The following is a 57,671-nucleotide window of genomic DNA, read 5'->3' as shown; positions in this document are numbered from 1 at the left end:
TGTCCCAAACACGGCGCGGGTCTGCGCGGAACCCCTCGACTGTCGTCGCGTCAAAAGTCTCGACAAAATAGGAGCGGAAGCTCGAGAGCTGCTCGAACATGATGCGCGGAGCGAGGACGTACTTGACGTAGAGCTCCTCGGCATCGTCTTTTGCGCCCTCGCGCTCGAGGTAAGCGATGGCGGCGTCGTGCATGGCGCGGGCGCCGGCCAGATGGTCTTCCAAAACATCGGCGGTAAGGTCGCGGAAGTCCTTTGAGGTGAGCGTCGAGAGCAGCTGGACGCGATCGGCGCCGTTGTCCACGGAGAGGAAGCGATCAACTTCGGGGGCATTGGCAAAAGCCTGCTCATAATAGGCGAGACATTCGTCTTTGCCATGGCCTGCGGCGTTTGCCAGGCGACGCGCCTCCTCGACAAAGCCTGCCACGCGCTCGGTGCGCATCTGGTCGGCCTCTTGCTTGCGAGCACGGCCAGATGCTGTCTGTTCGGGCGTGAGGGGGCAGGAGGGGGCGGGATGGTCTGCCGGTGCGTGGACGTCGATATCGCGCCATGCGGCGGCTGCAGCCGTGTCCACGTCGTGCAGGGTAAGTTCCACGTGATCGCACTCATCGGTGTCGACCAAGGCATCTGCCATTTGATGTTCGGTTGCGGCGATAACGCGCAGAGTGCCCTCGCCGATCACAATCTGGGCATGGCCGCATTCATCGGTGATGAGGTGCGCGATGTCGCCCCATTCGGCGGAGTTTACAAGCGTCAGGCGCACGTAGGCATTGCGGACGGGCGCGCCGTCCTCACTGGTGACCGTAACCGTGAGCTTAACGGTGGGGCCGTAGGCCGCCGTTTGGTTCACGATGACCTGACTGCCTTCGCGCGCGAGGATGCTGCGATCACGCTCAAAATCGCAGCCGTAGTCGGAGAACAAGCGGGTGTGCACCAGCATGGCGCGTCCGGAGGCGGCGGTGAACCAACCGCGGTTAAGCGCCTCTTCGGGCTCGCAGGCGCCCAGATAGTACCATTCGCCATCGACATACGCTTCGACCCAGGCGTGGTTGTCATCGCAATGGGCCCAAAGCGGGGTGTAAATCTGACGAGCGGGGATGCCGTTTGCGCGCAGTGCGGTGACCAGATAGGTTGACTCTTCGCCACAGCGGCCATTGCCGGAGGCCAGCATGCCCAGCGGTCCCAGGGTGCGCTCGTCGGCAGTCTGATAGGTTGCGGTCTCACAGCACCAGTAGTTGGTCTCGAGCACGGCGTCGTGCGCGCTCATGCCCGCGATGCGTTCTGCAAGCTCCTTGCGCAGGATAGGCCAGGAATCGACAAACGGCTCGTTGTTCACGCGCGGGGTTGCCACAAAGTGGATAAAGATATCTTCGTCAACATCGCGGCACCACGGCGAGGTGGTACGAAGCTCGACGGCTTGGCGTGCGATGGATTCGAACACGGAGAAATCGGCGTCGAATACGTCGGTGAGCGGTAGGGTGCCATAGTAATTTTTGATGAGCGCAGCGACGTCGGCGTTGTCGACACGGGCAAGGCCCGCGGCGATGGTGCTCGCGAGCGGCTTGAGCAGCTCGGCACGCTCGTCAAATTTAGCTTGGGCAAAGGATGCGAAGGCGGGGGAGAGAATACGCATGTGTTAGTTCTCCTTGATCTTGACGGCCAAGACGGTGTCAACGGGATCGGGCAGATAGGGCGAGGGACCCAGATCGGCGAACGCGATGTCGGGATAGTCGCTGTGCGTCCAGCTGGTAGAGAGCTTGACCTCGCTGCCATCGCGCAGAAGGCGAATGGACTCGATGCGATCTTTGGGCACGCCCATGAGCGGCACGGGGCCCAGGGCATTCTCATATAGATGGAAGTAGTACGTATTGCCGTTGCGTGTGATGCGACCCCACTCGGGGCGCTCGGGCTCGATGGGGCCGCCTGCGGCCATGCCCGCGCCGTAGATGCTCTGGGAGTTGCGCGCCATCCAGGCACCGATCTCCTTCAGGATGGCGCAGGACTGCTCGGGGAAGCGACCTGTCGCGTCGGGGCCCACATTGAGAATAAGATTGCCGCCCTTGGAGACGCACTCCACCAGCTTGTGGATGAGCAGCGACGAGGGCTTGTAGTTGGTGTCGGTAGAGCAGTAGCCCCAGTTGTCGTTCATGGTGATACAAGATTCCCAGGCAAGGGGGTTGCCCTCAGCGTCCAGGATGCCGGTCGGCGGGATGATGCGCTCGGGCGTTACGAAGTCGCCGTGATAGGGTGTGGGGTTGCACTCTGCGAGCGATCCGTAGCCCTCACCCGAGACCTCGAGGCGATTGTCGGTGATGACCTGCGGCTGCAGCTCGCGCACCATGCTCATGAGCTCGGTTGCGCGCCAGGTTTCGCCGCGCATCTTCATGCCGTTGACGGGCGAGTCGTAGGCAAAATCGAACCACAGCAGGTCGAGCTTGCCGTAATTGGTGCACAGCTCGCGCACCTGCTCGTGCATGTAGTCGAGATAGCGGTTGAAATCGCGTTTATCGTTGCAGCCTGCTACGGGGTCGTTGCGCAGCGGGGCCTGGCGATCGCCGTACTGGGGGAAGTCGGGGTGGTGCCAGTCGATGATCGAGTAGTACAGGCCTACTTTTAGACCCTCGGCACGAAACGCCTCGAGGAACTCGGCGACGATATCGCGCCCAAAGGGAGTCTTGGTTGATTTCCAGTCGGTGGTCTGGGTGTCGAAGAGGCAAAAGCCGTCGTGATGCTTTGCGGTGAGTACGGCATATTTCATACCGGCCTCACGTGCGGCGCGTGCCCAGGCGCGGGCATCGAAGGCATAGGGGTTGAACTCATCGAAGTAGGGCTGATATAGTTCCTCAGGCATCTCCTCATCGCTGCGAACCCATTCGCCGCGAGCGGGGATGGAGTACAAACCGAAATGAAGGAAAAGGCCAAAGCGATCGTGCAGGTACCATTTCATGCGTTCGTTATACCGAACGCGGTCAAACTGATAGGTCATGGCAATCTCCGTTCTGCTGCCGACGTTTTGTGTACAAATCACGTGTTGTGGGCCGTGAAAGGTAGTTATTTAGGTGTGAGCGGTAAGTCGACCCACCGTTTACCTGCTCGGATAGTCATGTTAAAGCATCGTAAACGGAGAAACAGGGCGAATTTAATACAATAAGATGTGATGCGTGGTTCTTCGCGGAGACGAAAGACTTCGAAGGCCGCGTAGAGGAAAAAAGGGTGCCCGCGATTCTGGATGGCTCGCAGGCGCGAAAGGAGAGTATTCATGGACTTGGAAAACAAGCTTAACCCCGCCGTTTCCCGCCGTGGTTTCGTCGGTGCCGCTGCTGCTGGCGCCGCCGCTCTCGGTCTTGCTGCTTGCGGCAACACCGGTTCCGACACCAAGGGCTCCGCAGCCGGCTCCAGCTCTAGCTCCGTCGAGGAGATCGTTGCTGACAAGGACGGTTTCGTCGTCAAGGCTGAGAAGACCGACGGCAAGGCCCCCAAGAACGAGTGCGTCATCGCGCTCGAGGGCGAGATCCAGAACATGCACCCCATGAACTGGTCCGACGGCAACTCCGGCAACGTCGTGTACTACATCTACGATTCCCTGTATGCGTTCGACGAGGACTACAACCTCATCCCGAAGGCTGCCGACTCCTATGAGGTTTCCGAGGACGCCTGCACCTACACCTTCCATCTTCATGAGGGCATCACCTTTGAGGACGGTACGCCGCTCGATGCAGACGCTATCGTCACCAACTATCAGGAGTGCATCAAGAAGGAGAACGGTTGGCGCCGCCGCCGCATGTTCATCCGCACCATCGATGACAACACCGAAGAGACTCGCATCGACAACGTGTACAAGGTTGACGACGATCCGTTGAAGGTCGCTTTCCACCTGCCGAAGCCCTACGCTCCGTTCATGAACTCCATCACGCAGTTCTACATCGTTAATCCTAAGGTCGTCACCGATCCGGATTACGATTACGGCAAGAAGTCCGCTGGCTCTGGTCCTTACGTCCTCGAAGAGTATGCAAAGGGCGACCACTGCTCGCTCGTCAAGAACGACAAGTACTGGGGCGGCCAGAAGGACGAGGGCGAGGTCACGATCGACCGCGTCGATTTCAAGATCATTCCCGAGGCTGGTTCCCGTATCGCCGCTCTTCAGACTGGTGAGGCTACGGTCATTTACCCGATGCCGACCGACCAGGTCGCTACCGTCCGCAGCGCTGGCGACATCAACATGGTTTCCATGCCCTCCACCACCATGCGCTATGTGACTCTTAACACCAACGTCAAGGAGCTCTCCGACGTTCGCGTGCGTCAGGCCATGAACTACGCCTTCAACCAGGACGAGTACGTCAAGGTTATGTACGCTGGTGCCGCTACCCCGGCTACCTCCGTGCTCCCCGCTCTCGTTCCCGGTTACAAGGAGCAGGAGCCGTTTGCTTACGACCTCGACAAGGCCAAGTCCCTTCTCAAGGAGGCCGGCTACGAGGATGGCTTCGAGGTCGAGATCATCGGCGATAACTCCACGCAGGAGACCAAGGGCATGACCTTTGTCATGCAGCAGCTCAAGAAAGTTGGCATCGAGGTCAAGGTTGTCCCCAACGAGGCCGCTACCAACGCCGAGATCGCTGCCGAGCCCGAGGACACCACCAAGATTCAGATGTGGTACGTTAACTGGTCCCAGTCTGACGCTGACGGCTTCATGCGTTCGCTGCTTTCCACCGCTATGACTCCTCCGACCGGCTACAACACCGCCTTCTGGAAGAACGAAGAGTTCGACAACGAGCTCCAGCTTGGCAACGAGGGCAAGACCGAGGACGAGCAGAACCAGCACTACGCCAAGTGCCAGGACATCGTCTGGCCCGAGTGCCCGTGGCTGTACCTCGCTTCCGACAACACGCTGATGTCCTACAAGGCTTACCTTACCGGCATCAAGTACGTTGCTCAGGGCATCGACGTCACTCACGCTAAGCTCAACGCTTAAGGCTGCGCGTGTTTGATTCTGTAAGCTGACAAGCAAGCAGTTTTGGCTGCCGGCCTCCCGTCCGCGGAGGCCGGCAGTTTTGCGGTTTGATTGTCCTTGATTTGAAAGGGGAGGGAGCTAAATGGGGAAATACACCGTTAAGCGAATCATCAACATGATTCCGCTGCTATTCGTTATCTCCATCATCATCTTCTTGTTCATCCACCTTATCCCCGGTGACCCCGCCCGCCAGATTGCCGGTCCTACCGCGACCATCGGCGAAGTGGACGAGATTCGTAACCAGCTTGGTTTGAATCAGCCTTTGGTACCGCAGTACATCAAGTGGATTACCGGTATTTTCACGGGTAATTTCGGTGTCTCTTATGCCAATAAGACCACCGTCATCGCGCTCCTTGCGCCCCGCCTGCCCATCACCATCTACCTGACCATTTGCTCCATTACTTGGTCTGCGATCATGGGTATCATCATCGGCGTTCTTGCCGCTGTGAACCGCGGTCGTGCGTTCGATCTTATCGGCATGGTTATCGCCATCGCCGGCATCTCGCTGCCTAACTTCTGGCTGGGTCTGCAGCTCATGCAGATCTTCGCCGTGAACCTGAGGATCCTGCCTACAGGTGGTCTTGAGTCGTGGAAGGGCTACATCCTGCCCTCCATCGCCATGGGCGCGGGCATCATGTGTATTCTGGCGCGCGTGACGCGTTCTTCGATGATTGAGAACCTGGGCAAGGATTACATTCGCACGGCACGTGCCAAGGGTCTGCCCGAGCATCGCGTGATTATGCGCCATGCGTTCAAGAACTCCTCCATCGACGTCATCACCGTCACCGCGCTTCAGATCGGCGCATTGATCGCCGGTTCCGTCGTGGTCGAGTCGGTTTTCTCGATTCCGGGCCTCGGCCGTCTGCTCGTCGATTCCATCGGCTTCCGCGACTACGAGGTTGTGCAGGCGCTCATTTTGTTCTTCTCGCTGGAGTACATGGTGATCAACCTGCTTGCGGACATCCTGTACGGCATCATTAACCCGCGCGTGCGCTACGAATAGGAGGTTGCCATGTCTGATACCACTGCTAATGCTGCCTCCGCAACGCGTGAGGCTGAGGAGCTGCCGAAGGCGCAAAGCCCCGTTAGGCAGTTTGTCAAAAAGTTCTTGCGCCGCAAGACCGCCGTTATCGGCTTTCTGTTTATCGTCTTCATCCTGATTCTTGCCGTGATCGGACCCAACATCACGCCGTACGATCCCAACGCGTACGACTACAGCGCGATTTTGGCTGGCCCTTCCGCTAGGCATCTGTGGGGCACCGACGAGTTTGGCCGAGATGTCTTTAGCCGCATCCTTGCCGGCACGCAGCTGTCGCTTGGCACGGCGCTTACCGCTTCGATCATCGGTACCGCCGCGGGCGTCGTCTTTGGTCTTATCGCCGGCTTCTTTGGCGGCATTGTCGACTCCCTTATCATGCGCGTTTGTGACGTTATGTTCGCGTTCCCGGGCATCCTGCTCGCCATCGCCATCGTGGCTATCATCGGTCCGGGCATCACCAACATCATGATTGGTGTTGCCGTTTTCACGGTGCCGTCGTTTGCGCGCATTATTCGCGGCGCGGTGCTCGAGGTGCGTGGTGAGCTGTACGTCGAGGTGGCGCAGTCCATTGGCTGCTCGTCCGCTCGCACCATGTTCGTGCACATCTTCCCGGGTACCATGCAGGCCCTCATCGTCAACTTCACGATGAACATCGGTGGCGCCATCCTTTCGGCATCATCCCTGTCCTTCCTGGGCTTCGGCGCATCCGTGACGCAAGCCGAGTGGGGCGCGATCCTGTCTCAGGGCCGCAACTACCTGGCTATTGCTCCGCACCTGGTCCTTTTCCCCGGCTTGGTGATTTTCTTGACCGTGCTTGCCTTCAACCTGTTCGGTGACGGTCTGCGCGACACGCTCGACCCGCGACTGAACTAAGGAGGCCCTGATGTCTGAAACTCTTTTGGAGGTCAAGGACCTCAGAACGCAATTTAAGCGTGGCAAGAAGGATTGGATTACGGCGGTAAACGGCGTGTCCTTTAATGTCAACGCTGGCGAGATCGTGGGCTTGGTTGGCGAGTCCGGCTGCGGCAAATCCGTAACCTCGCTTTCTGTCATGCGCCTGCATAACGAGCGCCTGACCAAGATTTCCGGCTCCATCAAGTTTGGCGGCAAAGAGGTTCTCGACCTCACTACGAGCGAGATGCAGTCCATGCGCGGCAACGAGATGTCCATGATCTTCCAGGAGCCCATGAGCGCTCTTGACCCGATCATGCGCATCGAGGACCAGCTTGCCGAGGCCATTAGCCTGCATAACAGCAACATGAGCAAGGCCGAGATTCACGAGCGTTGCGTTAACTCCCTCAAGCTCGTGGGCATCCCCGAGCCCGAGATGACGCTTCGCAACTATCCGCACGAGCTTTCGGGCGGTATGTGCCAGCGCGTCATGATCGCTATGGCTATGTCTTGCGAGCCCAAGCTTCTGATTGCCGACGAGCCCACCACGGCTCTCGACGTGACCATTCAGGCGCAGATCTTGGCGCTGATGGAGGACATTCGCAACCGTCGCAACACCGGCATCCTGCTCATCACGCATGACTTGGGTGTTGTTGCCGAGACCTGCAGCCGCGTCATCGTTATGTACGCTGGCAATATTGTCGAGGAAGCACCGGTCAAAGAGCTGTTCGCTAACCCGCAGCACCCCTACACCGAGGGCCTTATCGCTTCGGTGCCGCGTTTGGGCAAGCGCCTGCATCGCCTGCCGTCCATCCCCGGCTCCGTTCCCGATCTGTCCGTCATGCCCGAGGGCTGCCGTTTCGCTCCGCGCTGCAAGTATGCACAGGACTCCTGCAAGCAGAAGCTGCCTGAGCTCCAGACGGTTGCCGAGGGCCATCGTTGCGCGTGTCCGTTCTATCGCAATGCTCGAGAGGGGGCTCAGCAATAATGAGTGCAACTGAGACCAAGCCGTTGCTGTCCGTTCGTCACCTGAGCAAGAAGTTCCCTGTGGGCAAAGACTTCTTCGGTCGTGCCAACAAGTTTGTGCACGCGGTGAACGACGTGTCCTTTGACATCATGCCCGGCGAGACGTTCTCGCTCGTAGGCGAGTCCGGCTGTGGTAAGTCCACCACCAGCCGTCTGATCAACCACCTCATCAAGCCCAACGAGGGAGAGATTCTCTTTGAGGGCAAAGACGTGGCGAAGCTCTCCGAGAAGGAGGTTCGTCCGCTGCGTGCCGAGATGCAGATGGTGTTTCAGGACCCGTATGGATCGCTCAATCCTCGCATGAAGGTGCAGGACATTATTAGCGAGCCGCTGCTTGTTCACACCAAGATGAGCAAGGGCGAGCGTCTGAAGAAGGCGCAGGAGCTGCTCGAGGTCGTTGGCCTTTCGGCCACTCATGGCGAGCGCTATCCGCACGAGTTCTCTGGCGGTCAGCGTCAGCGTATCGGCATCGCCCGCGCGCTTTCGGTTAACCCCAAGCTCATCATGGCCGACGAGCCCGTTTCGGCACTTGACGTGTCCATTCAGGCTCAGGTTCTGAATCTTCTTCGTGATGTTCAGGAGCAGTACAACCTGACGTACCTCTTCATCTCCCACGACCTTGCTGTTGTTGAGATGATTTCCGATCGCATTGGCGTCATGTACTTGGGTTCGCTGATGGAGGTCGCTCCCAACGAGGATCTTTACAGCAACCCGCTGCATCTGTATACGCAGGCCCTGCTTTCCGCTGTGCCCATCCCCGATCCTTCGATTGAGAAGAAGCACGTGCTTATTGAGGGCGACCTGCCGAGCCCCACGAACATTCCTTCGGGCTGCCCGTTTCACACGCGCTGCCCGCATGCTACCGAGAAGTGCAAGACCGAGGTTCCGCAGATGAAAGAGCACACCCCGGGCCACTTTGTGAAGTGCCACTTCCCGGGCGTGAAGATCTAACAGATCGTTCGGCATATATATGCATCCAGGGGGGAGACGTCCAAGAACGCCTCCCCCTTCTTATGTGACAGCAAAACGACAGGTTTATTTTGTCACACTTTCACATGTCCTTCATATCGTGTGCTGGGTGACGAGTCCCCTCGCGAGATGTGACGAATAAACCCGGGGCGTGTCGTATGGCGGGCACACCTTGAGTTCGTGCTACCATTTATTCGTTTGAGTACACCTGTGCAAATGGAGGAAAATCCATGGCTAACGTTCTTGTTTTTGGCCACCAGAACCCCGATAACGATGCCATCATGTCGGCTGTCGTGCTGTCTCAGCTTCTCAATCAGGTTGAGTATGCCGGCAATACCTACGAGGCTTGCGCTCTGGGCGCTCTGCCTGCCGAGTCTGCGAAGCTTCTTGCCGACGCTGGCGTGGCGGAGCCGCGTCAGATCGACTCGGTTGAGGAAGGCCAGCTCGTGCTCCTCACCGACCATAACGAGAGCGCTCAGTCCGTTGAGGGCCTAAAGTCTGCAACCGTCTTTGGTGTGGTCGACCATCACCGCATTGGCGATTTCGAGACCGCCGGCCCCCTGCACTACCTCGCCTTCCCGTGGGGTTCCAGCTGCACGATTGTGACCAAGGTTGCCCAGATGTTGTGCATCGAGCTCACCGATGTTCAGGCCAAGCTGCTGCTTTCCGCCATGATGACCGATACGCTCATGCTCAAGAGCCCCACCACTACCGATGTTGACCGCACTGTGGCCGCCCAGCTGGGCGAGCAGGTGGGCGTCGATCCCGTTAAGTTTGGCATGGAGGTCTTCCTTACCCGTCCGTCCGGTTCCTTCACTGCTGCCGAGATGGTGGGCAACGACATCAAGATGTTCGAGCCTGCTGGCAAGAAGCTCCTCATCGGTCAGTATGAGACGGTCGATAAGTCTCGCGCTCTGGGCATGATTGACGAGATTCGCGAGGCCATGCGTGCCTACGCTGCCGAGAAGGGTGCCGACGGCATCGTCTTGTGCATCACCGATATCATGGAGGAGGGCTCGCAGGTGCTTCTCGAGGGCGACACGGAGTTCGCTCAGAAGGGCCTGTCCATTTCTGACGAGCATGATGGCGTGTGGATGCCCGGCGTGCTTTCCCGCAAAAAGCAGGTTGCTGCCCCCATTATCGCTGCTGCTGAGTAATTTCGGTTGCATATGTCGCGTAAGTCTGCCTAAAACGGTGTAGATTTGCGCGCGGTGGGTAGGATAATTCCAGACGCAAGGTTTAGCGCGACTCGCATAACAGCGGGCCGCGCTTCTTTTAAGGTTCAAACAAGGAGGCCGCCTATGGAATCATGCGACCAGCTCTTCGACGCCGCCCAGAGAAAGCGCCTTGAGCGCCATGATCTATGGGATCGGGTCACGTCAAACGGTACGATATCGGCTGCGGTGATGGTGCTCGCTGCAATCGCCGCCGTCGTGTGTGCCAACACAGCTGCGTACGAACCCATCCATCATTTCCTGGAACAAGAGCTCTTTGTGGGCTTGGGCTCGCTAACGGCGGGGTTTACCGTTGAGGTCTTCGTAAACGATTTCCTCATGGCGATCTTCTTCCTGTTGGTTGGTATCGAGCTTAAATACGAGATGACCGTGGGCGAGCTCACCAACCCGCGCCAGGCGATGCTGCCGATGCTTGCCGCCGTGGGCGGCGTGGTGGTTCCCGCATGCATCTATGCCTTCCTAAATAAAGGCGGGGCAATTCATGGTTGGGCAATTCCGATGGCGACCGACATCGCGTTCGCGCTGGGCGTTATGTCGCTGTTGGGCAATCGCGTGCCTAACGGCGTGCGCGTGTTCTTCTCCACGCTGGCTATCGCCGACGACCTTATCTCGATTCTCGCCATTGCCATCTTCTATGGCCAGAGCCCCAATTTGCTATGGCTGGCCGCCGCTGTGGTGGTAACAGTGCTTCTGATTGTGCTCAATCGCACGCGTCATTTTAGGCTTGCGCCCTACATTATTCTGGGTTTGCTGCTGTGGTTCTGCATGTTCAGATCGGGCGTTCACGCTACGCTCGCCGGGGTGATCTTGGCCTTTACCGTGCCCGCCAAGTGCGGTGTCAAACTTTCGAATCTTACCGACTGGCTTGGCGAGATTATGCCCGAGCTGGACGAGCATTTTGACGAGGACGCGCATGTGCTCGGCCAGCACGACTTCACGCATGCCGCTACGCGCGTGGAACGCGTGATGCACCGTGTGACTCCGCCGCTGCAGCGCTTGGAGCACTACATCAGCACACCGGTGAACTTCTTGATTCTGCCCATCTTTGCTTTTGTGAACGCGCAGGTACGCCTGGTGGGCGTGGACATGGGCGCCTTGCTCGTCGACCACGTGACGCTTGGCACGTACCTTGGCATGCTGCTGGGCAAGCCCGTTGGTATTTTTGGAGTGACGTTTGTCCTGGTGAAGCTTGGTCTGGCCGAGCTTCCGCGTCGTGTGAACTGGAAGCATATCGTGGGCGTTGGCATCTTGGGTGGCATTGGCTTCACCATGTCGATTCTTATTGCCGGCCTGGCGTTCCCGGCTGCCGAGTTCGAGGTCTTGGCGGCCAAGGCTGCCATCTTGGGCGCCTCGGTCACGGCTGCAGTCGTGGGCATGATCTATATGAGTCGTGCTTGCCCGCGTCGTTAGCGCCCGCCCTCAATAAAACAAGATAAGAATGAGTCCGCCGCCGTGTCTGATTTGATGCGCGGCGGACTTTTTGGCGGTGAACGGTGTGATTCCGCCCCCAAACAGCAAAATGTGACAAATTAAACCTGTCGACTTTTTGTCACATCTAGGGGAGAGGGGGGGATTATTCTACGGTGCCGTAGAGGGAGCCCCAGCCGTGGGCGGCGAGGGAGGAGTTGAGCTGGTCGCAGAGGCGCGAGCGCTCGTATATGCCAGGCGGCAACAGGGTCACGATCTCCATGAGGTCGGCGGGTAGGTCGAGGATCTCGGCTTGCACTACAAGGTCCAGCCGGTCGATTTCATGCTTGTTGGAATACAGGCTGTCGACTAGACGCTGAAGTTCTCCGTACTCATCTGCTTGAAAGGAGCCAATGCGCATGTTTCCTCCTCGCGCTCTTTTGCGCCCACGCATAAAGCGAGGCGTCGGTAAAGCTATACTTTAGCGGAGTGTATCAACGCCGGCGAGTGAAAGGCCGATTATGCAGACGATATATCAGCAGATGGATTCAGGTGAGCTTGCACAGACGATTGCCTCGCTCAAAGACGAGGTTGCCGCTGTCAAGGTTCGTGGCCTGGCGCTCGACATGGCCCGCGGCAAGCCCTCTCCGTCGCAAGTGAACATCTCGCGCCCCATGCTCGATATCTTGGGCGCCGATTCCGATCTGCATGATGGTAGCGTGGACTGCAGCAACTACGGTTGTTTCGAGGGCATTCCTTCTGCGCGTAAGCTTGCTGGCGAATTTTTGGGTTGCCCTGCCGAGCAGACGCTCGTGCTGGGTTCTTCGAGCCTGCTGATCGAGCACGATATCGTGGGCACCTTCTGGCGTTGCGGAACATGCGGGTCTGAACCCTGGTCGGCCTATGCCGCCGCCCACGAGGACAAGCCGGTCAAGTTTTTGTGCCCCGTGCCCGGCTACGATCGTCACTTCGGTATCACGGAGGATCTGGGCATCGTCAACATCCCGGTTGCCATGACCGAGGATGGTCCGGATATGGATGAGATCGAGCGCCTGGTCGCGTCGGATGATTCCATCAAGGGCATCTGGTGCGTTCCCAAGTACTCCAACCCCACGGGCATCACCTTTAGCGAGGATACGGTGTGTCGACTGGCTACTATGACTTGCGCTGCCCCCGACTTCCGTATCCTGTGGGATAACGCCTACTGTGTCCATGACCTCTATGATGAGAGCGACGAGCTCGCAAACATTTTTGACATTGCCCGCGAGGCGGGAACCGAGGACCGCGTGGTCGCATTTGCCTCGACTTCCAAGATCACCTTCCCGGGTGCGGGCATCGGATTTGTGGGAGCTTCGCCTGCGGTGCTTGCCGAGTTTGCGCATCACCTCAAGGCAGGCCTTATCAGCGCAGATAAGCTCAACCAGCTGCGCCACGTACGTTTTTTGCCCACGCTCGATGCGGTGCGCCAGCACATGAAGAAGCATGCCGAGTTCTTGCGTCCGCGCTTTGAGTGCGTGGAGGAAAAGCTTGCCGAGGGGCTGGGCGGCACCGGTTGCGCTACCTGGACGCATCCACGCGGCGGCTACTTTGTTTCTTTCGACGGTCCCGAGGGCTCTGCCAAGCGTGTGGGGGCGCTCTGCGCCGAGATGGGCGTCAAGCTTACCACGGTGGGCGCCACTTGGCCGTATGGGGAGGATCCGCACGACACCAATATCCGTATCGCCCCAAGCTATCCCACGGTGGAGGAGCTCTCTGCCGCCCTTGACGTTCTCGTACTTGCCGTCAAACTCGTGTCCGCCGAGCTCGCCGCCGAGGCGCTCGAGTAGCTCGAATAGCACATACCGTTCGAGCGCCCGAGCCTGCGACTGCATGCGGGGCGCACCCATGTATTCAGGGGGATTGTCATGATCTTAACCGCTCGATATGTCTTGCCCGTTGTGGGGCGTGCCATCGAAAACGGCGCCGTTGTGGTGCAAAACGGTCGCATTGCTGCTGTAAGTACCCTTGATGAGCTGCGCTATTGGTATCCGGATGACGAGGTGCGCAACTTTGGCACCGCAGCGCTCATTCCCGGTTTTGTGGACGCACACAGCCATTTGGAGTACTCCACCATGGGCGGCATTTTTGAGGATGTGCCGTATGCGCCCTGGAAGGCTCGCATCGTGGAGAAGAGCCGCCTGCTCACTCCGCAGGATTGGGAGGACGCAGCGCTGTTGGGAGCCGTGCAGGCTCTGTCTGCGGGCATCACCGCTATTGCCGATGTAACGCAGACGGGAGCGCCCCTGCGCGCCATCGCCGCTACCGGCCAGCACGGCGTGATCTATCGCGAGGTCATCACTCCAAAGAAATGCGACGTCGAGGCCGATATGGCCGCTGCCGATCGCGACATTCAGGACTGGCGCGCCTTTGCCGCCGATCGCGATATGCTCGTGCGCGTGGGCATCGGACCGGGTTCGATCTATGCCGTGCACCCCGAGGTATTGCGTGCCATTGGCGAATATGCCGACGAGCAGACCCCTGTTGCCGTCCATGTGGCGGGTTCTCGTGAGGAGGCAGACTTTATCCGCTACGGTTCCTCGCCGTTTGCTCTTGCCGCCGATAGCGAGGAGTCCCATGCGTACGAGGGACTGCAATCCGATACCTTCCTGCCCACGGGCGTTTCCCCCATCCGCTATGCGCTCAACTGGGGCATCCTCTACGCACCCGAGGTCGTGGCGATTCATGCAATCTGCATCGAACCGGGTGACATCGAGCGCTTGGCCGAGCAAAACGTGGGCGTTGTTGCCTGCCCGCGTTCCAACGCCAAGCTCGGCAACGGCGTGACCCCGCTGCTGGCATTCCGCGATGCGCACATTCCCGTGGCGCTGGGCACCAACTCTCCCGCCGCAGCAGATTCCACCGATCCTTTGGAGGAAATGCGCTTTGGCCTGCTGCTGCAGCGTGCGACCTCAGGTGACAAGGGATTCCTGTCTGCGCACGATATGCTTCGCATGTCCACCATCGATGCGGCGCGCCTTATTGGCATGGACAAGGAGATTGGCTCGCTGGAGATTGGCAAGCGCGCCGATATCGTGGCGGTGGACCTCTCGAACTCCATGCAGGTTCCCACCAACTCGCCGCATGCTGCGGTAGTGCATTCTGCCAGCCGCAACGACGTCATGATGACGATGATCGACGGTCGTGTGGTTTACGATCGCGCCGAGGGTTTTTCGCTTCCATGTGAGGCCGAGCGGGACGACGTGGATGCCATCTTGCGCCGTGCAGAGGAATTGCGAATCAGGTTACGCGACTAGGGAAGCTGTCCTTTCGCACGTTACAATTGACAAAGCGAGGGCCTTCGCTGTTCGCAAGGTAGTTTCATCTCGCCGTGCGTCACCATGTCTGGTTGATGCACGGCTGTTTTCATCAAAGGCAAAGGAGACGACATGGAACTCGGCATCACCACCAGCCCCACGCCTGAACGCTATACCGTCCACGTTGCGGGCGAGGTCGATATTTCCAATGCGGATGCACTGCGCACCGCGATCGATCTTGCGCTCGAGCAGCCTCCGGCGGAGGTCGAGCTCGATTTTTCGCAGGTGTCCTATATCGACTCCACGGGCATCGGCGTACTTGTGGGCGCCGCACATCATGCGCGTGACCACCAGAAGAGCTTTGCCATCACGGGCGCTCAGATGGGCGTGATGCGCGTGGCGCAGCTTCTGGGCGTCGACAAAGAGATTGGCATGAGCGCCGCTTAGACAGCGGAACCTATGAGCGCTGCGTAAACAATCCACAGTCTTGTTTAGGGCGGCCTCGAGCCGCCCTACTTCGGGGTATACTTTTGCTCGCTTGTTCGCATGATGCTGCGCTGAGGGCACGGTCGCAGGTGCCGTAGCGCATGCTTGTTGGAGGTTTCCTTGTTCGGTATTGGATCGACTGAGCTGGCGATCATTTTGGTCTTCGGCTTTCTTCTCTTTGGGCCGGATAAACTGCCCCAGATGGGTCGCACCATTGGACGTGCGCTTCGTCAGTTCCGTGAAACGCAAGAAAAGCTCACCAGCGTGGTGCAGTCCGAGGTGGTCGACCCCATGACCGCTGCGGTCAACGAGCCCACACGCCCGCGTCGCGTTGACGACGATGATGACGACACCGATGCTTCTGCCGAGGAGGCCGAGGCCCCCGCTCGCAAGGAGACGTTTGCCGAGCGCCGTGCTCGCCTGGCCGCCGAGAAGGCTGCCGCCGAGCAGGCAGCGCAGGAAGGCGATGCCGCCGAGAAGGACACCGCGGTTGCTGATGTTGCCGCTACTGCCTCCGAACCTGCACCTGCAGGCGATGCCGCCAATGCTACCGATGCCGCGACCGATACCGCCACCGCGGACATCGAGGCCGAATCCGAGGACCGTGCCACGGCCGACCTTTACGCTCGCCGCCCGCGCAAGCGCAAGGCGGAGGCGGAGCAAACCGACGCCCAGGATGCTGAGGCTTCTGCCCAGCCCGGCGATGCTGTGGAAGGAGGCGACCGATAATGCCCATCGGACCTGCGCGCATGCCGCTTCTCGATCACCTGGGAGAGCTTCGTCGCCGTCTTACCATTGTGATCGTCACCATTGTGGTTGCTACCGTCGTCATGTACTTTGCCACGCCCGTGCTGGTGGACATCCTGAAGGAGCCCATTGTCCCGTACGTCCCGGATGGCAAGTTCTACATCACTACCTCGCTCGGCGGCTTTGCCCTGAGATTCTCTATCGCCATCAAGATCGCTGTGGTCATGTGTACGCCGATGATCATCTGGCAGATTTTGGGCTTTTTCCTGCCGGCGCTCAAGCCCAATGAGCGTCGTTGGGTTGTTCCCACTGTTCTTGCCGCTACGGCGTTGTTCTTCATCGGCGCGGTCTTTTGCTACTTCATCATTGTCCCGGCAGGCTTTGAATGGCTGCTGGGAGAGGCCGACGCCATTGCCTCGGTCTTTGCGAATCTTGAGGACTATATCAACATCGAGATTTTGCTGATGATTGGTTTTGGCGTGGCATTCGAGTTGCCGCTGATCGTTTTCTACCTGGCTGTCTTCCACATCGTGCCGTATTCCAAGTTCCGTTCGGCATGGCGCTATATTTACGTTGCAATGCTGGTGGTTTCGGCCTCGATCACGCCCGATGCAAGCCCTGTCACCTTGATATTCATGTATGCTGCCATGCTCTCGCTCTATGAGATTTCGCTTGCGGTGACGCGCACGGTCATCATTGCGCGCGACGGCAAGAAGGGCCTTACGGAGGGTCGCCTGGACTTCTTCTCCGATGAGGACGACGAGTAGCGCTCGCACTCCAACCGCTTAATAGCCCTACGAATACCGGCACGGGTTTCCTGATGTGCGATGCCATTTGTGGCGTCCATTTGAAGGGAACCCGTGCTTTTGTGTGTCATGAGCACGGGTACCTGCGCAAATATTCTTTAAACCTGTATACTGTACCGCTTGAAAGCCTACCGATTTCAGGAGCATGCTTGTGAAGCTCGTAATCGCCGAGAAGAATATCGCCGCACAGAAGATCGCTCAGCTGCTGAGCGATGCCGGCAAGCCTAAAAACGACAAGGTGTACAACACCGCGGTCTATCGTTTTACGGTGGATGGCGAAGAGTGGGTCTCTATGGGCCTGGCGGGCCATATTTTGGCTCCCGATTTTCCCGATGAGATTCTGTTCGACGAGAAACAAGGTTGGTACTCGCTGACCGAAGACGGCGAGGTTCTGCCTGCCGATGTGCCCGATGGCCTGGCGCGCCCGCCTTACGAGAGCAAGCGTCGTCCTTTTTTGCCCAACGGAATCAACATCAAGGGTTGGAAGGTAGAGAGCCTCCCGTACCTTACATGGTCTCCCATTATTAAGAATCCCGCAGAGCGCGAGATCATCCGTGTGCTCAAGAATCTTGCCAAGAAGTCCGATTCCGTGATTATCGCTACCGATTTTGACCGTGAGGGCGAGCTTATCGGTGCCGATGCCCTTAGCATGGTACGCGAGGTGGCCCCCGATGTGCCCGCTTCGCGTGCGCGCTACTCTGCACTCATTAAGGCTGAGGTCACGGCTGCGTTCGATAACCTTGTTGAGCTTGACGAGAATTTGGCCGATGCCGGCGAGAGCCGACAGTATATCGACCTGATCTGGGGCGCGGTGCTTACGCGCTACCTGACTCTTGCCAAGTTTGGCGGTTTTGGCAATGTTCGTTCTGCCGGCCGTGTGCAGACGCCTACCTTGGCATTGGTTGTCGAGCGCGAGCGCGAGCGCAGGGCATTTATGCCCGAGGATTATTGGCAGATCCGCGGTATGGGCGCTACGGCCGAGTCTGAGTTTAAGATTTCGCATAAGACGCCGCGTTTTACCGATAAGGCTGCGGCAGAAGATGCTTTTTCCCATGTTGAGCATGCGACGACGGGCACGATCGTCGAGGTGTCCAAGCGCTCGCGCAAGCAGCAGCCCCCCGTGCCGTTTAACACCACGTCCCTCCAGGCCGCCGCTGCTGCAGAGGGCATTTCGCCTGCACGTACCATGCGCATTGCCGAGTCCCTCTATATGAGCGGTTTTATTTCGTATCCCCGTGTCGACAACACGGTTTACCCGCGCTCACTCGATCTCGAGGGTATCGTCAAAGGGCTGTCGTCGGGTTCGCCGGCGCTTGCCCCCGTATGCAAAAAGGTCCTCGCCGGTCCCATGAAGCCCACGCGCGGCAAGACCGAGACCACCGACCATCCGCCCATTCATCCTACCGGTCAGGGCGACCCCGAGACCCTCGATGGCGGCCAGAAGAAGCTCTATAACCTTATCGCACGCCGTTTCCTGGCTACGCTTATGGGCCCTGCAACCATCGAGAACACCAAGCTTTCTATCGACGTTGCGGGCGAGCCGTTCACGGCGACCGGTGACGTGCTGGTAGATCCGGGTTTTCGTGAGGCGTATCCGTATGGCCTCAAGCGTGATGAGCAACTTCCGGCGCTGGTGCAAGGCGACGTTATCGATGTACACGACATCAAGCTTGAGGCGAAGCAGACCGAGCCGCCCGCGCGCTATAGCCAAGGCAAGCTCGTGCAGGAGATGGAGAAGCGCGGCCTGGGCACCAAGTCTACGCGCGCAAGCATCATCGAGCGTCTCTATACCGTTCGCTATCTTAAAAACGACCCCATCGAGCCAAGCCAGCTGGGCATGGCTATCATCGACGCCCTGCACGAGTTTGCTCCGCGTATTACCACGCCCGAGATGACTGCCGAGCTGGATGCGGATATGACGCGCGTGGCAGAGGGCAAGGACACGCAGGAGCACGTGGTTGACCATTCGCGCGCTCTGCTCGCAGGCATGCTCGATGCGTTGATTGAGCATAAAGATGACCTGGGGGAGGCCATCTCCGACGCTGTGACCGCCGACGCAAAGGTAGGCGAGTGTCCCAAGTGCGGCAAGGATCTGGTCATGAAGACGAGCGCCAAGACGCGTGGCAGCTTTATTGGCTGCATGGGCTGGCCGGATTGCGATGTGACTTATCCTGTCCCTTCGGGCGTCAAGGTGAGCCCGCTGGAGGGCGAGGCCGGCGTGTGCCCCGAGTGCGGGGCACCGCGCATCAAGTGTCAGCCGTTCCGCAGCAAGGCATATGAGCAGTGCGTGAACCCCAAATGCCCCACCAATTTTGAGCCCGACCTCAAGGTGGGCGAGTGCAAGGTGTGTGCCGAGGCGGGACGCCATGGCGATTTAATCGCCCATAAGTCCGAGAGAAGCGGCAAGCGCTTTATTCGCTGCACAAATTACGAAGAATGCCAGGTGAGCTATCCGTTGCCGGCGCGCGGTAAGCTGCAGGCAACGGGTGAGACCTGCCCGGAGTGCGGCGCCCCCATTGTGGTGGTCGAGACAGCGCGTGGTCCATGGCGCATCTGCGTGAATATGGAATGCCCCAGCAAGGAAAAGAAAACAACATCTCGCGGACGCGGCGCCGCCGGGTCGAAGACCTCTGCAGCCAAGAAGACGACGGCTAAGAAAACGACTGCAAAGAAGGCGGCTACAAAGAAGTCGACGGCCAAGAAAACGGCTGCAAAGAAGTCGACGACAAAGAAGTCGGCCGAGTAATATCCCAACATGCCAAGGATGCCATTTGCGGGTTGCGTGGCATGGACACTTCCAAACGTGCAGGGCTGCGTTCCAAGCGCGGCCCTTTCTCTTTTGAGTCAGTTTAATAGCCCCCACACCGTGTTATCACGTACCAATTCGTTCTTTTGGAACAGGTTATTTGCGTCGATTATGGGACATTCATTTCACAANGTTGGGGTTGCAGAAGGAGAAGTCGAACCCGTAGTGGGCGGCGAAGCGCGTGAACGTGTCGGCGGTGCTGACAACCTGGCCGACCCTTCTGCCGACGCCCGTGGCGTTGTCAAACACCAACCGGGTGGGCACGCCCCCGCAGAACTCGAACACGGCCTTCAGGCCCTCGCAGACGCATTCCGACGTCTCGCCCCAGAAGCATTGCGCCAGCGACACGTTGGAGAACGGGAAGGTGACCACCAGGTAGTGCACCTCGCGCATGACGCCCAGCACCCTGAAGTCGCACACGCCGAAGTCGACCTGCCCCTCGCCGGGCGCCCATTCGAGGTTGAGGAACTCGTCTTTGGCGCCTTTGAGCTCGGCTTTGCGCTTCTTGACGTAGGCCTGGACGATTGTGTAGCTGCCGTCGTAGCCGCATTCCGCGACGAGCCGGTCGAATACCCGCTGGGCCGTGTGTCGCTGCTTGGGGCGCCGCTTCCTGTCCTCCGCAAGCCAACGATCTATCGTCGCCTTGAACGGGTCAAGCTTCGAACCGCGCCTCTTCCTGGGCTTGACCTGAGGGGAGAAGTCGTCCATGTCGCGGTATTTGCGCACCGTGGGCTCGGAGATTCCCTCCTCCCTGGCTATCTGGGCGACGCTGTCGCCACGGGCAGCGCGCTGCTTGATTGCTAGAATAGTTGACATGCCGATCATTTCCTTTCCGGCCTCCTTGAGTCGATTACCGAAGCAATGACTAAGTTAGGCCATCCGTTGGAGGTGGTCGGCGCCTTTGCTTATGAGGCGAAACAATCGTCGTGAAACCCGAAACTTTTATCTCGTGATTTCCTAAAAATAAAAGCTATCAAAAACACACAACTCCTTCACTAAGCACAAGCAGTATTGACGATCTCGAACACCCTATCAAAATGCGGTAAATAGTGAAAAATTAATGCCTTGACCTTGGATTCATTTCAAGATAAAGCATCATATAACTATTTAATGAACCCAACGCATACGTTGCTGTTTATTCCATTTTTGACCGTTTGCAAACTTGTCTAGTTTTTAAGATACAAATAATTTTGATAGAGAGGTATAGTAATTTACAAGATACGCACGTCATGCGGTTATTTCGGCCTTTTGGTGAGGCTATCCTTTGACGGAATCGAAATATTAAGGGGTGGGGGATGGATATCTCTCGAAAGACCGACTACGCTCTTCGCATGCTCGCGATGCTTGCGGATGGCGAAAACAATCTCTTGTCGGTTAGGGCTGCTGCAGAGCAGGTAGACGTGCCCTATTCGTTTGCTCGATCCATCCAGCATGGCCTGGTGCAGGCGGGCATCGTGGAAAGTCTGCGCGGCGTGCATGGCGGCATGCGTCTCAAGGCGGACCCCAATGATGTCACAATCAGGCAGATCGTCGAGGCCGTTCAGGGTCCCATGGTTATGAATGATTGCACTGCCAACGGTGCCGAATGCCCGCGCATGAATTCTTGCTGCTATCATTCCGTTTGGATGGGCGCTCAGGCTCTTATGGTCGATTACCTTGATTCTGTGACGCTTGCCGACGTGGTTCAGGGCACGCTTGCTCCGGCAGTGGATGCCAAGTTTGCCAACCGCGAATCGTTTGCCGAGTACGTTTCGTGCGCCGAAAAGTGCCGTCGCCTCGCATAGGCGATGCTTGCTTCTTTTCCGCGCGGATTAGGAGCAGATACAGATGAATGCAGACCCCTTTCGTAAGCTTGTGCGATCGGAAGGGGTCCGTTTGTATCGCGACCTTCCGTGGCGCCGCACGCGCGATCCATACGGCATCTGGCTTTCTGAGGTGATGCTGCAGCAAACGCAGGTGGTGCGCGTTTGCGATCGATGGTCTGCGTGGCTCGAGCGCTTTCCCACTGTTGGGGCCTTGGCTCAAGCGCCCGTTGCCGATGTTTTGGCTGCTTGGCAGGGTATGGGATACAACCGTCGTGCGCTTGCGCTGCATAAGGCGGCGATGTATATCATGGAGCGATTTGATGGCGAGTTTCCGCGTGACGCCTCTGCTTTGTGTGAACTTCCGGGGGTGGGCCCGGCGACGGCGCAAGGTATCCGCTCCTTTGCGTTTGATTTGCCCGGTGTGTATCTCGAGACCAATGTGCGCACAGTGATTCTGCATCACTTTTTTCCCGATGTTCCGGCGGTGCCCGACAAGGAGCTGGTGGGTATTGTAGAGGCTACGTGTCCTGGCCCACAGGTGCCCGAGGGGCGCTTTGCCCTGCCCGAAGACGAGCGAGATACGCCGCGCACCTGGTATTATGCGATGCTCGATTACGGCGCATATCTTAAAAAGACGATTCCCAACCCTTCGCGTCGTTCTGCTTCGTATTCAAGGCAGTCTGCTTTTGAGGGTTCGCGCCGCCAGAAGCGCGCGGCTCTTGTCCGCTGTTTGCTTGAGGCGGGCGAGGGCGGTTTGAATGCGGGCGAGGCGCGAGCCGCTCTGGACAAGATGGAAGCCTGCGCGGGACGCCCTGCGGTTGCGCCTGATGTAGCTCAGTCGATTTTGGAAGACCTTGCGCGCGAGGGCTTTTGCCAGAAGCGCTCGGATGTTGACCGATATTTTGTGGCGCACTAGATGTGCTCGGCGAATTTGCCAGGCGATACTTGCTAAGCGTGCCGTCCGCCTAAATACTGCTTGACCGCGCATAGCATCGCTCGCATGATGGTGCTGACAATCCTTCGTACATGCCCTTCCGTAAGGGAGGCCAATATGAGCTTGTTTATCGAGACTCCTCAGCAGGAACAGCTTCGGTTGCTGCGCGAACAGCGAGAACAGCTGAAGCACCTGCGCAGCATGTCGGAGGGCGCGGGCGTTGTCGGTAGCGCCGAGGACACGTCGCAGATGGATCGATTGCTACTTGACCAAAGATTATTCGCATCCGCTCCGGCACCGAACTCGGCGAAGCCGGCAGGTTCCCCTTCGGCAAAAGGGTCACTGAGGGATTCAATTCGAGGACTTGGACGCAAGCGGTGCGAGGGAGTATCTGAGGAGCCGTATTCGATCGCTCAAGAATCGTATGCCGAGCAGCTGAAGTTTGATCGTCAACGCACGCGACGTCGTCGAGGGGCTGCGGTGGCGCGTTCTCTCCTTGTTGTGGTCCTGGTGCCCATTTTGCTTTTTGCTGCTTTTGTGGGGTCGTATGCATTGACGTGCATTCTCAATGGTGCGTCTCCCCAGGAGCTCACTTTGCTTATGGGCGAGCTTTTTGCCAAGATGCAAGCGTACGGCGGTTTGATCATCGCGATGTTTTCCAGTTGATGCCTGGCGATACCCTATAATGAACCCGGTAAAAAATCGCAGGTAAGGCGGTTGGATTGAATATCTTATTGGTTTGCTGCACGGTTGCGGCGTGCGTTGCGGCTGTCGCCTCTGTGCTGACGGCGGTAGCTATGAGGCGCAATAGCCGTGATGCTGGTCTTGCGGAGCATGTGGACGAGGAACTCGATATCTTGGTGCGCCTCGAGGATGCCCTGCGCGACGCTCGTCTCGAGTTGCGCACACAGACCCAGACACAGGCGGCATTCTCGGCTGCAGAGCAGCAGCGCTTCGAATCGCTTGTGCGCGCATTCCAGCGGGCTTCGACACAGACGGACGCCTTGCGCCGCGAAGTGTCACAGCAGATGGGCCAGACGCGTGAGGCAACCGAAGTGCGTCTCGAGGCGGTGCGGGCATCGGTCGAGCAGCGGCTGGCAGCCATTCGCCAGGATAATGAGCGGCAGCTGGAGCAGATGCGTCAGACGGTGGACGAAAAGCTCTCGCGCACACTCAACGACCGCCTCGCGGCTTCGTTTAAGCAGGTAAGCGAGCAGCTCGAGGCCGTCTATAAAGGTCTGGGCGATATGCAGAGCATCGCTGCGGGCGTGGGCGACCTTAAGCGCGTACTCGGCAATGTCAAGACGCGCGGAATTTTGGGTGAGGTTCAGCTGGGGGCGATTCTCTCCCAGATTTTGGCACCCGAGCAGTACGTTGAGAACGTTGCCACCAAGCCCGGTTCAACCGAGCGTGTCGAGTTTGCCGTCAAGTTGCCTGTGGAGGCGGGTGACCCCATCTTGCTGCCTATCGATTCGAAGTTTCCAGGCGATGCTTACGAGCATCTGCGCGAGGCCATGGATGCAAGCGACGCCGATGCCGTGGCGGCGGCGCGTCGCATCTTGGATGCTCGTATTAAATCGGAGGCCAAAGACATCTGCGAAAAATACCTTTCGGTGCCCGAGACCACGAATTTTGGCATCATGTTCTTGCCGTTTGAGGGCCTCTATGCCGAGGTCGTCAACAGACCGGGTCTTATCGAGTTGCTCTCGCGCGACTACCATGTGAACGTAGCCGGGCCCAGCACCATGGCTGCGCTGCTCAACAGCTTGCAGATGAGCTACCAGACTTTTCGTCTGCAAAAGCAGACCGACGATGTGCTGAGGGTTCTTTCTGCGGTCAAGGCGGAGTTGCCGCGCTATCAGGATGCGTTGCGCTTGGCGCGTCGCCAGATAGATACGGCGGGCCGCACGGTCGATTCGATCATCACCACGCGCACCAATGTGATTGAGCGCAAGCTCGGCTCCATCGGCACGATGGAAGATGCGGAGGAGGCTGAGCGCCTGTTGGGGGTGACCTCGGCACTGCCTGAAGTGCCGGGGGACGATTCGGTCGAGGGCGCGGCGGTTGGTGCTGCTGCTACCGCGCATCTCGATGCCGTCTCTTCTGGTTCCGATGTGCGAGGAGGTGTTGACTGATGCCGCGCGAAACCAATGCTTCGCGTCGCGAACGCGCCATCGAGGTGTGTGAGCGCCTGAACCGAAGGTACGGTCCGGTTGAGTGCTTCTTGGATCATCAAAATCCGTTTCGTCTGGTTATCTCGGTGCTGCTTTCTGCGCAGACAACAGATGCCCAGGTGAACAAGGTAACTCCAGAGCTTTTCCGTCGCTGGCCCACACCCTATGAGATGGCGGGTGCCAGCGTTGCCGATGTGATGGATGTAATCAAGTCGCTGGGCTTTTACAAGACCAAGGCCAAGCACTGCGTGGAGGCCGCAAGGATGATTGTGGCCGATTATGGCGGTGAGGTGCCGTCGACCATGCGCGAGTTGCAAAAGCTGCCTGGTGTGGGGCGCAAGACGGCAAATATCGTCCTCAATGTGGGCTTTGGCATTGTGGAAGGCATTGCGGTGGATACGCACGTGAATCGCATCGCGCATCGGCTGGCGCTCTCGCCCAAGACACACGAGAAGGAGCCGCTCAAAACCGAGCAAGATTTGCTCAAGATTTTGCCGCATGAGTATTGGGAATCGGTCAATCACCAGTGGATATCGTTTGGCCGCGAGATTTGCTCTGCCCGTTCCCCCAAATGTGCGGAGTGCCCGCTGGCAGATCTTTGCCCCTCCTGTAACTGATTTGTGCGGGTAGGCTTATTTGTGACGTCTTGTGCGCAATGGCCAGATCCGTTGTTTTGTTTTGAACGTAAGGAATGATCGATGCTCATTCATCGCATAGCTGCACAACTTCATACTGCCGAAGGCTTGCAGGTCATCGAGCAGGCGTTGACGGACGGTCAGGATGCGACGCTTGCCGTGTCGCTCTCGGCGCGCACTCTTGTGCTGGCTTCGCAGTTCGCTCGCCATCCTCGTCCCTGTGTGTATGTGGTGTCTGGCGAGGAGGCAGCTGATCGCGCAGCACGAGCGCTCATGGCCTATCTGGGCCGCGAGCACGTGGCTCGCTTCCCCGAGCGCACGGATTACCCCTGGAAAGACCAAAAGCCAGACGACGTTGCGGTGGCCACGCGTTGTGCTGCGCTTGGGCGTATCGCTCGTGGCGAGGCATGCGTGCTTGTGACTTCGGCTCGTGCCCTGCTGCGCTGCGTACCCCCGCGCGAGAGCGGCTATTGGGAGTCCGCGACCTTTACCGTGGGCGACGAGATTCCTTTTGAGGAGGTGCCCGCGCGTCTTGTGTCCATGGGCTACACGTCTGCCGATGCGGCACCCGAACCTGGCTATTTTCACGTGCACGGCGATACCGTGGACGTCTATCCCGCGCAGGCCTCGTCGCCCGTGCGCATGGAGTTCTTTGGCGACGAGCTCGACCGTATTCGCCATATGGTTGCGTCGACTGGTCAGACGATCGGCGACGCCGATGCGGTCGAGATTTATCCCTGTCGCGAGCTTGCGCTTACCGACGATGCCGTTCATCGCATCACCTCGGCGCTGTACGCGCCAGCGAAAAGCGATACCGAGCTCGCTGCGCTCCTGGAGATGGTTCAGGCGCGTATCGTCACGCCCGAGCTCGAGCGCTTCTTGCCCTTGTTCTACGAGTCGACGGTGAGTCCGCTTGCCCATGTGAGCGACGATACCCTGGTGGTTCTTTCCGAGCCTCGCTCGCTTTTTGACGATTGCATCCGAGCCTATGAGGACTTGGAGCGTCGTGCAGGCGAGGCGGGCGTATCAAAGCTCGACGGGCTCTACGTGCGCGCTCAGCAGCTCGACTTTGGTCATCAGCAGCGTTTGAACTACGTTTCGCTCATCCGCGCCGGCGGTGCCGTGACGGCCGAACTCAAGATCGAGCAGCCTGCTATCGCCGGTTCGGATACGCGTTTTCTTTCGCGTGTCCAAGAAGTGGTGAACAATCGCTGCGCGGTCGTCTTCGCCATTCCCGATCGCGGTGCGCGTGAATCCATGGAGCTCAGCTTTACCGACGAATCTATTCCGTTTGAGGAGTCGCTTACGGCTGCTCCCGAAAACGCTGGCGTTGTAGCAGGAAAGACGAGCGTGCATGTGCTTGCAGCCGATTCGTCCGAGCGCATTGCCGCCGGCGAGCGCCGGGGCGCGGGCGTGCACGAGCCTGCCGTCTCTCGCCGCACTGCCGACTCACTGAACGCCCGCGGTCTTGAAGAAGGCGCCTCCTACACGGTCCCCACGCTCACGCGCGGTCGCGTGACCTTTGTGGATGCGCCCATTCAGCAGGGATGCGTGATTCCCGACGCCCATCTGGCCGTTTTCTCCATCGCCGATCTGAATGCTCGCATGGATGCCAAGCGTGGACGCACGCGTCGTCGCGTGGATATCACCGAGGTCACGTTCCCCTTCAAGCCGGGCGATTACGTGGTCCACGCGACGCACGGCATCGCGCTGTTTGCTCAAATTGTCCGCCAGGAGGTGGGAGGTCGCGAGCGCGATTATTTCCTGCTTGAATACGCTGATGGCGACAAACTCTACGTGCCGCTTGAGCAAGTGGACCGCATCACGCGCTATGTTGGCCCTGACGGCGACAAGCCGCGCTTGACGCGCTTGAACACTGCCGATTGGAGCCGTGCTACGGGCAAGGCACGTAAAAGCGCCAAGAAGCTTGCATTCGATCTGGTGGATCTTTATACGCGCCGCTCCTCCATTGCCGGCGTTGCGTGCCCGCCCGATACGCCCGAGCAGATCGAGATGGAGGAGAGCTTTCCGTACGAGGAGACGCATGATCAGCTCGACGCCATCGCCGATATCAAGGCAGACATGGAGGCGGCAAAGCCCATGGACCGCCTGCTCTGTGGCGACGTGGGTTTTGGCAAGACCGAAGTTGCCCTGCGTGCTGCCTTCAAGTGCGTGGATTCTGGGCGCCAGGTGATGGTGCTGTGTCCCACGACCATTTTGGCGCAGCAGCATTTCCAGACGTTCTTTGAGCGCTTTGCCCCCTTTGGCGTGGAAGTGGATGTGCTTTCGCGCTTTAGGACGCCGGGGCAGCAAAAACGCGCGCTTGCGGCTTTTGCCGAAGGAAAGGTCGATGTGCTCATCGGAACGCATCGCCTGCTTTCCGCCGATGTGAACCCCCACAATTTGGGGCTGGTGATCATCGACGAGGAGCAGCGTTTTGGCGTGCAGCATAAGGAGCAGCTCAAGAACTTGCGCGAGCAGATCGATGTCCTCACGCTTTCGGCAACGCCTATTCCGCGTACCATGCAGATGGCTATCTCGGGCGTGCGCGACATGAGCCTTATCACCACGCCGCCTACGGGACGACGCTCGGTGATCGTGCATGTGGGCGAGTACGACCCCGACGTAGTGAGTGCCGCCATTCGTCTGGAGGTGGGCCGCGGAGGCCAGGTGTACTACGTGTCCAACCGCGTGAAGACTATCGACGATGCGGTCGAGCGCGTACATGAGGCTGCGCCCGAGGCACGCGTGGGCGTGGCGCACGGCAAGATGAGCCCGCGCGAGGTGGAAGACGTGATGGTTGAGTTTGCCGAGAAAAGAATCGACGTGCTCATCGCCACGACCATCGTGGAGTCGGGTATCGACAACGCTCATGCCAACACGTTGATTATCGAGGATTCGCAGCGCCTGGGTTTGGCTCAGCTTTATCAGCTCAAGGGTCGCGTGGGCCGCTCTGCCACGCAGGCGTACGCGTACTTTATGTTCCCGGGTGAGACGCCGCTTACCGAGGAGGCGACGGCGCGTCTGACAGCGCTTTCGGAGTTCCAAGATCTGGGCAGCGGCATGCGCATTGCCATGCGCGACCTGGAGATCCGCGGCGCTGGTTCACTTGTGGGGGCCGAGCAGCACGGCAACTTGTCGAGCGTGGGCTTTGACCTGTTCACGCAGATGCTGGGCCAGGCTGTTGCCGAGGCACGCGGGGACGATTCCGAGACCGTTGAGGCAGCGGGTGTTGCCATCAACATCCCGGCGGACTTCTTCTTGGACGAAGAGTACCTGCCGCGTGTGGATGAGCGCGTGCTCGCATATCGTAAGCTTGCCGCGGCGGATGATCTGGAGAGCGTGGACCGGCTGCAGGAGGAGACCGAGGCTGCTCACGGCGAGCTGCCGCAGGCGGGCCTCAACCTGTTTGACCGTGCTCGCATCCGCATTCGCGCAGAGCGCTTGGGGCTGGAAAGCGTGACGCTCAGCGGTGGACGCTTGACGTTTTTGGGCGTGGACGTACCCAAGAACGTGGCGTTCGATCTTAAAGATCGCCTGGGGGCGGTGGCGTTCCCCCGTTCCCGCAAGCTGTCGATTCCCTATCGCACGGGAGCTGGTGCCGGTTCGGGCGTGGGGCGCGGTCTCAACGCCGATGACGAGCGGGGGCCCGTTGCTGCAGCACTTGCCGTTTTGTGCCAGTTGGGAGCGAGCGGCGACGACGATTAGCGTAAGCTATGGCGCCGGGATATGGCGATGCGTCGAGTTGTTTGCCATGCCCCGGTGTTCGTTTATGTTTGAATAACCGCTGCGGTAATGCGTCTGACGATCTACCGCAGACCGAGAAGAAGGAGCATCTTTTGGTTACGTTTGAGAACGATTATTCCTTTGGCGCTTGCCCGGAGGTTTTGGCAGCTTTGGTCGATACCAACATGGAGGCAATGACCGGTTACGGTGAAGACCCCCATTGCGCTCGCGCCAAGGAGCTGATTCGTCAGGCTTGCGAGGCGCCGGATGCCGACGTGTTTCTCCTTGCAGGCGGCACGCAGACCAACCAAGTTGTGCTCGACATGCTGCTTGCTCCTTATGAGGGCGTGGTCGCCGCGGCCACGGGGCACGTTGCCTGCCATGAGGCGGGGGCTATTGAATTTGGCGGTCATAAGGTGCTGACGGTTCCTGGGCATGAGGGCAAGATGCACGCCGATGAGCTGGAACAGCTGATCGATCTGTTCTATGCAGATGACAATCATGAGCACATGGTCTTCCCGGGAGCGGCATATATTTCCTTCCCGACGGAGCTTGGCACACTCTATTCCCGTGATGAGCTGGCGGCAATCTACGAGGTCTGCCAGAAGCACGAGATTCCGCTTTTTGTGGATGGTGCGCGTTTGGGCTATGCCCTGGCATCCCCCGAATGCGATATCACCCTGCCGCAGCTCGCCCAGCTGTGCGATGTCTTTTATATCGGCGGAACCAAGGTGGGGGCATTATGCGGCGAGGCGGTAGTCTTTCCCTCGGGCAATGCTCCCGCGCACCCGATTCCGCGCATCAAGCAGCATGGTGCACTTTTGGCTAAGGGCCGCCTTCTGGGCGTGCAGTTCGAGGCGCTGTTTACGGATGGTACCTATGTGCGCATTGCGCGTAATGCTATCGATATGGCAGGACGTTTGCGCGCCCTGCTGCACGAGCGCGGCGCACGCTGGTTCTTGGAGTCTCCCACCAATCAGCAGTTCATCATTTTGGAAAAGGGCGAGTATGAGCGCTTGGGCAAGCAGATTTGCCTGAGCTTTTGGGATACCTATGATGAGGACCATGTGGTTGTGCGATTGGCTACCAGCTGGGCAACAACGCAGGAGGACCTTGATGCCCTGGCCGCCGCGCTGTAGGGCACCGTTTGGTATCGGAGACGAGTTTAGGTGTCACAGATGTTTTCGATAGCAAACGGGGGCTCGCCATCCGCCGCCCTTGACCAGGCTCATGCTACGCTTGGGCGATATTTTGGCTATGAGTCGTTTAGGCCGGGCCAGGAGCGCGTTATCTCTTCGATCCTTGCCCGGCGCGACGTTCTTGCCGTGATGCCCACAGGTGCGGGTAAGTCCATTTGCTACCAAGTGCCTGCGCTCATGGGATCGGGTCTTACCTTGGTGGTGAGCCCGCTTATCTCGCTTATGGAAGACCAGACGCGGGCGCTGCTTGCTGCCGGTGCGCATCCGAGCTACCTCAACTCATCGCTTTCCATTCCTCAGCAAAATACTGTGCTCAAACGAGCGGCCGACGGTGCCTATCAGCTTATGTTCGTGGCGCCCGAACGTCTGGCGGACCCGCGCTTTATTGCATTTGCCCAGGCCGCGGCGCAGCCAGGTGGTATGGGCATTCCGCTTTTGGCAGTGGACGAGGCTCACTGCGTGAGTCAGTGGGGGCAGGATTTTAGGCCGGCGTATCTTCAGATCGCTCAGTTTATCGAGGCGCTGCCACAACGTCCCGTGGTCGCGGCGTTTACCGCTACGGCAACCGAGCGTGTGCGTATGGATATCCAGCAGATGCTGTGCTTGCATGCACCGCAGGTTGTGGTGACGGGTTTTGACCGGCCCAATTTATCGTTTGAGGTGCAGGAGATGCCCGAGCGCCAGAAGGCATCGTGGATTTGTCGGTATGTGACAGAACATCCCGACGAAGCGGGAATCGTCTACTGTGCCACGCGCAAGAGCGTGGACGAGCTGACGTTAACATTGCAAGATGCGGTGGAAAAACAGGGGCTCGATATGCGCATTGCGAGCTACCATGCCGGTATGGGCATGGAGTCTCGAACGCAAAACCAGCAGGCATTTGTGCGCGACGACGTGCGTGTGATGGTCGCCACCAACGCCTTTGGCATGGGTATCGACAAGCCCAACGTGCGCTATGTCATCCACAATAACGCGCCCGAGAGCATCGAGGCTTACTATCAGGAGGCTGGGCGTGCCGGTCGCGACGGCGACCCTGCGAGCTGCTTTTTGCTTTGGAACGGCAACGATCTGCGCTTGCGTCGTTTCTTTGCCGAGCAGGAGCCCGATGACGAGCAACTCGATGAAGAGCAGCGCCTGCGTGCGCGGCAGAATCGCTTTAGGCTTATCGCCCAGATGGAGGGCTATTGCAAGACAACCGGTTGTTTGCGCGAGTATATGCTGCGCTACTTTGGCGACGAGGACGCTGCTGCCGAGGTGCTGGCACATGCGGCCGAAACAGGGACCGGTTGCGGAAACTGCGGCAATTGCCTGACGGAGTACGAGGTCGAGGACATGACCGAGGCTGCTCGCGCTGTTATGGCGTTTGTCGCTGCACGACCCGGGCGCTTTGGGAAGTCGCTTGTGGCCGATGTGCTGCATGGTGGAAAGACGCAGCGTATCTTTGAGCTGCATCTGGACGAGGCTGCAGGCTATGGCAGCTTGGCGGCAGAGTCGGCCGGACGCATTCGCAATCTGATCGACCAGCTGTGCGGGCGCGGGTATCTGGCAAGCTCACAAGGGCAATATCCCACGCTGCTTTTGGGGTCCCGTGCGGTGGAGGTTGTGGATGCGGATGGAGGCCTCGCTGCCGATACCGGCGCGTTTACGTTTACCGTGAAGCGGGCGGCAAAGAAGAGCCGCGGCTCGCGGGCGCGTCGCGCGGTCGATTTGCTGCGCGAGGAATCAGACGCCAGGAGCGTGCCGCGCGTGGGCGACGATGTGGAGCTCTTCGAGCGCCTGAGGGCACTTCGCACGGAGCTGGCGCAGGAGATGCAGGTTCCCAGCTATGTGGTGTTTCCCGATAAAACGCTGCGCGCCCTGTGTCGCCAACGCCCCCATTCATTCGATGAGCTGCTCGAGGTGTCGGGTATCGGCGAGAAAAAGGCCGAGAGTTTTGGCGAGCGCTTCATGGCAGAAATCGCCGCTTTCGAAGAGTTGCACGCACGCGAATAGTGTTTGTTCTGCCGCTTCGATGTCCGTACAATATGACGGATAAATCTATCCCCCAGCATATTGAGGAGCTTGTATGTCTCAACAGTCTGCACCGCGTGATGCCGCCGAGGCAGCCCGCGCCGCCTTCGCTTCGGTTGAGGGCAAGCCGTTTCCCGATGATATCTTCACGGCTCCCCAGCTTACGTGGGCTGTTATCGGTTGCGGCGTGATTGCCAACCAGATGGCTTCAACGCTCGAGCTCGCTGGCCGCAAACTTGCCGGCATCTACAACCGCACACACGAGAAGGCGGTCGCTTTTGCCGAGAAGTACGATGTGGCCCGCGTGTACGATACGCTCGAGGAGCTTTGTGCCGATCCCACTATCGACGCGGTGTATATCACCACGCCGCACAATACGCACATCCACTATCTGCGCGCCGCACTTTCTGCCGGCAAGCACGTACTGTGCGAGAAGGCGATTACCCTCAATTCGGAGGAGCTCAACGAAGCGCGCGCGATTGCCGACGAGCACGGCGTGCAGCTTATCGATGCCACGACCATCCTTCATATGCCGCTCTACCGCGAGCTTATCCGCCGTGCCGAGAAGGACGAGTTCGGCAACATGAGCATTGCCCAGGTGAGCTTTGGCAGCTATAAGGATTTTGATCCGGAGAATCGTTTTTACAATCCACGCCTGGCTGGCGGCGCGATGCTCGACATTGGCGTGTACGCCCTTACCATGGCGCGCATGTTTATGCTTTCGCAGCCCGAGGATGTTGTCTCCATCGCCAACGCTTGCAATACCGGCGTAGACGTGACGAGCGGCATCGTGATGCGCAACCCCGATATGCAGATGGCCGTGATCTCCCTTACGCTCCATTCCAAGCAGCCCAAGCGCGCCGTGCTCTCGTTTGAGAATTGCTATATCGAGGTCATGGACTACCCGCGTGCTGACCGTGCCACTATCGTATGGACGGCGACGGGCGAGCGCGAGGAGGTTCATGTGGGTGAGGAGGCATACGCTCTTGCCTACGAGGTGGCCGACCTCGAGAAAGCCGTTGCCGGGGACCGCGTGGAAGACGCGATGATCGTCTTTGCGGCCGACGTCATGGATCTGATGACGCAGTTGCGTCGCACCTGGCGCATCTACTACCCGGAGGAGGCCGAGCTGGCAGCTGCTGCCGGTTGTCGTGTGGCTGGAGAGTAAGTCTCGCCTGTTGGGCATGCCTGCGACCGCGCGCGGCCGCAGGCGCTTCTCGCACCCAGTCGCAGGCGCTTCTCGCACCCAGCCCCTTTCCCAAATGAAGCAATAAATCCCATTTAGAACCGTTGTCGCGCTTCTAAATGGGATTTTTTGCTTCATTTAGGATTTGAGATTGCCGCCGGGGTGGGGGACGGGCTTGCAGTTGGCTGCCTGAGGGCATCGGGGGCGGTGCAGAGCTGGCGTGCGACTGTTGAAAACCTGTCATCGCTGCCCGACGCTTTTGTTGATAACTGGGCAGTTTGGTTTGTTGGAGATGCCACTCGCGGCGTAAATTGACCGTTTGCTGATCTCTCTCTTCGTTTCACGAGGAAATATTGCGTCTGACCTGCCCTGTTAGATTGCGGAGGAGATTGACACGCCTAACAAAAGGACACCCTTCTTGTTAGCTTTGCTGCAATGGGGGGAGGCCATATGAAGCACACCGCATGTGGCGAAGAGCTTGAAAGGCTCTTTAAAGAGTCTGAGGAGAGGCGGCGCTGCCTGTACCCGAATTCGCGCAGTGTGGAAAAGGCTCTCTTGCGTCGCGTCGAGGCAAAAGAAGTGTATAGCCCGTATCCGGGTCTTTTTGAACGTTCTTGCTGGTCGGCACAGGAATATCGCCGTTTGGTTGCGACTCGTGTCGTCAAAACGCTCGCGGAACTACACCCCGAATGGGTCTTCACGTCTTTTTCCGCGGCACTTATGTATGGACTATGGGTTCCATACAGCCGCCTCAATCCGATTCGAATATGCGCGCCCAATGCCTCGTATCGACGCCGCTCTAAGCATCTTTGGGTATCGCGTCTCGCACCGACTGATGTCCATTTGGAAGGAGAGGCAAACGTTACGGGGCTTTGCCAAACGCTTCTGGAGTCTGCTCTCGATGCCCCTGTCCACCTTGCGCTGCCTACGATTGACAGCGCGCTGAGATATCTGCTCATATCGCGAGAAGACCTGCTTGAATACGCGCAGCGCGAGGGATATCGACGCCGTGGTATCGGGCGTGCTCGCGCAGCCTTTGCCCATGCTGATGGAGAATCTGAAAATGGTGGCGAATCGATGGTTCGCGGCATAATTATTGAGCTGGGATTTATGCCTCCGATAATGCTTCAGGCCGAGTTGCCCGATCCGTTAAACCAGGGTCATGTGTATCGCGTCGACATGCTGTGGGAGCTCGATGACGGCAGATGCGTAATCGGCGAGGTCGATGGCGCGAGAAAGTACAAGGATGCCGATTGCCTGAAGGGTAAAACGACTCAGGATGTTCTTGTTGAAGAGCGCCAAAGGGAATCTCGGCTTACGGCTCTGGGCATGCCCGTCATGCGCGTTCTCGTCCGCCAGATATTTGAGCCGGGCTATATGGAGTCTTTGCTCGAGGCTTTTGGAATTCCTCGCATCGGCCCCGGAGTGCGATAGGGCGGCCTGCCGTTCCGGAATCTAGATTGCTTTCCAAATGAAGCAGAAAATCCCATTTAGAGCTGCTGTTGCGGCTTCTAAATGGGATTTTCTGCTTCATTTAGCTTTTTGAGGAGCGCCAACGAGGCGGAATGGCAGCAACGAAGGGCCGGCGCCTGTTTACCACCAGGCAAGCTGGGCGATGTTATCACGGATGTGCTGGCAGCTCTTATGGAAGCCTTCGAGCTCGGCATCGGAGAGGTCGAGAGTGTAGACCTGCTCGATGCCCTCGGCACCAATTACGCAGGGGAGCGACGTGAAGATGCCCTCTTCGCCATACTGGCCGCACATGAGGGTGGATGCGGAAAGTACGGCGTGCTCGTTGTGCAGCACGGCAGCGCAGACGCGCGCAGCGGAATTGGCCACGGCGTACTCGGTGCAGCCCTTGCCCTCATAGGTCACATAGCCGCCCTTGCGTGCAAGTTCCTCGACTTCTGCCTGGTCAAAGCCATATTGCTCGGGATATTCGCACGCAAGCTCAGAAAGCGGCTTGCCGGCGATGGTCGCGGCCTTCCAGGCGGCAATCTGGCTAAAGCCGTGCTCGCCAATCATATAAGCATCGATGGACTTGGGGCTGATGCCGCATTTCTTGGAAATCTCGGAATGCAAGCGCGCGGAATCCAGGCCGCAACCCGAGCCGATAATCTTCTTGGGGTCATAGTTGGTCAGGTGCCAGATGGTCGTGCACACTACGTCACAGGGGTTTGCGATGGATACCCAGATGCCATTGAATCCGGCATCGACAACGCGGTTGGCGAAGGAGCGGGCAGAGTCGGTGGTGCAGAACAGCTCGCCGTCACGGTTGCCTGCGGCCATGGCCACGTTGCCTGCGGCGTTAACGATGATGTCGCACGAGGCGAGCTCCTCGTACCTGTCGCCTACATTGACGATCTTTGTGTTGAAGGGAACAAAAGTGAGGGAGTCGTGCAGGTCCTGGGTTTCGGACAGGACCTTTTGCGCCTTGACGTCGCAAAGATAGAGTTCATCGGCCAAGCCCTGCAGAAGCAAGCTGTTGGCGACGTGCGCGCCAACGTGTCCCAAACCGATGATGCCAACTTTACGTGTTGATGCCATAGTGGTAAGCCTTTCTGCGAGCGAATAGTTTGCTCATTGTAGTTCTATGGCAATGGGGGAGAGCGGTGATTGCACGATGTACGGCCCGCGTGCACATAATGTAACAGTTGAGGGCTTGGCGCAGCTCATCATGGGCGGCTCCGTGCGCATAGACGCGGCCTGTGCCGCGCGTGTCTTGGCCACGATCATGGAGGGCCATATCGAGGTGGGAGACGCCTCACACTACATTTACCATTTTGCGCGCAAGCAGGGTTGGGATATTCCGGCCTATCCGCTTGCGGGCTGTGGCGAGATCAAACGCTTCTTTGCCGAGCAAGGCGTGTGCGATGTGCCTTCTTGGTATGTGAAGATTGGCGTCGAGCCAGAGCGTGCTAAGCGTCTGTACGGAAACACGCTGGTGGCGGTGTGCGGTCCGGATTATCGCCATGTGGCCTTTGTCTTGAATGGGTGCTATCACGCGCATGATGCGGGCTTCACCGATCTATTGCATAGCGGCTTGATTGAGAAGATGAGCGCACGCCCCGATACGACGCAGACACTCGAGCGGCTCACGGATCGTATTCTTGCCTTCGAGCTCCATGGCGACACAGGTGGCCTTCCCGCCTTTTAGGCGTTAGGCACACGCGGCGTTCTCGAGTTTTATTTGACACGTTGGGGTGCGCGGCATACATGCCACGGTACAATCAAAACCAATGCCGAACGTGTCGTTAAGCGTGTGAGTGAAGGAGTGTATGCGTCGTGCCGATTCGAATTCCTGATGCTCTGCCCGCAACCGAGATCCTCGAGGGCGAGAACATTTTTGTCATGACGGAGTTTCGTGCTCTCCACCAGGACATTCGTCCTTTGCGCGTGCTGATTTTGAATCTCATGCCCACCAAGATCGCTACCGAGACGCAGCTCATGCGCAAGCTTTCCAATACGCCGCTGCAAATTCAGGTAGACCTGCTGCGCACCAAGAGCCACGAGGCAACGCATGTGTCGGCGGGGCATTTGGAGACGTTTTACCGCACCTTTGAGGACATCGAAAACGAGCATTATGACGGTCTGATTATTACCGGGGCCCCTGTTGAGCTCATGGAGTTCGAAGAGGTGGATTATTGGGAAGAGCTTTGCCGCATCATGGATTGGTCGAGCACGCATGTGCATTCCACGCTGCATATCTGCTGGGGCGCGCAGGCGGGCTTGTATTACCACTACGGTATTCAGAAGTATCGTCTGCCAAAAAAGGCGTCGGGCGTTTTTGAGCATCGTTTGCTTAAGCCAAAAAGCCCGCTCGTGAGGGGTTTTGACGATCGATTCTATGCTGTGCACTCGCGTAATACCGATGTGAAAATCGAAGACGTTGAGGCTGTGGACGATCTTGAAATCGTTGCCGTGTCGGACGAAGTGGGCCTCTACATCGTGAAGTCGGTCGACAGCCGTCGCTTCTTCGTGTTTGGCCATCCCGAGTACGATACAGATACCCTTAAGCTCGAGTACGAACGCGACGTCAAGCGTGGCATTAATCCCGAGATTCCAGTGAACTACTTCCCGGACGACGATCCCACCCGCGCTCCCCTGAACATCTGGCGCTCCCAAGCCCAGCTCTTCTACACCAACTGGCTGAACTACTATGTCTACCAAACTACCCCTTACGATCTGGAAAAGGTAGGCGAGTAAGTTCCCAAGCCCGGCGATCCTCCAAAGCGTGCCCCTGTAGGCGCGACAATGTTACCCTGGCCCTCCCTCCGGGGGGTCCCTTCCGAAAACATTCCGCAGACAAGAATTCCCCCGCCCATAGCTCCGAAGGAGCATGGGCGGGGGAATTCATTTGTCGAGGACGTTTTCGGAAGGGACCCCCCGGAGGGAGGGCCCACAACAAAGACACCGCGCCTACAGGTACTCGATTTGGGCGCCATCCGTGTCGCACGTCAAAATATGCGTCTCGCACTCGGGGAAGCGCTCGCGTAGGCGTACCTGCAGGAACTTGGCCACGATGGTGTCGTCGGTTACGGCCATGAGGGTCGAGCCAGAGCCCGAGATCCACATGGTCTTAGCGCCGCCCGTCAGGCAGGTTTCGCGAATAGCGTCGTAGTCGGGGATGAGCGCACGACGGTAAGGTTCCTGCAGGCGGTCGTCGTTGGAAGCGGCAATCAGATCGAGGTCGCCCATCTCCAAACCGCGCGTGAGGCCGGCAATGCGTCCCATCTGCCAAACAGCGGTGGACAGCGGCACCTCTTGCGGAACAACCTTGCGTGCATCGCTCGTGTGCACCTCATAGGGCGGGATGATGGTGATGAAGCGAAGGCGCTTGCTCACCTCATAGCGCAAGCAGCGGGGGAGCTCGCCTTCCGGCGTGAACGAGCAGACGGCTGCGCCCAAGATGGCGGGAGCCACGTTGTCAGGATGTCCCTCGACAGCGGTGGCGATGGCCACAAGCTCCTCACGGGTAACGGTGTGGCCCGTGAGCGCTGCGGCGCCCATGATGCCGGCGACCACGCAGGTGGAACTCGAGCCCAGACCGCGGGCGACGGGTACTTCGGTGGAGATGTCGATGGAGACGGGGAAGGTCTTCTCGCCCCATTCGGCAAGAGCGTTCACGAAGCTCTCGTAGACAAGGTTGTCTTCGTTTTGAAATTGCTCGGGGCAGCCCGTGATGGTGAGAGTTTCGGCGCGGTCGAACGTGAAGTGCGAATACAGCGAGACGGCCATGCCGAGGGTATCGTAGCCGATGCCCAGGTTTGCGCTGGTGGCGGGTACCGTGATGCGGATCATGGGGTCTTAGGCCTCCTTGGCGATGCGACTGGCTGCCTGCTCCACGTAGGAACCCATGTCGGCAACGTCGACCACGTCTTCAAAACGTACGGGCTTGGTTTTGAGACCGGCGAGCTGTGCGGGCGCGGTGGTGCCGGTGTGCTTGGCGAGCACCTCCATGCAGGCAAAATCGTCGGGCGGGCAGAAAAGACCCAGCGCTTCGGCCACGGCCTTGGGGAACTTATAGGGGCTTGCGGTAGAGAGCAGCACGCGGCAAGCGGTGCCCTCGACGGCAGCGGTCTGCTCCATCACGTGATAGCCGCAGGCGGTGTGCGGGTCGATCACGTAGCCGTTTTCGTCCCAACAGCGACGAATGGCGGCGGCCACCTGGTCTTCGTCGGCCCATCCGCCGTCAAAGACGGCGCGGATGCGCTCGAGAAGCTCGGCAGGAATCTGATAGTTGCCCTTGTCGGTGAGCTTGGACATGAGGTCCGCCACGAGCTCGCAGTCGCCGTCTGCCAGGTAGTACAGCATGCGCTCCAAGTTCGAGGAAACCAGGATGTCCATCGAGGGGGAAGTGGTGGTGTAGAAGGGGCGCTCGCGGTCGTAGGTGCCGGTTGCCAAGAAGTCTGCCAGCACGTTGTTCTTGTCGGAGGCCACGAGGAGCTTTGCTACGGGCAGGCCCATGCGCTTGGCGTAGTAGCCGGCGAGGATATCGCCAAAGTTGCCGGTGGGCACGCAGAACTCGACGGCGTCGCCAACCTGGATGGCGCCTGCGCGCAGCAGCTGCGCATAGGCCGCAAAGTAGTAGACAACCTGCGGGACCAGACGGCCCACGTTGATGGAGTTCGCGGAAGAAAGGACCGTGCCGCCCGCGGCCAGACGCTCTCCCAGTTCCTTGTTTGCAAAGATCTGCTTGACAGCGGTCTGCGCATCGTCAAAATTGCCGCGCACGGCACAGACGGCGACATTGGCGCCTTCCTGCGTGGACATCTGCAGATTCTGGACATGGCTCACTTTGCCTTCCGGGTAGAAGACGGTGATGCCGCAGCCCGGGGCATCGGCGAATCCTGCAAGGGCCGCCTTGCCCGTGTCGCCCGAGGTGGCGGTGACGATCATGATGCGCTCACCTTCGGCTCCTGCGGTGCGCGCCATAAGGCGGGGGAGCATCTGCAGCGCGACGTCCTTGAACGCGCTCGTGGGGCCGCCAAAGAGCTCCATAACATAGGTGGGGGTGCCATCTGCATTGGGTGCTTGAGAAAGGGGCACGAGCGGCGTCACTTCGCTCGAAGCGAAGGTGCCGGTGTATGCCTCGTCCACGCACGCGGCGATCTCGTCTGCGGAGTAATCGGGCAGAAGGGCGCCCATGACCTCGCGCGCAAGCGTGGGGTAATCCTTGTTTGCCAATGTGGAGATGTCAATGGTGGTGCCACCCAGGTCGTCGGACACAAACAGGCCTCCGTCTGGGGCGATGCCGCGGCGGATAGCCTCCTTGCTCGTAAAGGTTGGCGAAGCGGAACGTGTGCTATGGTAAAAACCCATGTCGTCGACTCCTTGAAAGCCCAGGGCGTAACGTGTGCGCTCATGGTATCAGAAGCGTTTGGGCACGTGGAGCCGCGACCCTCGGAGAACAGGTGCAGCACACAGGCCGTTTTTCTTTTGGAAACAATGTAGATGCCCACGACAACATCCCAGGGTGTTTAGTAGACTTGCACCTACGATTATGGGCGCGTCGTCATTTGGTGCGTTCCTATCAGGAGGGTTTTAGTTCGCATGATCAAGATCGCTAAGTTTGGCGGCTCATCAGTCGCAGATGCCGAGCACTTCAAGAAAATCAAAGCAATCGTCGACGCCGATCCGGCGCGTCGTTTTGTGGTGGTTTCCGCTTGCGGTCGTCGTTTCAAGGGCGACACCAAGGTGACCGACCTGCTTTATCTGGTGAGTGCCCACGTTAAATACCATGTATCTTGTGAGGATCTGCTCAAGGATATTGGCCAGCGTTACTTTGATATCGCCGATGAACTTGAGCTCACCTATCCTATTCGCGAGGAGTTTGCGGCATTTGCCGAGCGTGCAAGCACTGGCGGCTACTCCACCGAGGAGCTCGTGAGCCGCGGCGAGTACTTTACCGCTCGTCTGATGGCCGAGTACCTGGGCCTACCGTTCCTGGATGCATCGAAGGTCATCGCTTTCCATCACGACGGTACGCTTAGCATGAGGCGCACCACCGAGCTTGTGGAGGAGTACAGCCAGCAGGCGGGCTTTGTTATGCCCGGTTTCTACGGTGCGACTCGTGAGGGTCAGATCAAGCTGCTCGACCGTGGCGGCGGAGACATCTCTGGATCTATTCTTGCCAAGTGCTTGGGCGCCGACCTGTACGAGAATTGGACCGACGTATCGGGCTTCTTCTCGGCAGATCCGCGCATTGTTCCCGAGGCACAGCCTATCGCACGTGTTACCTACGAGGAGCTGCGCGAGCTTTCTTACATGGGTGCAAGTGTTTTGCATGAGGAAGCTGTCTTCCCCGTGCGCGAGGCCGGTATCCCGCTGGTCATCAAGAACACGAACGCTCCGCAAGACCCCGGCACCATCATCAGCGAGACCGCCGACGAGGGCGCAGCCGAGCCCATCATTACCGGAGTGGCCGGCAAGAGCGGCTTTGTTGCCATCAATGTTGCGCGCGACCGCACTAAGCCGCGCATTGGTTTTATGCGCCGCGCGCTTTCCGTCTTCGAGCGCTATAACGTTTCGGTTGAGCACATGCCCACCGGTGTCGACCGCTTTGGCGCCGTTGTGCAGAAGGAAGACGTGAACGATTCGCTCTATTCGCTCGTGGCAGACATCCAAAAAGAGGTTGAGCCGCTGGAGATCGAGGTTGTTGAAGGTCTTGCGCTCATCGCTACCGTTGGCCGCAATCTGCGCGGACGCGCCGGCATCTCGGGGCATCTCTTTGGCATGCTTGGCCAGGCAGGCGTGAGCGTGCGTATGATTTCGCAGAGCTGCGACGAGATCAACATCATCATCGGCGTGGACGAGAAGGATTTTGAGCTGGCCATCCGCACCATCTACCGTGCATTCTCGGACGAGAACGGCATCGTGAAGGTTGCCGATCTGGATGAGCCTTCGACTATCGACCTGGGATTGGCATCGCTTACTAAATAGCGAGCGCCTTGGCTTTGAGGGAGATTTCATTCATCCTGTTGGTTTCGGGTTTCGTTTCGATTTCATTTCGACGGAGTGGGCTTCGAGTCCACTCCGTTCTCGTATAAAAGGAAGACAATCATTTGGCCTGCGCAGGTTGCAGGAGAAGAGCATGACCTAAAAGGGGGAAGCATGAAACAGTACACGGTGGCTATTTTGGGCGCGACGGGAGCCGTGGGCACCCAGATGCTCCAGGGCCTTGACGAGCAGGATTTCCCCGTGGGCAAGCTCAAGCTGCTGGCGAGCGCTCGCTCTGCCGGCAAGGCTGTTGAGTTCCGCGGCGAGCAGGTGGTGATCGAGGAGGCCTGCCCCGAGGCGTTTGAGGGCTGCGATATCGTACTCGGCGCCGTTGAGGATGACCTCGCCAAGACGCTTTTGCCCGAGGCCGTGAAGCGCGGCGCTGTGGTTGTGGACAACTCCCATGCGTTCCGTCTTGACCCCGATGTTCCCCTGGTGGTGCCCGAGATTAACGCCGAGGACATCAAATGGCACAAGGGCCTTATCGCCAATCCCAACTGTGCGACCATCATCGGCTTGGTGCCCACCTGGCCGCTGCACAAGCTCGCGGGCGTCAAGCGCATGGTTGTGAGCACGTACCAGGCGGCTTCGGGCGCTGGCGTTCCGGGCATGCGTGAGCTCGAGGAGCAGCTTGCTGCTCTGGGCCGCGGCGAGCAGCTTCCCGATCCGCGCGCTTTTGCGGCGCAGCTTGCCAATAATCTCATTCCGCAGATCGGCGGCGTGAAGGAGGAAGGTTTCACCTCCGAGGAGATGAAGCTTCAAAACGAGGGCCGCAAGATTATGCATCTGCCCGAGCTGCGCGTAAACTGCACCTGTGTGCGCGTGCCCGTGCTGCGCTCGCACTCCGAGAGCATCACGCTTGAGTTCGAGCGCGACATCACGGTCGAAGAGGCTCGCGAGGCCCTTGCTGCCGCTCCCGGTGTCAAGCTGGTGGACGACATGGATGCCGCTGATGCTTCGGATCGCTGCCCCATGCCGCTCTTTACGAGCGATCAGGACCTGATCTGGGTCGGCCGCGTTCGTCGTGACATCTCCAATCCGGAAGTCACGCGCGGCATCACCTTCTGGTGCTGTGGCGACCAGATTCGCAAGGGCGCTGCCACCAATGCCGTCCAGATTGCAAAGCTTCTTACGGAAGAGTAGAGCGCAAGCTTCTGACATACGCGCTATCGCTGTACGCAAAAGGCGCCTCGGTCGGGCACGTGCCCAGCCGAGGTGCCTTTTTGGTGGATGGCAGTGGGTTTTTCTGGAGAGTTTGTTCGCGCTCCTCTCGTCGATCGTGCATGGAGGCGAGTCGCTTCTGCCATGCGGCTTATCGGATGGATTGCGAGCAACGGGCGACGGGCGCAGGCATGGGGGAAGGAAAGTGTGTGTGCCTGGTCTCGCGTACCCGCCGCCGTGCTCGAAATCTGTTGTACCGCAGTGGCGACAGTTCTTGCGCGCGGTTGCCAATGCTTAGGTTCGGCTAAGGTCTATCCTGCAAAAACGCCTGCGTGTATAGGGTGGCTGCTAAGGTTCGACTAAGGCTTTGCCCGCTGCGTTATTATCAAAGCCAACAGATGGCAACAGTGAAAGGCGAGGATGATGCGGCTCCTATTGGCGGAGGATGAACTCGAGCTCTCGCGCGCCCTTACAGCGATTTTGCGGCACAGCGGCTATGAAGTCGATGCGGTCCATGATGGCCTGACTGCTCTCGATCATCTTCGGCGCCAGGTATTCGATGCCGCGATTCTCGACATCATGATGCCCGGTATGGATGGTATCGAGGTGCTGCGCCAGGCGCGTCAGAGCGGGATTCGGCTGCCTATCATCATGCTGACGGCAAAAAGTGAAGTGGCGGATAAAGTCGAGGGCCTCGACGCCGGCGCCAACGATTACCTCACCAAACCCTTTGCGGCAAAAGAACTGCTCGCGCGTATTCGCGCCATGACGCGCAGTGCGACTGCGATTGACGCGACCACCCTCTCTGTCGGCAACGTTCGTCTCGATTGCGCTTCCTGCACGCTTGCGGGTCCTGTGGGGGAAGAGCATCTTGCCAATCGAGAGTTTCAGCTCATGGAGTATTTCATGGCACATCCAGGGTTGGTTACGCCCACCGAGCGCCTGCTGTCCCGAGTCTGGGGTGACGATGCGCTCGAGACCTCCAACGTGGTGTGGGTCTACATCTCCTATCTGCGCAAGAAGCTCGTGGCAGTGGGGGCCAACGTATGCATCCGAGCTGCGCGCAATCAGGGATATTCACTCGAGTGCGTTGAGGGCGAGCTGTGATGGAGAAGCGTCTTCGCCAAAAGTTCGTGCTCGTAGCCATGCTTTCGGTTGCTGCTGCGCTGGCACTCATTCTGGTGGTTATCAATGTCGTCAACTACCAAAGCGTGTGCCGCATGGCGGACGATCGCATCGAGGCGATTATCCAAAACGGCGGAAGCTTCCCCGGCGTCTCCAGCGCGGACGGGGGCCAAGCTGACCAGGAGGAGATGTCCGACGCTTCTGTGGTGATACTCAAGGAGCTTTCGGCTGCCTATATCGGAACGTCTGGGTTATTCGACCGCTCTTTTGATCTGGACAAACGAGTTGCCGACATCATGGATAAGGAGGCACCGTACGACACGCGTTACTTTACGGTGATCGTGGATGACGACGGTGCGATTGTCGGGGTGGACGTCAACCATGTTGCGGCGACAACGGCGCAGGATGCGTGCACGTATGCTTTGCAGGTAAGTGTTTCGGGTGCAAAACACGGCTTTTATGGCGCGTATCGCTACCGGGTGGTGGATGCGGACGAGGGGTCCCTCTATGTGTTCGTGAACTGCTCGCGCGAACTATCCAATTTCGAGGCGTTTTTGGGTGCAAGCGCTGCCATTGGCGTGGGCGCTTGGTTGCTCGTGCTCGTATTGGTAGTGATTTTCTCACGCATCGCGGTTCGTCCTATCGTGGAGAGCTATCGTAAGCAGCAGCGTTTCATCACCGATGCAAGCCATGAGATCAAGACCCCGTTGGCGGTAATCGCTGCTGCAAATGATGTGATGGAGATTGAAGCGGGCGAAAGCGAGTGGACGCAAAGTATTGCCGCGCAGGTGACACGGCTTAAATCGCTGACCGATAGGCTGGTGTTCCTCGCGCGCATGGACGAAGGCGCCACGCAGTTTGAGAAGACTGATCTGGATTTATCCGAGTTGGCGGAATATGCGTCGGAACCGTTTTGCGCTGTTGCCGAGTCGCGCGGAAAGAAGCTCGTGCGCAACTTGGAGAGTGGGCTGCATGTGCAGGGCGATATCTCGGCATTGTCGCAGGTGGTGGAGCTTTTGCTGGATAACGCCACGCGCTATGCGAGTGACGGTAGCGAAATCGAGCTTGCGCTTAAGAAGCGCTCGCGTGGCGGGGTGACTTTGCAGGTGAGTAACGCGGTAGATGCGATGCCGGAGGGTGATTTGAAGCGCCTGTTCGACCGCTTCTATCGTGCAGACACCAGCCGCAACTCGCAGACGGGCGGCTCTGGAGTGGGCCTTTCTGTGGCGCAGGCAATCGTCGAGGCCCACGGTGGCAGCATCCGCGCCCAAGCGCTCGATGCCCACACCATCTGCTTCACCGTAACCCTCCCCTGAGTGTGACAAAAACAAGACAGAGTTATTTTGTGAAGATTTGCGCTTCGATGCACACAACTCGGCCTGTTGGTGCCATCTACCACTCGATTTGCTCGATGGGGGTGGGGTTTGGCTGCAGGGTCTCGTCGGTTACCTTGCCGCTCTTAAAGCGGATGAGACGATCGGCCATGGGGGCAAGCGCAGAGTTGTGCGTGATGATGATGACCGTGATGCCCTCGCGACGACAGGTGTCCTGCAGCAGCTGCAAAATCTGCTTGCCGGTCTGGTAGTCGAGGGCACCCGTGGGCTCGTCGCACAGCAGGAGCTTGGGATTCTTGGCGAGGGCACGCGCGATGGCTACGCGCTGCTGCTCGCCGCCGGAGAGCTGGGCGGGGAAGTTGTCCATGCGTGCTTCGAGGCCCACTTTGGCAAGTGTCTCGGCGGGATCGAGTGAGTCGGGGCAGATTTGAGCTGCGAGTTCGACGTTTTCCAGTGCGGTGAGGTTGGGAACGAGGTTGTAGAACTGGAAGACGAAGCCGACGTCGGCGCGGCGGTACGAGACAAGCTCTCCTTCGTTTGCATGGCTGATGTCGCGCCCGTCAACGGTGACGGAGCCCGATGTCGCGGTATCCATGCCGCCCAGGATGTTGAGTGCCGTAGTCTTGCCTGCGCCCGAAGCGCCCAAGATAATGGCAAGCTCGCCACGCTCGACGGTAAAGCTTGCGCCGTCGAGTGCGTGAATCTCGGCCTCACCCGTGCCGTAAGCCTTGATGACGTTGGAAAACTCGATATATGCCATGAAGGTGCCCTATCTGATCGGATGCTTTCATTATCGCCGTCCGCAGGGCTTGTGCCCACCTCGATTCCGCCAAGCGTAAATGACACACGGCACGATTTCGCACGGCGCGAAGACGGCACCGAAGCGGGCTCTGCTGCTTTTGCCTTTATACTAGGCTGCGGATGAGGACGAGGGAAAGAGCGGCGCAAAGGGGAAGCACATGATTACCAAGTCGTATCGATCGCCGCTCGGCATGATTACCCTTGCTGCCGATGCGCGCGGGCTTACCGGCCTTTGGTTTGAAGGTCAGGCGCACTATGGCGCGACCCTCGATGGCGAGGGCGTACCGAACGGCTTGGGTTCGGCATCTGCCGTGCTCGATTACACCTGGGCTTGGCTCGACACCTTTTTTGCCGGGCGTGCACCTGCGTATACGCCTCCGCTCCATCTGATAGGTACGCCATTTCAGCTTGAGGTGTGGAGCGTGCTGCAGAGCGTTCCGCGTGGCTCTACGGTGACGTATGGCTGGGTGTCCGACGAGATTTGCCGTCGACGCCTCGCTGCGGGCGATGAACGTTCCACGAGCCCTCGCGCGGTGGGCGGTGCTGTGGGTCGAAACCCGGTTTCGATTATCGTTCCGTGCCATCGTGTGGTGGGCGCTAATGGCGCCCTTACGGGTTACGCCGGCGGTCTTGATCGAAAGAAATGGCTGCTCGATGTCGAGAAACGCTTTTGCAACGACGCTGGTGCTCGGTTGTAGTATCGGTGCATCCACGATGAGTGGCGGTTTTCGAACGTTTCTCGATGAGCGGCGGTTTCTCGAACGTTTATTGGCGAGAAACGGCCCCGTTTTGCATCAATAGCCGCCACTCGTTTCAAAATGCACGTTTTACCGCCATTCATTGCGTCGTCAGTCGCTCACGAATATGAAGAAAACCGGTTACCGCGCGAGTGCGATGACCATGCGAGCACGGCTACCATGCGAGCACGGCTACCGCGTGACTCCGGCTACTGTGCGAGCACGATTGCTGCTGCATAGCCTCCATCATTGCTGATGGAGACGAGCAGTTCGTCAACGTGGGCCTCATCAAGGGCCTTGCGCAGAGCGGGCATCTCGACATTGACATAGGGGGCGCCAGACGTGGCTCGGAGTGTTTCGACCCAGCGCAGGTCGAATTCTCCATTGATAAGTGGGCCGACCGCTTTGCGCGCAGCGTGTTTGACGGCAAGCCTGCCGGCAAGAAATTCTGCGGGCTGCTGTCGGGCAAAAGCCATTTCAAGCTCTGTAGAGGTAAATAAATGCGTCAACCAGGGCGACGCTGCCGTGTTGCATGTACATGCGGCCTTGCCGAGATGGTCGGCAACGTCGTCGATGCGAACCAAATCGATGCCGATGCCTCGCGCCATATCTGCCCCTTTCGTTTGGCCCATTATAGCTTTGCACAAAGATGCCGTGCGCGTTAGGCTTATGCAAATGTTCGCTCGCATGACCATGTGATAAATGGAAAGAGGCATACATGGCATCCGATATCATCACCAAAGAAGATTTGACGGCAGCGGAGTCGCTTATCAACTTTATCGACAGCTGTCCTAGCATGTTCCACACGGCAATGACGCTGTCTGAGCGCTTGGAGCAGGCTGGCTACGTCTATCTGCCCGAGGGCTCCGCATGGACCATCGAACGCGGTGGGAGCTACTATACGCGTCGCAACAACTCGAGCGTCATCGCCTGGCACGTGGGCGCGCAGGTCGCACAGGCAACTGCCGAGAAGCCCTGCGCTGCCGCCCCCTATCATTTTCAACTCACTGCGTCCCATGGCGATTCCCCTACGTTCAAGGTTAAGTCTGTGGGCGAGCTCGAGGGACCGCAAGGCTATCTGCGCCTTAATGTAGAAGCCTATGGCGGCATGATCGACTACACCTGGTTTGATCGCCCCCTGTCGCTTGCGGGTCGCGTGCTTGTGCGCACGGGCGCGCGCGTGGAGAGCCGTCTGTTCTCGCTTGACCGCGATATCGCCATTATTCCCAGCCTTGCTATTCACATGAATCGCGACGTCAACAATGGCTTTGCGCCCAATCGCGCCCGCGACTTGTGCCCCCTCATCTCCGCCGGCGCGCTTCCTGCGGGCTCGCTCGACCAGATGGTCGCCGATGAGCTGGGTGTGGACGTTGCCGACGTCTTGGCGCGCGACTTGTTTTTGGTGAACCGCCAGCGTTCCTGTGTATGGGGCGTTGCAGACGAATTTGTCTCGGCACCTAAACTCGACGACCTTGCCTGTGCCTATACTTCGCTCGAGGCCATGCTTGCGCAGACCAACGAGCACGATGTGAGTCTCTTTGCTTGTTTTGATAACGAGGAAGTTGGATCGGGTACCAAGCAAGGTGCCATGTCTACCTTCTTGCGCGATACGCTCGTACGCGTAAATGAAGGCCTGGGCTTTGACGAAGAGGATTACCGTCGAGCACTTGCTGCCTCGATGCTCGTGTCCTGCGATAACGCCCATGCGCTGCATCCCAACCGCCCCGACTGCGCCGATGAGGGCGCCCGTCCCATGCTCAACGCCGGCTTGGTGATCAAGGAAGCTGCAAATCAGCACTACTGCACGGATGCCTTTAGCCGCGCTGCGCTCGTGGCGGTGCTCGAGAACGCCCAAGTGCCCTATCAGGCGTTTGCCAACCGAAGCGACATGGCGGGCGGCTCTACGCTGGGCAATCTTTCCAACATTCAGGCGAGCATGCATGCCGTGGATGTGGGCTTGCCGCAGCTTGCCATGCATTCGAGTTTTGAAACCACGGGTGTTCGTGACGTCGCCCTCGCCATCCAGGCACTTACGGCTTTCTACAATGCCGACCTGCAGATTTCCGAGGCTGATTCCGTCGTTTTGGCATAACGATATCCGTGGCCGCTACGTGAATTATTCCTCACGCCTACCGAAAGTGGGGAATAAGGCATAGCCAATACAGGGTCCTGGCCCTACAATGATGCGCACTTGACTGGATGTCGGCGTGCCGCCTGTATGCTGCGCCACGCCACGCATCATTGAAGGGATACACTCATGAGCGAAATCATTATCGTGGCCGAAACCGGCTCGGATGTTTCTGCGGCTGAGGCTGCGGAGCTTGGTATCGAACTTGTGCCCATGCACGTTTCTATTGGCGACCGCACAATCGATGACGGCGCCCTTGACCCGGCAGAGATGCTTGAAGAATGTCGCCAGCTGGGCGTTTTGCCCAAGACGAGCGGATGCACTCCGGGTGACTTTGCGAAGGTGTTCGACCGCATCCATGCAGAGCATCCCGAGGCGCAGATCCTCTACATCGCCTACTCTGCGGTGACCACGTGCTCCTATGAGTCGGCACGCACTGCCGCCGAGGGCCGCGATTATATTGACATGTTCGATACGGCGCACGTGACCATCGGTCAGGGTTTTGTTGTGACGGGTGCGGCGCACTACCTGTGCGAGCACCCCGAGGTAACCCTGGCTGAGCTCAAGGCATATGCCGAGGACCTGGCGCGGCGCACGCGCATGGCCTTCATTCCTGGCGACTTAGGCTATCTGCGCGCGGGCGGCCGTCTTTCCAACACTGCGTTTTTGGGCGCCACGCTGCTGCGCATCAAGCCGGTGATTGAGATTATCGACGGTCGTTTGGTTGCCACCAAGAAGCTTCGCGGCAAGATGGTAAATGTTGCGCTCGAACTCATCGACATGATGTACGCCCAGGGTCCTGTCGACCACGAGCGTGTCTTCCTCGTGCGCTCTTCCGGTTTGCCCCTGGCGATTCAGGAGGCTGCCGAGGAGCGCGTGCGTGAGCTGGGCTTTAAGGAGATTCGCTGGTACGACACGCGTAACGTGATTACGTCGCACTGCGGCCCCGGCTCCTTTGCCGTCTGTATGGCCGCTCCCGCAGTGTAGGGCACGGACAGTCTGGAACTTCAATACGCCAAGAGGGCGCCGCGTACAACATGACGCGGCGCCCTCTCTTTTTGCGAGGATATGGGTACGTGCTTTGAGCTTTCCCTACAGCGTGACGGCGTTGCGGATGGGCTCGCCGGCAGCAAGATGATGCAGGTTCTCGATGGCGATGTCGAGGATGTTTTCGAGCGTGATCGGCAAGTGGTACCAGCCGGAGACATGCGGGGTGATAAGGCAGTTGGGCGCATCCCACAGGGTGTCATTGGCGGGAAGAGGCTCGGGCGAGGTGACATCGAGCGCGGCGCCAGCGATGTGCCCGGACTCAAGCGCGGCGATCAGATCGGAGGTAACCACAAGGTCTCCGCGGCCTCCGTTGGCAAAAAGTGCACCGGGCTGGCAGGCGGCAAAGAACTTCTCGTTGGCAAGACCGCGCGTAGCATCGCAGCTGGGCAGGATGGAGAACACGATATCCGCGCGCCCCAGCTCTTCATACAGGGCGTCCATCGTCGCCATGCGCTCGTAGGGAGCCCGTGGCTCGACGGCGCTGCGGCGCATGCCCGTCACGTGTGCGCCCATGGCAGAGGCGAGCGTGGCGAAATGCGTCCCAATGTCGCCCGCTCCCAGGACGAGCACCTGTGCATCAACAAACGTAGTGACCGGCCCTAGGTCGCGCCAATCGTGCTCGCGCTGGCAATCGCGATAGGCGGGCAGGCGCTTCATCATAGCGAGGACCATGGCAAACATGTGCTCCGAAACGGACTGACCATAGGCGCCTGTGGCACATGCCATGATGGCGCTCTCGGGCACGATGCCCGGTGCGGCATACTTGTCGTAGCCTGCAGAGTTGAGCTGGAAGAGGCGCAGGTTCTGCGCGGCTTTGAGGCGCGCGGGCGCCAGATTGCCGATGATGACGTCTGCTGCGGCGATCTGCTCATCGGACACGACGTCGCGGTCCACAAACGTAACGGTGTCGGCAGGTACTGCTGCGCGCAGGCGCTCGCTTTGGGTCTCGTTGACGGGCAGCAGGCAAAGTACGTTCATGGAGGTCCTTCCAAAAGGTCGATGTGTCAAAAAGTCGACAGGTTTAATGTGACACATGTTGCGGTTTCAGATACGGATGCCAATGCGGCGGCAGCGCCGCGGCCGGATTGGCTACCAGCTCAGCAGCTCATAGCCATCTTCGGTGACGACAAGCTGTACTTCCCACTGGGCAGAATCTGAGCCGTCTTTGGTGTGAACGATCCAACCGTTTTTCTCGTCAATAAAGATATCAGGTGCCCCGGCGTTGACCATAGGCTCGATGGTGAAGCACATGCCGGGGACGAGCAGCGTGTCCACATCGGGCGACTCGACGGTAAAGCCCACAAATGGGTCTTCATGGAAGTCGAGGCCAATGCCGTGGCCGCCAAACTCGCGCACCACGCTAAAGCCGTTTTCCTCCACGCACTCCTGTACGGCGGCTGCCATGTCGCACAAGGTTCCCCATGGCTTGACGGCGGCGAGCCCGCGCTGCACGCTCTCGCGCGTGACCTCGACGAGCTTCTTGCGTTCCTCGCTTACCTCGCCAATGCAGAACATGCGACTCGAGTCGGAATAGTAGCCGTCGAGAATCGTGGAGCAGTCCACGTTCACGATGTCGCCCTCGCGTAGTACGTCCTCTTTGCAGGGGATGCCATGGCATACCACATCATTGATGGAGGTGCACACGCTCTTGGGGTAGCCCTCGTAGTTGAGGTCGGCGGGAATGCCGCCATGCTGCGTGGTGTACTCGTAGATCCATTGGTCGATCTCTTCGGTGGTCACGCCGGCGTGGATGTGCTCGCCCACATAGTCGAGGGCTCCGATGTTGATGGCAGCCGAGCGCTTGATGCCCTCGATATCCTCAGGGCTCTTGTAAAGGCTGCGCGGCAACACGTCGAGGCCCTTATCCCAGAAGCGCTGAAGCTTCTCGTCAAAGGCCTCATGGCATTTTTTGTATTTCTTTCCGCTGCCGCACCAGCAGGCATCGTTGCGGCCGGGTGTGGGTCCATTGTCATACATGGGTAACTTCCTTTCAGTCACCGATAGTATGCCACTATCGTCGAGCAAATGGGCGAGGAGGAAGGACAGCCCACGTTCTCGCAGGGAGAAAACGCGGGCTGCGGGCAGTCGGTACAGGGTTAATAGCTTACCTGGCAGCCGATGCCGAGCTTGCGAACGCGCATGGCGATAGCATCGAGGGTTTCGGCGGGAGCCTTGAGGAGACCTTTTGCAGGGGTTTCGCGCGCGATGGTGTAGATGGTGACCGCCTGCGGGCGAATGCGGCTCAAGGCGTTGAGCCACGGCCCCACGTAGGCGTCGCCGGTGTTGTCCATATCGTGACCTTGCCAGGTGCCTGTGAGGAACATGGTTTGGATAATTGCGTGCCCTTTAAAGCTGGCGAAGGTCTCGATCTGATGCTCAGCGTCGTATGCGGCGACAGGCTGGTCGATAAGCTGGATATAGGTAGCGTCGACAGTGTCAAGCTTGAGGATGTTGTCGTCTACAAGCATGAGGGCATCGTGCACCGCGGGGCGATCGGCGCGCGTTCCGTTGGAGAGCACGGCAATCTTGGCTGTTGGCGCAAGTTCGTCGCGCAGGCGCACGGCACCAGCAACTGCCTGGGGAAACTCCGGTGCTGCCGTGGGCTCGCCGTTGCCGGCAAAGGTGATCACATCGGGTAGCTCGCCTGCGGCGGCCATCTCGCGAAGGCGCGCCTCAAGCGCGGCGAGGACGGTTGCGGCGTCGTTGTACTCCTCATGGCAGGGACGTTCGGCATTGAATCCGTTTTCGCAGTAGATGCAATCGAAGGTGCAGATTTTTCCCGAGGCGGGCATCATGTTGACCCCGAGCGAGAGTCCCAAGCGCCGGCTGCGTACGGGGCCAAAAAGCGGGCTATCATTCAAAAACGTGGACATCGATTGCCCCTCCCAAAACGTTGCGCTATATGGATTTGCCGGCAGCGGCGGCAACAAATGCCTGCCAGAGCTTGAAATCGCTCTCGATGGTACGCCACGTATACTCGGGATGCCACTGCACGCCAAGGCAAAACGGCTGTCCCTCGATCTCGATAGCTTCGGGCATGCCGTCGGTTGCGCGTGCGACAAGACGGGTGCGCGGTCCTACGTTCTCAACGCAGCAATGGTGCGCTGAGTTGGTCTGGAGAAGGGTGCGGCCCTCAAGCGCGCGGCCCAGAAGCGAATCGGGTTCGACCTCCACCGGGTGACAGGGGGCGGTAAGCGAGTGCGCGTGGCGCCACTGCGCCATACCCTGGCAGGGCTTCACGTTGGGCACATCCATGCAAAGGGTTCCTCCGGTTGCGACATTGAGCAGCTGCATGCCGCGGCAGGTGGTGAACAGCGGTTTTTTCTGGGCGAGCACCTCGCGCACCAGGCGAAACTCAAAGCAGTCGCGAATTTCGCAGCAAAGCGTGGGGTCGTATGGGTCGGCTACGCCCCAGCGCTTGGGGTTCACATCGGGTCCACCGGGGATTGCAAAACCGTCTGCCATCTCTACGTAGCGCTTGATAACCGCATCGTCGTCGGTAAGCGACATCAGCATGGGCAGTCCGCCTGCGGCCAGAATCGCATCCATGAACACGGCGGCGATGCTTTCGTTGGGCGAGAGGGTCTCACATCCTACGACGTGGCCTTCTTCCCAGCGCGGGGCGACCAAAATGAGGGGACGTTTGCATTCGAGGGTATTTTGCATAAGGCGGCTTTCATGATGCGGCAATGCGTCAGGTTTATTTGTCGCGGTGTCGTTGGGGTGCAGCAAAAGCGCAACAGCAACACCTGACGTCGCGCTGCGCCTGGAGGGTTAATGACGGTTAATGATTTTTGATGCTGTCGAGGAAGTCACGGGCGCGCTGCGTTTGCGGATGATCGAAGAACGCGTCGGGCGCGCCTTCTTCCACGATGGCACCGTCGGCCATAAAGACCACGCGATCGGCAACGCGGCGCGCAAAGTTCATCTCGTGCGTCACTACCACCATGGTCATGCCTTGGCGTGCCAGGCCGATCATCACTTCGAGCACTTCGTTGATCATCTCGGGGTCAAGAGCGCTGGTGGGCTCGTCAAAGAGCATGGCACGTGGGTGCATGGCAAGGGCGCGGGCGATGGCTACGCGCTGCTGTTGACCGCCAGAGATTTGGGCGGGTACTTTCTCGGCCTGTTCGGCCACGCCCACGCGCTCGAGCAGGCTCATGGCGCGGCCGCGCGCCTCTTCGCGCGAGAGACCCAGCACGTCGGTGGGGGCGAGCATCACGTTTTCCAGCACGGTCATGTGCGAGAACAAGTTGAACTGCTGGAAGACCATGCCCAGCTCGGCGCGCATGGCAGCGAGCTCGCGACCTTCCTGAGGCAAAGGCTTGCCGTCGATAAGAATCTCACCCGAGTCGATGGTCTCCAGACGATTGATGGCACGGCAGAGGGTCGATTTGCCCGACCCGGATGGGCCAATAACCACGACAACTTCGCCGGGGACGATTGAGAGGTTGATATCGCGCAGTACATGCAGCGAGCCAAAGTGCTTATCCACATGTTTGAGCTCGATGAGGGGCTGCTGGGTAGTTGCGTCTGTCATATCGCGTTCCACCTTTGTTTTGGCTAGCGGATGATCTTTACGCCCAGGCGGTGCGAGACGTAGATACTTGCCTGGTTGATGGCGTAGTTGATAAGGATATAGATGATGGCGATGGTGAAGTAGACCGAGACGAGCGCGTCGTAATTGGTGATGAGCACGCGCGCATTTTGCATCAGGTCGGGGTAGCTCACCACGTATGCCACTGTGGTGTCTTTGACTACCACAACGAGCTGAGAGATGAGTGACGGAATGACGAAGCGAATTGCCTGAGGCAGTACGATTTTGAACGTGGTGCGCAGCGGCGACATGCCAAGGGAGAGCGCTGCCTCCACTTGACCCTTTGGTACGGCGTTGACGCCGGCGCGGAAGACCTCGGCAAGTACGCCCGAGGCGGCAAGCGCTACCGGCAAGGTGAGCATCCAGAAGGAAGACATCTTGATGCCGTACTGGGGCACGATCAAGAAGAAGAAATAGATGAGCAGAAGGCTCGGCAGGCTGCGGAAGAAATCGGTAACTATGCGGCAGACGGTAGAGAGCGCCTTTACGTGTGAGATGCGCCCGAGCATGAGCAAAAGGCCCAGCGCAAGGGCGATGGCTCCTGCGGTGAGTGCCACGCGCACCGTGCCCGCAAAGCCTTGGAGCAGGAATTTCCAGGTCGTTGCCTTGGCAAAGAAGGTCCAGTAGCGCGGTGCGAACTGACCGGTGATGTAAAAGCGGTATCCGATGGCTGCAAGAGCCGCGACGACCAGGATAAGCGAGATGGCGGTGGCGATGCGCACGCGACGGCGCGTGCGCGGGCCGGGCGCTTCGTAGAGAGCGTCGCGCACGGAGCGCGATGCGGGTGCGGACGTGCTCATCGGTAAATCCTCACCTTCTTATCGATGCGGTTGCCAACGGCGCCGATAACCAGGGCCGTTCCCGCATACCCGATAGCCGAGATGAGGAAGGCGAGGATGCCGCCGGTAACGCGCGTGTTGACATAGGAAACCACGCCGGTGAGCTCGGTGGGATTGAGCGGCACCTGGCTGCCAAGGGCGGTGGTGAGCATGACGGCGATCAGCAGGTTGGTCATGGGCAGCACACATGAGCGCAGCGCCTGCGGAATCACAATGCGCCGCAAGATCTTGCTAAACGAGAGTCCAAGGGCGCGTGCGGCTTCGATCTGGCCGGCGCTCACAGTGTTGATACCGCTCATGAAGTTCTCGGAACCAAAGGCAGAACCCAAAAGCACGGTGGTGACCACTACGCATACGCGATAGTCGAGCACTACGCGTAAGCTGGGCAGCGCATATACCACGATAATCAGGAGCGCGACACCGGGGATGTTACGAAAGACCTGCACATAGAGGTCTCCCGCCACGCGCAAAGGGCGCATGGGCGAGACGCGCATGACGGTGATGCCCACGGCGATAATCATCACCAGCGCAAACGATTCGATCGTCATGAGCCAGGTGGTCAGAAGCGCCTGAAGGTAGTTTTGGCCATATAGGGAAAGAAGCTCGGTGAGCCCCATCGATATCTCCTCAACGATAACGGGGCCTTCCACGCGTACATGGAAGGCCCCGATGCATACCCGTATTCTGCAGTCTAACAAAATCGCGTGCGTCGAGTGCGCCCGGCGGTGTCATGCGTCCTGCAGATTACGTGCGGACTCTTACGCTTCGAGCGCGGGCGGGTTGGGGGCGTCTGCGATGTCGGCGCGGTCGCCAATGCAGATCTTCCAGAGGTTGGCCCAAGTGCCGTCGTCCTCGATCTTTTTCAGGAAGTCGTTGACAAACTGGACGCCGTCGGAATCCTTAGGCAGGCCGATGCCGTACTTGTCTTCGGGGCCAAACGGGTCGCCGGCAAGGCGGTACTTATTGGGGTTGCGCACCATGGTGCCCATCTGCATCGTGGTGTCGATCACGTAGGCATCGACGCGGCCCTGCTCGAGGGCCTTGCGGGCCTCTTCGTCAGTCTTGAACTCCTGGAGCGTGGCGTCAGGGGCAACGTCGGCGACGATCTTAGGACCGGTGGAGCCGGACTGCACGGCTACGGTCTTGCCGGCAAGGTCGTCCACGCTCTTGATGTCCTTTTTATCGGCCATGGTGAGGATGGACTGCTGGGTGGTGTAGTAGGGGCCTGCGAAAGAGATGACCTTCTTGCGGTCGTCGGTGATGGAGTACGTGGCAAAGACAACGTCGACCTGGTCGTTTTGAAGCACGGACTCGCGGGTGTCCGAGGTCACCTGGGTGTTGTCGATCTTGGTCTCGTCGCCAACGATATAGCGGGCGAGCAGCTGGGAGAGGCCGGCGTCAAAGCCGCGCAGGACGTTGTCCTTCTCGTTGAGCTGGCTAAACAGCAAGGAGGTCTGTACGCCGCCCACGCGCAGGGTGCCGGCTTCCGATACGGCAGAAGCCCAGGTGCTGCCGGCGATAGCAGAGGCATCCGCCACGGCGCCGGAGGCGATCAGCTTATCGTAGGCCTTGGTGTCCATGGCCACGGCCTGCTCCTCGGTGGCGGAGTCGGTGCCGGTGCTGCCGGCAGGGGCATCGTTGTCGCTGCAGCCGGCAAGGCCCAGGCCTGCGATGGCCGCAGCGGCGGCGCCAGTGGCGGCCAAGAAACTGCGGCGGGTAACGTTGAGGGAATTCGAGAGGTTGCTCATCGTCTCGTATCCTTTCATTTGGGTGGGAGTGCAAATAAAGGTGTTTTGCGATAACCCTAATTCTGTACCCAATTGGTGGGTTAATGATGCATGAAACAAGTTGTTAACTTTAGCTGCCTTGCGAAAAAGGCGGCGCGACGGCTCTTGTCTCCGTCACGCCGCCGCGTGTTATCCCAAAAGGTCGATGGGGGTAAGGCCTGCCGTGCTTGCCTCAATAATCTCGCGTCCGCCAAAGACGCAGACGGGGGCGTTGGCGGCGACGCGCTCGATGTC

General features: G+C 58.9%; 50 protein-coding genes (2 of these 50 cut by a window edge). 32 read left to right on the top strand and 18 right to left on the bottom strand.

Translation table 11 applies throughout. The annotated features are described in order from the left end of the window. Both BQ9843_RS08210 and BQ9843_RS08205 read right to left on the bottom strand, forming a co-directional pair. A protein-coding gene (locus BQ9843_RS08210; protein WP_075844629.1) for a transglutaminase-like domain-containing protein crosses the window boundary here: on the bottom strand, positions 1-1,630 show its 5' portion. 1,013 nt of this gene lie to the left of the window's left edge; 1,630 of the gene's 2,643 nt are visible here — the first part of the coding sequence; its start codon is at positions 1,628-1,630; the stop codon falls past the left edge of the window. A gap of 3 nt (positions 1,631-1,633) precedes the next feature. After that, positions 1,634-2,983, bottom strand: coding sequence for an alpha-L-fucosidase (locus BQ9843_RS08205; protein ID WP_075844628.1), 1,350 nt, complete (start codon positions 2,981-2,983; stop codon positions 1,634-1,636). Between the two features lie 273 nt (positions 2,984-3,256). On the opposite strand from BQ9843_RS08205, the gene BQ9843_RS08200 reads away from it, so the two are divergent. The 7 genes from BQ9843_RS08200 to nhaA all read left to right on the top strand — a co-directional run bounded on the left by BQ9843_RS08200 (position 3,257) and on the right by nhaA (position 11,575). Continuing rightward, positions 3,257-4,966 carry an ABC transporter substrate-binding protein gene (locus BQ9843_RS08200; RefSeq protein WP_075844627.1) on the top strand — a complete coding sequence of 570 codons (1,710 nt, stop codon included), beginning with the start codon at positions 3,257-3,259 and terminating at the stop codon, positions 4,964-4,966. 121 nt (positions 4,967-5,087) lie between these two features. After that, positions 5,088-6,008, top strand: coding sequence for an ABC transporter permease (locus tag BQ9843_RS08195; protein ID WP_022386804.1), 921 nt, complete (start codon positions 5,088-5,090; stop codon positions 6,006-6,008). A 9-nt stretch (positions 6,009-6,017) separates the two neighbouring features. Continuing rightward, entirely contained in the window at positions 6,018-6,917 is a 900-nt protein-coding gene (locus BQ9843_RS08190) for an ABC transporter permease (RefSeq protein ID WP_022386805.1), read from the top strand. 10 nt (positions 6,918-6,927) lie between these two features. Then, positions 6,928-7,923, top strand: coding sequence for an ABC transporter ATP-binding protein (locus BQ9843_RS08185; RefSeq protein ID WP_075844626.1), 996 nt, complete (start codon positions 6,928-6,930; stop codon positions 7,921-7,923). Then, a complete protein-coding gene (locus tag BQ9843_RS08180) occupies positions 7,923-8,912 on the top strand; it encodes an ABC transporter ATP-binding protein (protein ID WP_075844625.1) in 990 nt (329 codons plus the stop codon). The genes BQ9843_RS08185 and BQ9843_RS08180 overlap by 1 nt, the downstream gene beginning before the upstream one ends. Before the next feature lie 248 nt (positions 8,913-9,160). After that, entirely contained in the window at positions 9,161-10,087 is a 927-nt protein-coding gene (locus tag BQ9843_RS08175) for a manganese-dependent inorganic pyrophosphatase (protein WP_075844624.1), read from the top strand. A gap of 144 nt (positions 10,088-10,231) precedes the next feature. Next, positions 10,232-11,575, top strand: coding sequence for a Na+/H+ antiporter NhaA (gene nhaA, locus BQ9843_RS08170; RefSeq protein ID WP_075844623.1), 1,344 nt, complete (start codon positions 10,232-10,234; stop codon positions 11,573-11,575). Positions 11,576-11,738: 163 nt separating this feature from the next. Here nhaA and BQ9843_RS08165 read toward each other — a convergent pair whose 3' ends face one another. Next, positions 11,739-11,993 carry a hypothetical protein gene (locus tag BQ9843_RS08165; RefSeq protein ID WP_022386810.1) on the bottom strand — a complete coding sequence of 85 codons (255 nt, stop codon included), beginning with the start codon at positions 11,991-11,993 and terminating at the stop codon, positions 11,739-11,741. A 100-nt stretch (positions 11,994-12,093) separates the two neighbouring features. Between BQ9843_RS08165 and BQ9843_RS08160 the strand changes: the two genes are divergently transcribed. From BQ9843_RS08160 to BQ9843_RS08135, 6 genes are all read left to right on the top strand, one after another. Then, positions 12,094-13,398 carry an aspartate aminotransferase type Ic gene (locus tag BQ9843_RS08160; RefSeq protein WP_075844622.1) on the top strand — a complete coding sequence of 435 codons (1,305 nt, stop codon included), beginning with the start codon at positions 12,094-12,096 and terminating at the stop codon, positions 13,396-13,398. 78 nt (positions 13,399-13,476) lie between these two features. After that, positions 13,477-14,865 (top strand): amidohydrolase family protein, encoded by a 1,389-nt coding sequence (locus BQ9843_RS08155; protein ID WP_075844621.1) that lies wholly within the window; start codon positions 13,477-13,479, stop codon positions 14,863-14,865. Positions 14,866-14,997: 132 nt separating this feature from the next. Then, on the top strand, positions 14,998-15,312 hold the full coding sequence (locus BQ9843_RS08150; protein WP_022386813.1) for an STAS domain-containing protein: 315 nt from the start codon (positions 14,998-15,000) through the stop codon (positions 15,310-15,312). Between the two features lie 159 nt (positions 15,313-15,471). Further along, entirely contained in the window at positions 15,472-16,080 is a 609-nt protein-coding gene (locus BQ9843_RS08145; protein ID WP_075844620.1) for a Sec-independent protein translocase subunit TatA/TatB, read from the top strand. Beyond that, positions 16,080-16,865, top strand: a complete 786-nt coding sequence (tatC, locus tag BQ9843_RS08140; protein WP_195906645.1) for a twin-arginine translocase subunit TatC — start codon at positions 16,080-16,082, stop codon at positions 16,863-16,865. The genes BQ9843_RS08145 and tatC overlap by 1 nt, the downstream gene beginning before the upstream one ends. A 190-nt stretch (positions 16,866-17,055) precedes the next feature. Then, positions 17,056-19,650, top strand: coding sequence for a DNA topoisomerase I (locus BQ9843_RS08135; RefSeq protein WP_075844722.1), 2,595 nt, complete (start codon positions 17,056-17,058; stop codon positions 19,648-19,650). Between the two features lie 180 nt (positions 19,651-19,830). On the opposite strand, the gene istA is transcribed toward BQ9843_RS08135, so the two are convergent. Next, positions 19,831-20,526, bottom strand: coding sequence for an IS21 family transposase (gene istA, locus BQ9843_RS08130; RefSeq protein ID WP_195906644.1), 696 nt, complete (start codon positions 20,524-20,526; stop codon positions 19,831-19,833). Positions 20,527-21,005: 479 nt separating this feature from the next. On the opposite strand from istA, the gene BQ9843_RS08125 reads away from it, so the two are divergent. From BQ9843_RS08125 to BQ9843_RS08080, 10 genes are all read left to right on the top strand, one after another. Next, complete coding sequence (locus BQ9843_RS08125) at positions 21,006-21,494, top strand: RrF2 family transcriptional regulator (protein WP_040221320.1); 489 nt, start codon at positions 21,006-21,008, stop codon at positions 21,492-21,494. 43 nt (positions 21,495-21,537) lie between these two features. Beyond that, positions 21,538-22,431: an HhH-GPD family protein gene (locus tag BQ9843_RS08120; RefSeq protein ID WP_075844618.1), complete on the top strand. Its 894-nt coding sequence runs from the start codon at positions 21,538-21,540 to the stop codon at positions 22,429-22,431. A gap of 135 nt (positions 22,432-22,566) precedes the next feature. Then, positions 22,567-23,115, top strand: a complete 549-nt coding sequence (locus tag BQ9843_RS08115; RefSeq protein ID WP_075844617.1) for a hypothetical protein — start codon at positions 22,567-22,569, stop codon at positions 23,113-23,115. Positions 23,116-23,171: 56 nt separating this feature from the next. Next, entirely contained in the window at positions 23,172-24,584 is a 1,413-nt protein-coding gene (rmuC, locus tag BQ9843_RS08110) for a DNA recombination protein RmuC (protein ID WP_075844616.1), read from the top strand. Then, a complete protein-coding gene (gene nth / locus BQ9843_RS08105) occupies positions 24,584-25,240 on the top strand; it encodes an endonuclease III (protein WP_022386821.1) in 657 nt (218 codons plus the stop codon). Before rmuC ends, nth begins: the two co-directional genes overlap by 1 nt. An 81-nt stretch (positions 25,241-25,321) precedes the next feature. Continuing rightward, on the top strand, positions 25,322-28,966 hold the full coding sequence (gene mfd, locus BQ9843_RS08100; RefSeq protein WP_075844615.1) for a transcription-repair coupling factor: 3,645 nt from the start codon (positions 25,322-25,324) through the stop codon (positions 28,964-28,966). Positions 28,967-29,097: 131 nt separating this feature from the next. Continuing rightward, positions 29,098-30,123: a threonine aldolase family protein gene (locus BQ9843_RS08095; RefSeq protein WP_075844614.1), complete on the top strand. Its 1,026-nt coding sequence runs from the start codon at positions 29,098-29,100 to the stop codon at positions 30,121-30,123. Between the two features lie 39 nt (positions 30,124-30,162). Then, complete coding sequence (locus tag BQ9843_RS08090; protein WP_075844613.1) at positions 30,163-32,175, top strand: RecQ family ATP-dependent DNA helicase; 2,013 nt, start codon at positions 30,163-30,165, stop codon at positions 32,173-32,175. Positions 32,176-32,248: 73 nt separating this feature from the next. Further along, positions 32,249-33,361, top strand: coding sequence for a Gfo/Idh/MocA family protein (locus tag BQ9843_RS08085; RefSeq protein WP_083648023.1), 1,113 nt, complete (start codon positions 32,249-32,251; stop codon positions 33,359-33,361). Positions 33,362-33,829: 468 nt separating this feature from the next. After that, positions 33,830-34,813, top strand: coding sequence for a hypothetical protein (locus BQ9843_RS08080; RefSeq protein WP_075844612.1), 984 nt, complete (start codon positions 33,830-33,832; stop codon positions 34,811-34,813). A gap of 159 nt (positions 34,814-34,972) precedes the next feature. Here the strand turns inward: BQ9843_RS08080 and BQ9843_RS08075 are convergent, their stop codons facing one another. After that, the gene (locus BQ9843_RS08075) at positions 34,973-35,926 is read right to left on the bottom strand and encodes an L-lactate dehydrogenase (protein WP_075844611.1); all 954 of its coding nucleotides are present in this window, start codon (positions 35,924-35,926) and stop codon (positions 34,973-34,975) included. Between the two features lie 52 nt (positions 35,927-35,978). On the opposite strand from BQ9843_RS08075, the gene BQ9843_RS08070 reads away from it, so the two are divergent. Further along, a complete protein-coding gene (locus tag BQ9843_RS08070) occupies positions 35,979-36,536 on the top strand; it encodes a hypothetical protein (RefSeq protein ID WP_143327651.1) in 558 nt (185 codons plus the stop codon). Between the two features lie 128 nt (positions 36,537-36,664). Further along, positions 36,665-37,585 carry a homoserine O-acetyltransferase MetA gene (gene metA / locus BQ9843_RS08065; RefSeq protein WP_075844609.1) on the top strand — a complete coding sequence of 307 codons (921 nt, stop codon included), beginning with the start codon at positions 36,665-36,667 and terminating at the stop codon, positions 37,583-37,585. A 213-nt stretch (positions 37,586-37,798) separates the two neighbouring features. Here metA and thrB read toward each other — a convergent pair whose 3' ends face one another. Together thrB and thrC are read right to left on the bottom strand one after the other, a co-directional pair. Beyond that, positions 37,799-38,680 (bottom strand): homoserine kinase, encoded by an 882-nt coding sequence (gene thrB, locus BQ9843_RS08060; protein ID WP_075844608.1) that lies wholly within the window; start codon positions 38,678-38,680, stop codon positions 37,799-37,801. 6 nt (positions 38,681-38,686) lie between these two features. Continuing rightward, positions 38,687-40,201 (bottom strand): threonine synthase, encoded by a 1,515-nt coding sequence (gene thrC / locus BQ9843_RS08055; RefSeq protein WP_075844607.1) that lies wholly within the window; start codon positions 40,199-40,201, stop codon positions 38,687-38,689. 231 nt (positions 40,202-40,432) lie between these two features. Between thrC and BQ9843_RS08050 the strand changes: the two genes are divergently transcribed. The 4 genes from BQ9843_RS08050 (at position 40,433) to BQ9843_RS08035 (ending at position 45,480) form a co-directional block, all read left to right on the top strand. Continuing rightward, the gene (locus BQ9843_RS08050) at positions 40,433-41,821 is read left to right on the top strand and encodes an aspartate kinase (RefSeq protein WP_022386833.1); all 1,389 of its coding nucleotides are present in this window, start codon (positions 40,433-40,435) and stop codon (positions 41,819-41,821) included. Positions 41,822-41,992: 171 nt separating this feature from the next. After that, the gene (locus BQ9843_RS08045) at positions 41,993-43,021 is read left to right on the top strand and encodes an aspartate-semialdehyde dehydrogenase (protein ID WP_075844606.1); all 1,029 of its coding nucleotides are present in this window, start codon (positions 41,993-41,995) and stop codon (positions 43,019-43,021) included. A gap of 438 nt (positions 43,022-43,459) precedes the next feature. After that, entirely contained in the window at positions 43,460-44,146 is a 687-nt protein-coding gene (locus BQ9843_RS08040) for a response regulator transcription factor (RefSeq protein WP_230205644.1), read from the top strand. Continuing rightward, positions 44,146-45,480 (top strand): sensor histidine kinase, encoded by a 1,335-nt coding sequence (locus BQ9843_RS08035; protein WP_075844604.1) that lies wholly within the window; start codon positions 44,146-44,148, stop codon positions 45,478-45,480. Before BQ9843_RS08040 ends, BQ9843_RS08035 begins: the two co-directional genes overlap by 1 nt. A 76-nt stretch (positions 45,481-45,556) precedes the next feature. Here BQ9843_RS08035 and BQ9843_RS08030 read toward each other — a convergent pair whose 3' ends face one another. After that, the gene (locus BQ9843_RS08030) at positions 45,557-46,258 is read right to left on the bottom strand and encodes an ABC transporter ATP-binding protein (RefSeq protein ID WP_022386837.1); all 702 of its coding nucleotides are present in this window, start codon (positions 46,256-46,258) and stop codon (positions 45,557-45,559) included. A gap of 199 nt (positions 46,259-46,457) precedes the next feature. Between BQ9843_RS08030 and BQ9843_RS08025 the strand changes: the two genes are divergently transcribed. Beyond that, on the top strand, positions 46,458-46,997 hold the full coding sequence (locus tag BQ9843_RS08025; protein WP_075844603.1) for a methylated-DNA--[protein]-cysteine S-methyltransferase: 540 nt from the start codon (positions 46,458-46,460) through the stop codon (positions 46,995-46,997). A gap of 248 nt (positions 46,998-47,245) precedes the next feature. Here BQ9843_RS08025 and BQ9843_RS08020 read toward each other — a convergent pair whose 3' ends face one another. After that, positions 47,246-47,644 (bottom strand): holo-ACP synthase, encoded by a 399-nt coding sequence (locus tag BQ9843_RS08020; RefSeq protein WP_075844602.1) that lies wholly within the window; start codon positions 47,642-47,644, stop codon positions 47,246-47,248. Positions 47,645-47,754: 110 nt separating this feature from the next. On the opposite strand from BQ9843_RS08020, the gene BQ9843_RS08015 reads away from it, so the two are divergent. Both BQ9843_RS08015 and BQ9843_RS08010 read left to right on the top strand, forming a co-directional pair. Then, on the top strand, positions 47,755-49,128 hold the full coding sequence (locus BQ9843_RS08015; protein WP_195906642.1) for a M18 family aminopeptidase: 1,374 nt from the start codon (positions 47,755-47,757) through the stop codon (positions 49,126-49,128). Positions 49,129-49,293: 165 nt separating this feature from the next. After that, positions 49,294-50,151 (top strand): DegV family protein, encoded by an 858-nt coding sequence (locus tag BQ9843_RS08010; RefSeq protein ID WP_075844601.1) that lies wholly within the window; start codon positions 49,294-49,296, stop codon positions 50,149-50,151. Between the two features lie 105 nt (positions 50,152-50,256). On the opposite strand, the gene BQ9843_RS08005 is transcribed toward BQ9843_RS08010, so the two are convergent. From BQ9843_RS08005 to BQ9843_RS07965, 9 genes are all read right to left on the bottom strand, one after another. Then, complete coding sequence (locus BQ9843_RS08005) at positions 50,257-51,192, bottom strand: D-2-hydroxyacid dehydrogenase (protein WP_075844600.1); 936 nt, start codon at positions 51,190-51,192, stop codon at positions 50,257-50,259. A gap of 111 nt (positions 51,193-51,303) precedes the next feature. Continuing rightward, the gene (locus tag BQ9843_RS08000) at positions 51,304-52,191 is read right to left on the bottom strand and encodes a methionyl aminopeptidase (RefSeq protein ID WP_075844599.1); all 888 of its coding nucleotides are present in this window, start codon (positions 52,189-52,191) and stop codon (positions 51,304-51,306) included. A gap of 119 nt (positions 52,192-52,310) precedes the next feature. Next, on the bottom strand, positions 52,311-53,087 hold the full coding sequence (locus tag BQ9843_RS07995; protein WP_075844598.1) for a radical SAM protein: 777 nt from the start codon (positions 53,085-53,087) through the stop codon (positions 52,311-52,313). A gap of 25 nt (positions 53,088-53,112) precedes the next feature. Beyond that, entirely contained in the window at positions 53,113-53,880 is a 768-nt protein-coding gene (locus tag BQ9843_RS07990; protein ID WP_075844597.1) for a gamma-glutamyl-gamma-aminobutyrate hydrolase family protein, read from the bottom strand. 118 nt (positions 53,881-53,998) lie between these two features. Further along, a complete protein-coding gene (locus tag BQ9843_RS07985) occupies positions 53,999-54,754 on the bottom strand; it encodes an amino acid ABC transporter ATP-binding protein (protein ID WP_022386846.1) in 756 nt (251 codons plus the stop codon). A 23-nt stretch (positions 54,755-54,777) separates the two neighbouring features. Beyond that, a complete protein-coding gene (locus BQ9843_RS07980) occupies positions 54,778-55,611 on the bottom strand; it encodes an amino acid ABC transporter permease (RefSeq protein ID WP_075844596.1) in 834 nt (277 codons plus the stop codon). Further along, the gene (locus BQ9843_RS07975; RefSeq protein ID WP_040221294.1) at positions 55,608-56,267 is read right to left on the bottom strand and encodes an amino acid ABC transporter permease; all 660 of its coding nucleotides are present in this window, start codon (positions 56,265-56,267) and stop codon (positions 55,608-55,610) included. The genes BQ9843_RS07980 and BQ9843_RS07975 overlap by 4 nt, the downstream gene beginning before the upstream one ends. Before the next feature lie 141 nt (positions 56,268-56,408). Continuing rightward, positions 56,409-57,416 carry a glutamate ABC transporter substrate-binding protein gene (locus BQ9843_RS07970; protein WP_230205643.1) on the bottom strand — a complete coding sequence of 336 codons (1,008 nt, stop codon included), beginning with the start codon at positions 57,414-57,416 and terminating at the stop codon, positions 56,409-56,411. Positions 57,417-57,566: 150 nt separating this feature from the next. Beyond that, positions 57,567-57,671: the 3' portion of an insulinase family protein gene (locus tag BQ9843_RS07965; protein WP_083648021.1), read on the bottom strand. It continues 2,886 nt past the right edge of the window; the window shows 105 of its 2,991 coding nt (coding positions 2,887-2,991); the start codon falls outside the window, past its right edge — the gene reads right to left on this strand; it ends in the stop codon at positions 57,567-57,569.

Origin of the sequence: Collinsella bouchesdurhonensis (assembly GCF_900155365.1) — a bacterium.
In the GTDB taxonomy this organism is placed as follows: Bacteria; Actinomycetota; Coriobacteriia; order Coriobacteriales; family Coriobacteriaceae; genus Collinsella; species Collinsella bouchesdurhonensis.
The sequence above is the reverse complement of the archived record's forward strand: the minus strand, read 5'-3'. Positions and strand labels throughout refer to the sequence as shown.

What these genes read in the sequence shown, in the direction of transcription:
- BQ9843_RS07975 (WP_040221294.1), bottom strand. Translation starts at nt 56,267, where the DNA reads ATGGGGCTCACCGAGCTTCTTTCCCTATATGGCCAAAACTACCTTCAG.
- BQ9843_RS08020 (WP_075844602.1), bottom strand. Translation starts at nt 47,644, where the DNA reads ATGGCGCGAGGCATCGGCATCGATTTGGTTCGCATCGACGACGTTGCC.
- nth (WP_022386821.1), top strand. Translation starts at nt 24,584, where the DNA reads ATGCCGCGCGAAACCAATGCTTCGCGTCGCGAACGCGCCATCGAGGTG.
- BQ9843_RS08090 (WP_075844613.1), top strand. Translation starts at nt 30,163, where the DNA reads ATGTTTTCGATAGCAAACGGGGGCTCGCCATCCGCCGCCCTTGACCAG.
- BQ9843_RS07995 (WP_075844598.1), bottom strand. Translation starts at nt 53,087, where the DNA reads ATGTCCACGTTTTTGAATGATAGCCCGCTTTTTGGCCCCGTACGCAGC.
- BQ9843_RS07985 (WP_022386846.1), bottom strand. Translation starts at nt 54,754, where the DNA reads ATGACAGACGCAACTACCCAGCAGCCCCTCATCGAGCTCAAACATGTG.
- BQ9843_RS08175 (WP_075844624.1), top strand. Translation starts at nt 9,161, where the DNA reads ATGGCTAACGTTCTTGTTTTTGGCCACCAGAACCCCGATAACGATGCC.
- BQ9843_RS08165 (WP_022386810.1), bottom strand. Translation starts at nt 11,993, where the DNA reads ATGCGCATTGGCTCCTTTCAAGCAGATGAGTACGGAGAACTTCAGCGT.
- BQ9843_RS08030 (WP_022386837.1), bottom strand. Translation starts at nt 46,258, where the DNA reads ATGGCATATATCGAGTTTTCCAACGTCATCAAGGCTTACGGCACGGGT.
- BQ9843_RS08150 (WP_022386813.1), top strand. Translation starts at nt 14,998, where the DNA reads ATGGAACTCGGCATCACCACCAGCCCCACGCCTGAACGCTATACCGTC.
- BQ9843_RS07980 (WP_075844596.1), bottom strand. Translation starts at nt 55,611, where the DNA reads ATGAGCACGTCCGCACCCGCATCGCGCTCCGTGCGCGACGCTCTCTAC.
- thrC (WP_075844607.1), bottom strand. Translation starts at nt 40,201, where the DNA reads ATGGGTTTTTACCATAGCACACGTTCCGCTTCGCCAACCTTTACGAGC.
- BQ9843_RS08005 (WP_075844600.1), bottom strand. Translation starts at nt 51,192, where the DNA reads ATGAACGTACTTTGCCTGCTGCCCGTCAACGAGACCCAAAGCGAGCGC.
- BQ9843_RS08205 (WP_075844628.1), bottom strand. Translation starts at nt 2,983, where the DNA reads ATGACCTATCAGTTTGACCGCGTTCGGTATAACGAACGCATGAAATGG.
- BQ9843_RS08180 (WP_075844625.1), top strand. Translation starts at nt 7,923, where the DNA reads ATGAGTGCAACTGAGACCAAGCCGTTGCTGTCCGTTCGTCACCTGAGC.
- BQ9843_RS08080 (WP_075844612.1), top strand. Translation starts at nt 33,830, where the DNA reads ATGAAGCACACCGCATGTGGCGAAGAGCTTGAAAGGCTCTTTAAAGAG.
- BQ9843_RS08000 (WP_075844599.1), bottom strand. Translation starts at nt 52,191, where the DNA reads ATGTATGACAATGGACCCACACCCGGCCGCAACGATGCCTGCTGGTGC.
- BQ9843_RS08185 (WP_075844626.1), top strand. Translation starts at nt 6,928, where the DNA reads ATGTCTGAAACTCTTTTGGAGGTCAAGGACCTCAGAACGCAATTTAAG.
- BQ9843_RS08085 (WP_083648023.1), top strand. Translation starts at nt 32,249, where the DNA reads ATGTCTCAACAGTCTGCACCGCGTGATGCCGCCGAGGCAGCCCGCGCC.
- BQ9843_RS08120 (WP_075844618.1), top strand. Translation starts at nt 21,538, where the DNA reads ATGAATGCAGACCCCTTTCGTAAGCTTGTGCGATCGGAAGGGGTCCGT.
- BQ9843_RS08070 (WP_143327651.1), top strand. Translation starts at nt 35,979, where the DNA reads ATGGGGGAGAGCGGTGATTGCACGATGTACGGCCCGCGTGCACATAAT.
- BQ9843_RS07990 (WP_075844597.1), bottom strand. Translation starts at nt 53,880, where the DNA reads ATGCAAAATACCCTCGAATGCAAACGTCCCCTCATTTTGGTCGCCCCG.
- BQ9843_RS07970 (WP_230205643.1), bottom strand. Translation starts at nt 57,416, where the DNA reads ATGAAAGGATACGAGACGATGAGCAACCTCTCGAATTCCCTCAACGTT.
- BQ9843_RS08125 (WP_040221320.1), top strand. Translation starts at nt 21,006, where the DNA reads ATGGATATCTCTCGAAAGACCGACTACGCTCTTCGCATGCTCGCGATG.
- BQ9843_RS08160 (WP_075844622.1), top strand. Translation starts at nt 12,094, where the DNA reads ATGCAGACGATATATCAGCAGATGGATTCAGGTGAGCTTGCACAGACG.
- BQ9843_RS08115 (WP_075844617.1), top strand. Translation starts at nt 22,567, where the DNA reads ATGAGCTTGTTTATCGAGACTCCTCAGCAGGAACAGCTTCGGTTGCTG.
- BQ9843_RS08045 (WP_075844606.1), top strand. Translation starts at nt 41,993, where the DNA reads ATGAAACAGTACACGGTGGCTATTTTGGGCGCGACGGGAGCCGTGGGC.
- BQ9843_RS08190 (WP_022386805.1), top strand. Translation starts at nt 6,018, where the DNA reads ATGTCTGATACCACTGCTAATGCTGCCTCCGCAACGCGTGAGGCTGAG.
- BQ9843_RS08050 (WP_022386833.1), top strand. Translation starts at nt 40,433, where the DNA reads ATGATCAAGATCGCTAAGTTTGGCGGCTCATCAGTCGCAGATGCCGAG.
- tatC (WP_195906645.1), top strand. Translation starts at nt 16,080, where the DNA reads ATGCCCATCGGACCTGCGCGCATGCCGCTTCTCGATCACCTGGGAGAG.
- BQ9843_RS08010 (WP_075844601.1), top strand. Translation starts at nt 49,294, where the DNA reads ATGAGCGAAATCATTATCGTGGCCGAAACCGGCTCGGATGTTTCTGCG.
- BQ9843_RS08075 (WP_075844611.1), bottom strand. Translation starts at nt 35,926, where the DNA reads ATGGCATCAACACGTAAAGTTGGCATCATCGGTTTGGGACACGTTGGC.
- thrB (WP_075844608.1), bottom strand. Translation starts at nt 38,680, where the DNA reads ATGATCCGCATCACGGTACCCGCCACCAGCGCAAACCTGGGCATCGGC.
- BQ9843_RS08015 (WP_195906642.1), top strand. Translation starts at nt 47,755, where the DNA reads ATGGCATCCGATATCATCACCAAAGAAGATTTGACGGCAGCGGAGTCG.
- BQ9843_RS08195 (WP_022386804.1), top strand. Translation starts at nt 5,088, where the DNA reads ATGGGGAAATACACCGTTAAGCGAATCATCAACATGATTCCGCTGCTA.
- BQ9843_RS08040 (WP_230205644.1), top strand. Translation starts at nt 43,460, where the DNA reads ATGATGCGGCTCCTATTGGCGGAGGATGAACTCGAGCTCTCGCGCGCC.
- mfd (WP_075844615.1), top strand. Translation starts at nt 25,322, where the DNA reads ATGCTCATTCATCGCATAGCTGCACAACTTCATACTGCCGAAGGCTTG.
- BQ9843_RS08035 (WP_075844604.1), top strand. Translation starts at nt 44,146, where the DNA reads ATGGAGAAGCGTCTTCGCCAAAAGTTCGTGCTCGTAGCCATGCTTTCG.
- nhaA (WP_075844623.1), top strand. Translation starts at nt 10,232, where the DNA reads ATGGAATCATGCGACCAGCTCTTCGACGCCGCCCAGAGAAAGCGCCTT.
- BQ9843_RS08155 (WP_075844621.1), top strand. Translation starts at nt 13,477, where the DNA reads ATGATCTTAACCGCTCGATATGTCTTGCCCGTTGTGGGGCGTGCCATC.
- BQ9843_RS08025 (WP_075844603.1), top strand. Translation starts at nt 46,458, where the DNA reads ATGATTACCAAGTCGTATCGATCGCCGCTCGGCATGATTACCCTTGCT.
- BQ9843_RS08200 (WP_075844627.1), top strand. Translation starts at nt 3,257, where the DNA reads ATGGACTTGGAAAACAAGCTTAACCCCGCCGTTTCCCGCCGTGGTTTC.